Annotated in this window: 40 protein-coding genes, 1 pseudogene and 2 riboswitches; of the genes and pseudogenes, 21 read left to right on the forward strand and 20 right to left on the reverse strand. The window is 73.2% G+C overall.

The window, feature by feature from the left end; all coding sequences use genetic code 11:
• The first annotated feature begins 537 nt into the window (after positions 1-537).
• From ACLBYE_RS10660 to ACLBYE_RS10670, 3 genes are all read left to right on the forward strand, one after another.
• Positions 538-1,017 carry a MucR family transcriptional regulator gene (locus ACLBYE_RS10660; RefSeq protein ID WP_447694157.1) on the forward strand — a complete coding sequence of 160 codons (480 nt, stop codon included), beginning with the start codon at positions 538-540 and terminating at the stop codon, positions 1,015-1,017.
• 131 nt (positions 1,018-1,148) lie between these two features.
• A complete protein-coding gene (locus ACLBYE_RS10665; RefSeq protein WP_042674063.1) occupies positions 1,149-2,606 on the forward strand; it encodes a Do family serine endopeptidase in 1,458 nt (485 codons plus the stop codon).
• An 87-nt stretch (positions 2,607-2,693) separates the two neighbouring features.
• Complete coding sequence (locus ACLBYE_RS10670) at positions 2,694-4,037, forward strand: replication-associated recombination protein A (protein WP_447694158.1); 1,344 nt, start codon at positions 2,694-2,696, stop codon at positions 4,035-4,037.
• A 151-nt stretch (positions 4,038-4,188) separates the two neighbouring features.
• Here the strand turns inward: ACLBYE_RS10670 and ACLBYE_RS10675 are convergent, their stop codons facing one another.
• Positions 4,189-4,653, reverse strand: coding sequence for an Lrp/AsnC family transcriptional regulator (locus ACLBYE_RS10675; protein ID WP_020095546.1), 465 nt, complete (start codon positions 4,651-4,653; stop codon positions 4,189-4,191).
• Between the two features lie 251 nt (positions 4,654-4,904).
• Between ACLBYE_RS10675 and ACLBYE_RS10680 the strand changes: the two genes are divergently transcribed.
• Together ACLBYE_RS10680 and ggt are read left to right on the forward strand one after the other, a co-directional pair.
• Positions 4,905-5,915, forward strand: a complete 1,011-nt coding sequence (locus ACLBYE_RS10680) for a 1-aminocyclopropane-1-carboxylate deaminase (protein WP_447694159.1) — start codon at positions 4,905-4,907, stop codon at positions 5,913-5,915.
• Positions 5,916-6,228: 313 nt separating this feature from the next.
• Positions 6,229-7,998 carry a gamma-glutamyltransferase gene (gene ggt / locus ACLBYE_RS10685; protein WP_447694160.1) on the forward strand — a complete coding sequence of 590 codons (1,770 nt, stop codon included), beginning with the start codon at positions 6,229-6,231 and terminating at the stop codon, positions 7,996-7,998.
• Between the two features lie 116 nt (positions 7,999-8,114).
• On the opposite strand, the gene purD is transcribed toward ggt, so the two are convergent.
• The 3 genes from purD to ACLBYE_RS10700 all read right to left on the reverse strand — a co-directional run bounded on the left by purD (position 8,115) and on the right by ACLBYE_RS10700 (position 11,137).
• A complete protein-coding gene (purD, locus tag ACLBYE_RS10690) occupies positions 8,115-9,389 on the reverse strand; it encodes a phosphoribosylamine--glycine ligase (RefSeq protein WP_447694161.1) in 1,275 nt (424 codons plus the stop codon).
• Positions 9,390-9,498: 109 nt separating this feature from the next.
• Positions 9,499-9,825 (reverse strand): hypothetical protein, encoded by a 327-nt coding sequence (locus ACLBYE_RS10695; protein WP_447694162.1) that lies wholly within the window; start codon positions 9,823-9,825, stop codon positions 9,499-9,501.
• An 85-nt stretch (positions 9,826-9,910) separates the two neighbouring features.
• Complete coding sequence (locus ACLBYE_RS10700; protein WP_447694163.1) at positions 9,911-11,137, reverse strand: oxalate decarboxylase family bicupin; 1,227 nt, start codon at positions 11,135-11,137, stop codon at positions 9,911-9,913.
• 205 nt (positions 11,138-11,342) lie between these two features.
• Here ACLBYE_RS10700 and ACLBYE_RS10705 point away from each other — a divergent pair, with 205 nt between their 5' ends.
• Both ACLBYE_RS10705 and ACLBYE_RS10710 read left to right on the forward strand, forming a co-directional pair.
• Positions 11,343-12,611, forward strand: a complete 1,269-nt coding sequence (locus ACLBYE_RS10705) for an efflux RND transporter periplasmic adaptor subunit (protein WP_447694164.1) — start codon at positions 11,343-11,345, stop codon at positions 12,609-12,611.
• Between the two features lie 177 nt (positions 12,612-12,788).
• Positions 12,789-15,218, forward strand: coding sequence for a membrane-bound PQQ-dependent dehydrogenase, glucose/quinate/shikimate family (locus ACLBYE_RS10710; protein WP_447694165.1), 2,430 nt, complete (start codon positions 12,789-12,791; stop codon positions 15,216-15,218).
• Positions 15,219-15,308: 90 nt separating this feature from the next.
• Here the strand turns inward: ACLBYE_RS10710 and ACLBYE_RS10715 are convergent, their stop codons facing one another.
• The 6 genes from ACLBYE_RS10715 to ACLBYE_RS10740 all read right to left on the reverse strand — a co-directional run bounded on the left by ACLBYE_RS10715 (position 15,309) and on the right by ACLBYE_RS10740 (position 21,045).
• Complete coding sequence (locus tag ACLBYE_RS10715; protein WP_447694166.1) at positions 15,309-16,244, reverse strand: dihydrodipicolinate synthase family protein; 936 nt, start codon at positions 16,242-16,244, stop codon at positions 15,309-15,311.
• Positions 16,245-16,359: 115 nt separating this feature from the next.
• Complete coding sequence (locus ACLBYE_RS10720) at positions 16,360-18,636, reverse strand: xanthine dehydrogenase family protein molybdopterin-binding subunit (RefSeq protein ID WP_447694167.1); 2,277 nt, start codon at positions 18,634-18,636, stop codon at positions 16,360-16,362.
• Between the two features lie 172 nt (positions 18,637-18,808).
• Positions 18,809-19,852 carry an FAD binding domain-containing protein gene (locus ACLBYE_RS10725; RefSeq protein ID WP_447694168.1) on the reverse strand — a complete coding sequence of 348 codons (1,044 nt, stop codon included), beginning with the start codon at positions 19,850-19,852 and terminating at the stop codon, positions 18,809-18,811.
• Positions 19,849-20,343: a (2Fe-2S)-binding protein gene (locus ACLBYE_RS10730; protein WP_210035279.1), complete on the reverse strand. Its 495-nt coding sequence runs from the start codon at positions 20,341-20,343 to the stop codon at positions 19,849-19,851. The genes ACLBYE_RS10725 and ACLBYE_RS10730 overlap by 4 nt, the downstream gene beginning before the upstream one ends.
• Positions 20,344-20,459: 116 nt before the next feature.
• Positions 20,460-20,690, reverse strand: a complete 231-nt coding sequence (locus ACLBYE_RS10735; protein WP_447694169.1) for a DUF2945 domain-containing protein — start codon at positions 20,688-20,690, stop codon at positions 20,460-20,462.
• 91 nt (positions 20,691-20,781) lie between these two features.
• Entirely contained in the window at positions 20,782-21,045 is a 264-nt protein-coding gene (locus tag ACLBYE_RS10740) for a hypothetical protein (RefSeq protein WP_103985056.1), read from the reverse strand.
• Positions 21,046-21,264: 219 nt separating this feature from the next.
• On the opposite strand from ACLBYE_RS10740, the gene ACLBYE_RS10745 reads away from it, so the two are divergent.
• The 3 genes from ACLBYE_RS10745 (at position 21,265) to ACLBYE_RS10755 (ending at position 24,891) form a co-directional block, all read left to right on the forward strand.
• A complete protein-coding gene (locus ACLBYE_RS10745) occupies positions 21,265-22,533 on the forward strand; it encodes a sensor histidine kinase (protein WP_447694170.1) in 1,269 nt (422 codons plus the stop codon).
• A 190-nt stretch (positions 22,534-22,723) separates the two neighbouring features.
• On the forward strand, positions 22,724-23,857 hold the full coding sequence (locus tag ACLBYE_RS10750) for a hypothetical protein (RefSeq protein ID WP_447694171.1): 1,134 nt from the start codon (positions 22,724-22,726) through the stop codon (positions 23,855-23,857).
• An 89-nt stretch (positions 23,858-23,946) separates the two neighbouring features.
• Positions 23,947-24,891 carry an alpha/beta hydrolase gene (locus tag ACLBYE_RS10755; RefSeq protein WP_447694172.1) on the forward strand — a complete coding sequence of 315 codons (945 nt, stop codon included), beginning with the start codon at positions 23,947-23,949 and terminating at the stop codon, positions 24,889-24,891.
• 799 nt (positions 24,892-25,690) lie between these two features.
• On the opposite strand, the gene ACLBYE_RS10760 is transcribed toward ACLBYE_RS10755, so the two are convergent.
• The 6 genes from ACLBYE_RS10760 to ACLBYE_RS10785 form a co-directional block, all read right to left on the reverse strand.
• The gene (locus ACLBYE_RS10760; protein ID WP_447694173.1) at positions 25,691-27,415 is read right to left on the reverse strand and encodes a DEAD/DEAH box helicase; all 1,725 of its coding nucleotides are present in this window, start codon (positions 27,413-27,415) and stop codon (positions 25,691-25,693) included.
• Positions 27,416-27,424: 9 nt separating this feature from the next.
• Positions 27,425-28,213 (reverse strand): precorrin-6A synthase (deacetylating), encoded by a 789-nt coding sequence (gene cobF / locus ACLBYE_RS10765; protein ID WP_447694174.1) that lies wholly within the window; start codon positions 28,211-28,213, stop codon positions 27,425-27,427.
• Between the two features lie 43 nt (positions 28,214-28,256).
• Positions 28,257-29,195, reverse strand: coding sequence for an ornithine cyclodeaminase family protein (locus ACLBYE_RS10770; RefSeq protein WP_447694175.1), 939 nt, complete (start codon positions 29,193-29,195; stop codon positions 28,257-28,259).
• A 124-nt stretch (positions 29,196-29,319) separates the two neighbouring features.
• Positions 29,320-30,441 carry a DSD1 family PLP-dependent enzyme gene (locus ACLBYE_RS10775; RefSeq protein ID WP_447694176.1) on the reverse strand — a complete coding sequence of 374 codons (1,122 nt, stop codon included), beginning with the start codon at positions 30,439-30,441 and terminating at the stop codon, positions 29,320-29,322.
• A 46-nt stretch (positions 30,442-30,487) separates the two neighbouring features.
• Complete coding sequence (locus ACLBYE_RS10780) at positions 30,488-31,627, reverse strand: pyridoxal-phosphate dependent enzyme (protein ID WP_447694177.1); 1,140 nt, start codon at positions 31,625-31,627, stop codon at positions 30,488-30,490.
• Positions 31,628-31,781: 154 nt separating this feature from the next.
• Positions 31,782-33,044, reverse strand: a complete 1,263-nt coding sequence (locus tag ACLBYE_RS10785) for a D-amino acid dehydrogenase (protein ID WP_447694178.1) — start codon at positions 33,042-33,044, stop codon at positions 31,782-31,784.
• Positions 33,045-33,109: 65 nt separating this feature from the next.
• Positions 33,110-33,219: riboswitch (glycine riboswitch) on the reverse strand.
• A gap of 3 nt (positions 33,220-33,222) precedes the next feature.
• Positions 33,223-33,325, reverse strand: a riboswitch (glycine riboswitch).
• Between the two features lie 185 nt (positions 33,326-33,510).
• Between ACLBYE_RS10785 and ACLBYE_RS10790 the strand changes: the two genes are divergently transcribed.
• The 3 genes from ACLBYE_RS10790 to ACLBYE_RS10800 all read left to right on the forward strand — a co-directional run bounded on the left by ACLBYE_RS10790 (position 33,511) and on the right by ACLBYE_RS10800 (position 34,995).
• Complete coding sequence (locus ACLBYE_RS10790; RefSeq protein ID WP_056529955.1) at positions 33,511-33,846, forward strand: hypothetical protein; 336 nt, start codon at positions 33,511-33,513, stop codon at positions 33,844-33,846.
• 188 nt (positions 33,847-34,034) lie between these two features.
• Positions 34,035-34,292 (forward strand): hypothetical protein, encoded by a 258-nt coding sequence (locus ACLBYE_RS10795; protein WP_447694179.1) that lies wholly within the window; start codon positions 34,035-34,037, stop codon positions 34,290-34,292.
• A 97-nt stretch (positions 34,293-34,389) separates the two neighbouring features.
• Positions 34,390-34,995, forward strand: coding sequence for a glutathione S-transferase (locus ACLBYE_RS10800; RefSeq protein WP_447694180.1), 606 nt, complete (start codon positions 34,390-34,392; stop codon positions 34,993-34,995).
• A 31-nt stretch (positions 34,996-35,026) separates the two neighbouring features.
• On the opposite strand, the gene ACLBYE_RS10805 is transcribed toward ACLBYE_RS10800, so the two are convergent.
• Positions 35,027-35,500 (reverse strand): DoxX family membrane protein, encoded by a 474-nt coding sequence (locus ACLBYE_RS10805; RefSeq protein WP_447694181.1) that lies wholly within the window; start codon positions 35,498-35,500, stop codon positions 35,027-35,029.
• Between the two features lie 457 nt (positions 35,501-35,957).
• Here ACLBYE_RS10805 and ACLBYE_RS10810 point away from each other — a divergent pair, with 457 nt between their 5' ends.
• On the forward strand, positions 35,958-36,755 hold the full coding sequence (locus ACLBYE_RS10810) for a glycosyltransferase family 2 protein (RefSeq protein ID WP_447694182.1): 798 nt from the start codon (positions 35,958-35,960) through the stop codon (positions 36,753-36,755).
• 77 nt (positions 36,756-36,832) lie between these two features.
• On the opposite strand, the gene argE is transcribed toward ACLBYE_RS10810, so the two are convergent.
• Positions 36,833-38,065: an acetylornithine deacetylase gene (gene argE / locus ACLBYE_RS10815; RefSeq protein ID WP_447694183.1), complete on the reverse strand. Its 1,233-nt coding sequence runs from the start codon at positions 38,063-38,065 to the stop codon at positions 36,833-36,835.
• 249 nt (positions 38,066-38,314) lie between these two features.
• Between argE and ACLBYE_RS10820 the strand changes: the two genes are divergently transcribed.
• The 7 genes from ACLBYE_RS10820 (at position 38,315) to ACLBYE_RS10850 (ending at position 45,533) form a co-directional block, all read left to right on the forward strand.
• Complete coding sequence (locus tag ACLBYE_RS10820; RefSeq protein WP_447694184.1) at positions 38,315-38,644, forward strand: hypothetical protein; 330 nt, start codon at positions 38,315-38,317, stop codon at positions 38,642-38,644.
• A gap of 67 nt (positions 38,645-38,711) precedes the next feature.
• Positions 38,712-39,578: an alpha/beta hydrolase gene (locus ACLBYE_RS10825; protein WP_447694185.1), complete on the forward strand. Its 867-nt coding sequence runs from the start codon at positions 38,712-38,714 to the stop codon at positions 39,576-39,578.
• Positions 39,579-39,770: 192 nt separating this feature from the next.
• Positions 39,771-41,696 (forward strand): sensor histidine kinase, encoded by a 1,926-nt coding sequence (locus tag ACLBYE_RS10830; protein WP_447694186.1) that lies wholly within the window; start codon positions 39,771-39,773, stop codon positions 41,694-41,696.
• Between the two features lie 335 nt (positions 41,697-42,031).
• Positions 42,032-42,385: a hypothetical protein gene (locus ACLBYE_RS10835; RefSeq protein WP_447694187.1), complete on the forward strand. Its 354-nt coding sequence runs from the start codon at positions 42,032-42,034 to the stop codon at positions 42,383-42,385.
• 212 nt (positions 42,386-42,597) lie between these two features.
• Complete coding sequence (locus tag ACLBYE_RS10840; RefSeq protein WP_020095513.1) at positions 42,598-43,275, forward strand: carbonic anhydrase; 678 nt, start codon at positions 42,598-42,600, stop codon at positions 43,273-43,275.
• Positions 43,276-43,277: 2 nt separating this feature from the next.
• Entirely contained in the window at positions 43,278-44,858 is a 1,581-nt protein-coding gene (locus tag ACLBYE_RS10845) for a SulP family inorganic anion transporter (protein ID WP_447694188.1), read from the forward strand.
• Positions 44,859-45,209: 351 nt separating this feature from the next.
• A complete protein-coding gene (locus tag ACLBYE_RS10850; RefSeq protein ID WP_447694189.1) occupies positions 45,210-45,533 on the forward strand; it encodes a hypothetical protein in 324 nt (107 codons plus the stop codon).
• Positions 45,534-45,561: 28 nt separating this feature from the next.
• Here the strand turns inward: ACLBYE_RS10850 and ACLBYE_RS10855 are convergent, their stop codons facing one another.
• Both ACLBYE_RS10855 and ACLBYE_RS10860 read right to left on the reverse strand, forming a co-directional pair.
• Positions 45,562-45,777, reverse strand: a complete 216-nt coding sequence (locus ACLBYE_RS10855; RefSeq protein WP_447694190.1) for a hypothetical protein — start codon at positions 45,775-45,777, stop codon at positions 45,562-45,564.
• A gap of 168 nt (positions 45,778-45,945) precedes the next feature.
• A pseudogene (locus ACLBYE_RS10860) lies at positions 45,946-46,228 on the reverse strand (hypothetical protein); the annotation flags it as partial.

The raw sequence follows: 46,228 nt of genomic DNA on the forward strand, positions 1-46,228 counted from the left end.
AACCCGCCGCGCTCAACAGCGCGGCGGGTTCTGCGTTTGTCCGGCCACGAACCGGGCCCGAACGCCCGGGCGGGTTCGCGATCAGGTTGCGCTGCCGTCGCACCGCCGGTCCGCTTCCAGACCCTCCGTCGCTCACCGCCGAGGCGCGACCGCCGTAAAGCGTCGCTGAGGTTGTCTTTTCGGCCCTGAGGTATCGACCGGCGACGCTCCGCGAATGCACAATCGATGGGCAGAAACGGCCTCGAAAGCTCTATAGCCGGCACCGCATCGCACCTTCGGCTGTAGAGTGCCGACCGCGCCAGGTCGCAGGGATAATTCGGCAATATCGATTGCGCACAAGCGAGACCCTGACAGGCATTACTCCTTGAGGTTGAGCGATCAAGATCACTCTTCTTACGCTATTTGGGACCGTATACCCCAGTTCCGAATTTAAGACTTGACGCTTCTTGCGAATGCGATTGTATCAGGCGTCCGAATCGCGACGCAGTGCTTGCGTTCTGGCGAGTTTCGTCATCACGAGAAGGCAACGCACGAGACATGGCTCAGTCGAACGGCGGCTCTCTCCGCCTCGTCACGCTCGCCTCCGAGATCGTCTCGGCCTATGTGAGCCACAATCACGTGCAGAGCGCGGATCTGCCCGGCCTCCTCAACGAGGTGCACGCGGCGATTCGGGGGGTCTGCGACGCCGGCCAGAGCCCGCCGATCGCCAAGGCGACCGCGCAGGAGATCCGGCGCTCGATCAATCCGGACTTCCTGATCTCGTTCGAGGACGGGAAGCCCTACAAGACGCTGCGCCGGCACCTCACCCTGCGCGGCCTGACGCCGGAGGCCTACCGCGCCAAGTGGGGCCTCGCCTCGGATTACCCGATGACGGCCCAGAGCTATTCCGAGCAGCGCTCGCAGCTCGCCCGCTCCCTGGGCCTCGGGCAGCCGCGCGCCGCGGTGCCGGAACCCGAAGCCGAGCCCGCGCCGCAGCCCGCCGGGAAGCGGCGGGCGCGCAGCAAGGAAGCCGTCTGACGGCGACACGCCCCGCCTGCGGCGAAGGTGTCGTCGACCTGCCGCAATCGGCCTCGATAGCGTGGGGCCGCACGGTGCGCCTGCCTTGTCTCGGCCTGGACGGCGCGCCCGCCCAGACGCCGGAGCCCTGCATGCTGACCCGCCTCACCCTGCCCGCCCTCGTCGCAGCCCTGCTGGCCGCCAGCCCGGCCGCGGCGCAGATGGCGCGGACGGAGACCCGGGAGCCCGCGAAGGACGGCACCGCGAAGGTCGTGCCGCTCAGCAAGGCCGACGTGCAGCTCTCCTTCGCCCCCGTGGTGAAGCGGGCCGCGCCCTCGGTGGTGAACGTCTACGCCTCCCACGTGGACAAGCGCTCCAGCGCGCGCACCAGCGCCATGGAGGAGTTCATGCGCCGCTTCTTCGGCGAGCCGGAGGGCGGCCGCGGCCCCCGGGGTGACCGGGCGCAGCGCTCCCTGGGCTCGGGCGTGCTGGTCGATGCCGACGGGCTCGTGATCACCAACAACCACGTCATCGACAACATGAACGAGGTCCGGATCGCCCTGGCGGATCGCCGCGAGTTCGAGGCCACGATCGTGATGCGCGACACCCGCACCGACCTCGCGGTGCTCAAGATCAAGGAGCCGCCGAAGGGCCTGGTGCCGATGCCGTTCGGCGATGCCGACGCCCTGGAGGTCGGCGACTTCGTGATGGCGATCGGCAACCCGTTCGGCGTCGGTCAGACGGTGACGCAGGGCATCGTCTCGGCGCTGGCGCGCACGCAGGTCGGCTCGGCGGACTACCAGTACTTCATCCAGACCGACGCGGCGATCAACCCGGGCAATTCCGGCGGCGCGCTGGTGGACCTGCGCGGGCAGCTCGTCGGCATCAACACCGCGATCTACTCGCAGTCGGGCGGCAGCCACGGCATCGGCTTCGCGATCCCGGTGGGCATGGTCAAGGCGGTGGTCGACGCCGCCCGGGACGGGGCGAACGTCGTGCGCCGGCCCTGGCTCGGGGCGCGCATCCAGAGCGTGACGCCCGACATCGCCGACAGCATGGGCCTCGACCACCCGACCGGCGTGCTGGTGGCGAGCCTCCAGCCCAAGAGCCCGGCCGAGGAGGCGGGGCTGAAGCGCGGCGACCTGATCCTCACGGTCGACGGCCAGGAGGTCGCCGATCCGGAAGCCTTCGGCTACCGCTTCGCCCTGAAGGGCGTGCAGGGCCACGCCCGGTTCGGGATCCTGCGCGGCACGACCCGGCAGACGGTCCCGGTCAAGCTCGCCCCGGCTCCCGAGACGCGTCCCCGGGACGCGCTCAAGGTGAAGACCCGCTCGCCCTTCCTCGGCGCGACCCTCGTCAACACCTCGCCGGCGGTGGCCGAGGAGATGCAGGTGGACTTCCCGGCCGAGGGCGTGGCCGTGCAGGCGGTGGACGAGAACTCCATCGCGGCCCGGGTCGGGCTGCAGAAGGGCGACGTGATCGTGGCGGTCAACGGCGTGCCGATGGCGACCACCAAGGACCTCGACCGGGTCACCCGCAACAGCCTCAATTCCTGGGAGGTCGCGATCAACCGCAACGGCGAGATCCTGACCTCGGTGTTCGGCGGCTGATCCCGTCGCGGGGCGCCGAGTCCGTGGCCGTGGGCAAGCCCCGGCTCCCGGCTTGCGCCCCCGGCCGCGCCCGGTGTTGATGCGCGGATGTCCGACCTGTTCGCCTCCGCGGAAACACCCGCCGCGCCGGATCCCGGCCGCCCCCCCGGCGCCGAAGCCGCCCGCCCGCTGGCGGACCGGCTGCGCCCGCAGACCCTGGCCGAGGTCGTCGGCCAGGAACACCTGACCGGGGAGGGCGGGGCGCTCACGCGCCTGCTGCGGGGACGGACGCTCGGCTCGCTGATCTTCTGGGGGCCGCCCGGCACCGGCAAGACCACGGTGGCGCGGCTGCTCGCCCAGGGCACCGACCTGCATTTCGAGCAGATCTCGGCGATCTTCTCCGGCGTGCCGGACCTGCGGAAGGTGTTCGAGGCGGCGCGCAAGCGGCGGGCGACCGGGCAGGGGACCCTGCTGTTCGTCGACGAGATCCACCGGTTCAACCGGGCCCAGCTCGACGCCTTCCTGCCGGTGATGGAGGACGGGACCGTCACGCTGGTGGGCGCGACGACGGAGAACCCGTCCTTCGAGCTGAACGCCGCGCTCCTGTCCCGCGCCCGGGTGCTGCTGTTCCGGGCCCTCGATCCGGGCGCCGTCGCGCGGCTGCTGGTCCGGGCCGAGGCGCTGACGGGCCAGGCCCTGCCGCTCACCGAGGAGGCGCGCGGCGTGCTGGTCCGCATGGCCGACGGCGACGGCCGCGCGGCCCTGACCCTGGCGGAAGAGGTCTGGCGCTCGGCCCGGCCCGGCGAGACCCTCGACGCCGAGGCGCTGCAAGCGATCGTGCAGCGGCGCGCGCCCATCTACGACAAGGCGCAGGAGGGCCACTACAACCTGATCTCGGCGCTCCACAAGACCGTGCGCGGCTCGGATCCGGACGCGGCGCTCTACTATCTCTGCCGGATGCTCGATGCCGGGGAGGATCGGCTGTTCATCGCCCGCCGGCTCGTGCGCATGGCTGTGGAGGATATCGGGCTTGCCGACCCGCAGGCGCTGGTGGTGGCCAACGCCGCCAAGGACGCGTTCGACTTCCTCGGCAGCCCCGAGGGCGAGCTGGCCCTCGCGCAGGCGGCGATCTACCTCGCCTGCGCGCCGAAATCGAACGCCGTCTACACCGCCTATAAGGCCGCGACGCGGCTGGCCAAGGAGGCGGGCTCCCTGCCGCCGCCGCGGACCATCCTCAACGCGCCGACCAAGCTGATGAAGCGGATCGGCTACGGCGAGGGCTACCGCTACGACCACGACGAGCCCGACGCCTTCTCGGGCCAGGATTACTGGCCCGACGCGCTCGGGCGCCAGCACCTCTACCAGCCGACCGAGCGGGGCTACGAGACCCGGCTCGCCGAGCGCCTCGACCGGTGGGAGGCGCTGCGCAAGGCGCGGCGCGGGGAGGGGTAGGGGGCCTATCCCGTTTCCGGCTGATGGCTGCGGCCGCCGTCCTTGCGAGCGGAGCGAAGCAATCCAACAGCGCCACGCTTCCGGACGTCGCGCGGCCCTGGGTCACGTCGCTGCGCTCGCGATGACGGCGCGGGCATCAACCGAGGCCGCATCAGAGATCGAGCGGCGCGTTGTCGATCACCTCCTTCATGACGAAGAAGGTCCGGGTCTGGCGCACCCCGGGCAGGCCGATCAGCGTGGCGCTGTGGAGGCGGTTGAAGTCGGCCATGTCGGAGACCCGGATCTTCAGCATGTAGTCGAAGTCGCCGGCCACGAGGTGGCAATCGAGGAGCGCGGGAATCGCCCGCACGGCGGCCTCGAACTCGGAGAAACTCTCGGGCGTCGAGCGGTCGAGCACGACGCCGACGAAGACCAGGGTGCCGCGCCCGACCCGCATCGGATCGATCAGCGCCCGGACCGCCCGCACGAACCCGTCCGCGAACAGGCGCTGGATCCGGCGATGGCAGGTGGCCGCACTGGTGCCGACCCGCTCGGCGATCTCGGCATTCGCCATGCGCCCGTCCGTCTGGAGGAGGCGGAGGATCTTCTGGTCGATCCGGTCGAGCCCTGCGGACATGGACGATTCTTTCAGGTATGTCGTTAAATCCGGAGTTCTCCGTAGCTATTCAATCCAGAAGCGCAAGCCGAGGTCTGCTCAGGCCCGAAGATCGAGAGCACCTTTCATCGCGGATCGGGTAATTTCTCCCCGCGCCTCGAAGACGCAGTCGGGCCTCGCGCCGGGCCGTCGCCGAGGCCTCGCTTCGACGCGCCCGGGCGGACCGAGACCGCTCCTGTCCCCGGGCGCGCCCCGAGATCCGGAGAGACCCGATGCTGGACAAGTTCGAGCGCTATCCCCTGACCTTCGGCCCGACGCCGATCGAGCCGCTCAAGCGCCTGACCGCGCATCTCGGCGGGGACGTCGAGCTCTACGCCAAGCGCGAGGATTGCAATTCCGGCCTCGCCTACGGCGGCAACAAGCTGCGCAAGCTCGAGTACATCGTGCCGGACGCGATCAAGAGCGGCGCCGACACGCTGGTGTCGATCGGCGGCGTGCAGTCGAACCACACCCGCATGGTCGCGGCGGTGGCCGCCAAGATCGGGATGAAGTGCCGGCTGATCCAGGAGGCCTGGGTGCCCCACGAGGACGCCGTCTACGACCGGGTCGGCAACATCCTCCTGTCGCGGATCATGGGCGCGCAGACGCAGCTCGTGGATGACGGTTTCGACATCGGCATCCGCGATTCGTGGAAGCGCGCGCTCGCCGAGGTCGAGGCCGAGGGCGGCAAGCCCTACGCGATCCCGGCCGGCGCCTCGGTGCACAAGTACGGCGGGCTCGGCTACGTCGGCTTCGCCGAGGAGGTGCGCAAGCAGGAGGCCGAGATGGGCCTGCGCTTCGACTACGTGGTGGTCTGCACGGTGACGGGCTCGACCCATGCCGGCATGCTGGTGGGCTTCTCGGCCGACGGGCGCGCCCGCAACGTCATCGGCATCGACGCCTCCTGCACCCCGGCCCAAACCAAGGCCCAGGTCCTCGACATCGCCCAGAACACCGCCGCCCTGGTCGGCGCGGGCGACATCGTGGCCGACGACGTGGTTCTCAACGAGGATTACGCCTACCCGGTCTACGGCGTGCCCTCCAAGGAGACCGTGGAGGCGATCCGCCTCTCGGCCCGGCTCGAGGGGATGATCACCGACCCGGTCTACGAGGGGAAGTCGATGCAGGGCATGATCGACCTCGTGAAGAAGGGCTTCTTCCCGAAGGGCTCGAAGGTGCTCTACGCCCATCTCGGCGGCGCGCCGGCGCTGAACGGCTACAGCTACACGTTCCGCAACGGCTGATACCGTTACCGGTCGATGCCTTCGGCACCGCCGTCCTTGCGAGCGGAGCGAAGCAATCCAGGCAGCGCCACGCTTCATGACGTGGCGCGACCCTGGGTCACTTCGCTGCGCTCGTGATGACGGAGAGGGGCACCGCAACCGAAGCGTTCAAGCGAAACCGAGTGGGGCAGATCGGCCAGATCCCTCACCTCCCTTCGCTCTGCCCTCATCCTGAGGTGCGGCGCAGCAGCCTCGAAGGCACCCTCCAGGGATCGCGCGAAGTGTTCCGCCCGCCCTATATGGCGGCGCGGGACCCGCACCGGAGAGGGCAGGGATGATCGCACCGGCACGCGCGCTGCTCCTGACGGCCCTGCTCGCCCTGGGCGCGCCCGCCGCGCGCTCCGCCTCGGGACCGGCCGTCGAGGCCGAGAACGGGATGGTGGTCTCGTCCCAGCGCCTCGCCTCGCAGGTGGGCGCCGACATCCTGAGGGCCGGCGGCAACGCCGTCGACGCCGCGGTGGCGGTCGCCTACGCCGAGGCGGTGGTGAACCCCTGCTGCGGCAACATCGGCGGGGGCGGTTTCTTGGTGCTCCACAGCGCCGACGGACGCAGCCGCTTCATCAATTTCCGCGAGACGGCTCCGGCGGCCGCCACCCGGGACATGTACCTCGACGCCGCCGGCAACGTCGTGAAGGGTGCGAGCCTGCGCGGCTGGAAGGCGGCCGGCGTGCCCGGGACGGTGCTCGGCCTCAACACCGCCCTCGCCGAGTACGGGACCCTGCCGCTGGCGCGGGTGATGGCGCCGGCGATCGCGCTCGCCCGGGACGGGTTCGTGCTGACCCGGGGCGACACCGACATCCTCGAATCCGGCACGAAGCTGTTCGCGGGCCAAGCGAACGTCGCCCGGATCTTCCTGCGCCCGGACGGCAGCCCCTGGCGGCCCGGGGACCGGCTGGTCCAGGCCGACCTCGCCCGCACCCTCCAGGCTATCGCGGAGCGCGGCGCGGACGCGTTCTACAAGGGCGCGATCCCGGCAGCCGTGGAGGCGGCCTCCCGGGCCGGCGGCGGCCTGCTGACGGCCTCCGACTTCGCCGCCTACACGGTGACGCAGTCCGAGCCGCTCACCTGCCGCTACCGGGGCGCCACGATCCTGTCGGCGCCCCCGCCCTCGTCCGGCGGCACCACGCTCTGCGAGATCCTCAGCATCCTCGACGGCTACGACCTGCGGGCCGCCGGGTTCAACTCGGCCCGGACCGTGCACCTGATGGTCGAGGCGATGCGGCGCGCCTACGCGGACCGCAACCTGCTGCTCGGCGACCCGGCCTTCGTGGAGAACCCGGTCAACCGGCTGCTGTCGCCGGCCTACGCGGAGACGCTCCGGGCCTCGATCCGCCCGGACCGGGCGACCCCGTCGGCGGAGATCCGCCCGGATCCGGGACCGGAGGCGCGGGAACGGCCCGAGACCACCCACATCTCGGTGATGGACAAGGCCGGCAACGCGGTCGCGCTGACCTACACGATCAACGGCTATTTCGGCGCCGGGGTGATCGCCGGCGACACGGGGTTCTTCCTCAACGACGAGATGGACGATTTCACGGTCAAGACCGGGGTGCCGAACCTGTTCGGCCTCGTGCAGGGGACGAGGAACGCGATCCAGCCGGGCAAGCGCCCGCTCTCGTCCATGGCGCCCACGATCGTGCTGCGCGACGGCAAGGTCGCGCTGGTGGCGGGCTCGCCGGGGGGCTCGCGGATCATCACGATCAACGCGCAGACGCTGATCAACGTGCTCGATTTCGGCATGGAGCCGCAGGAGGCGGTGGACGCCCCGCGCATCCATCACCAGTGGCTGCCCGACACGGTCTACGCCGAGCCCTTCGCGCTCTCGGCGGACACCCAGGCCATCCTCAGGGGCATGGGCCACACGATCGTCGAGCAGAGGCCCTGGGGGGCGCAGGAGCTCATCGCGGTCCGGGCCGCGGCGCCCGCCCTGCCGGAGGCCGCGTCGTCGGGCAACGACGCCTCGCGCACGGAGCGGATGCGGCCGGGCCTGCTCTACGGCGCCAACGACAACCGCCGGCCGGCCGGCGCGGCGGTGGGGGAGTAGGGGGCGGGCGGCTTGACCCGGACAACCCCGTCATTCCGGGCACGCCCGCCTCGTCCGGGAGGGCAGGGTGGGGTGGGGTGGGGCCCGGGGCACCCGCCACGAGCGAGACCGGAGGTTCAGCCCTCTCCCGCCTCCCGCGCCACCGCGCGGAACCCGATGTCGCGCCGGCAGAAACCCTCCGGCCAGTCGATCCGGGCCACCGCCGCGTAGGCGCGGGCCTTGGCGTCCGTGACGCTGTCGCCGAGGGCCGTCACCGCCAGGACCCGGCCGCCATCGGCGAGCAGCTGCCCGTCCTCGGCACGGGTGCCGGCCTGGAACACGTGAACCCCGTCGCCCTCGGCGGCGTCGACGCCCCGGATCACCGAGCCCCGGACCACGGCGCCCGGATAGCCGGCCGCCGCCATCACCACGGTGAGGGCCGCCCGGTGCGGATCGAATTCCAGGCTCACGCCGGAGAGGTCGCCCTCGCAGGCCGAGAGCAGGGCCGGCACGAGGTCGGAGGCGAGGCGCGGCATCAGCACCTGCGCCTCGGGGTCGCCGAAGCGGGTGTTGTACTCGATCAGCTTGGGGCCGTCGGCGGTGAGCATCAGGCCGGCGTACAGGATGCCGGTGAACGGGCAGCCGCGGGCCCGCATGCCGGCGAGGGTCGGCGCGATGATCTCGGCCATGACCCGGGCCTCGATCTCCGGGGTGACCACCCGGGCCGGGGAATAGGCGCCCATGCCGCCGGTATTGGGCCCCCGGTCCCCGTCGAAGACCCGCTTGTGGTCCTGGGCGGTGCCGAGGGAGATCGCCCGCGTGCCGTCGCACAGGGCGAAGAAGCTCGCCTCCTCGCCGAACAAGCACTCCTCGACCACGACCTCGGCGCCGGGCTCGGCGAAGAGGCCGGTCAGCGCGTCCTCGGCCTGATCGACCGTCTCGGCCACGGTGACGCCCTTGCCGGCGGCGAGGCCGTCGGCCTTCACGACGATCGGGGCGCCCTGCTGGCGGACATAGGCCAGCGCCGGCTCCAGTTCGGTGAAGCGCGCGAAGGCGGCGGTCGGGATGTTGCAGGCGGCGCAGAGATCCTTGGTGAAGCCCTTCGAGCCCTCGAGCCGGGCGGCGTCGCGGGTCGGCCCGAAGGCGCGGATCCCGGCAGCCTTCAGGTCGTCCACCAGGCCGGCGACGAGGGGCGCCTCGGGCCCGACCACCACGAGGCCGATCGACTCCGCCGCGCAGAAGGCGGCGACGGCCGCGTGGTCCGTGACCTTGAGGTCCGGCCGGTTGGTCCCGTGGCGCGCCGTGCCGGGATTGCCCGGCGCCGTGAACAGGCGGGTGCAGAGCGGGCTCTGGGCCAGTCGCCAGGCCAGGGCGTGCTCGCGGCCGCCGGAGCCGATCAGCAGGATATTCATGCGCACGCCACCATGGGCCCAGCTTCTGGGGGAAGCGTGCCCGCGGGAAAAGGTTTTTTTCGGGCTTTCCCCGCTCTGCGCGGATATCCCGGCGGCGCGGAGGCCGATGTCAGCAGCCGGTGCAGACGCTCGTGTTGAGGCCGCCGCCCCGCCGCACGATCCCGTTGCGACCGATATGGCGGCCCCGGTACACATCCCCGCGGACGCCCCGATAGGGCAGGTAGGGCCCGAAGGAATCGGCCTGGACGTTGCGCTGGAACGACTGGTTCAGCGTGTTGAAGTCCGAGACCCGCTGCTGGTTGAGCGACCGGATCTGGCCCTGCAGGGCGAATGAGGCGTTGGCGGCATTCGGGTCGTTCTGCTGCACCTGCGCCCAGGCGGAGCCCGCCGGGAGGGCGAGCGCCAGGGCGAGGAGCGCGCGGGACGCGGCACGCATGGGTCCCTCCGTGCGAGAGTCGAGCGGGTTTCGGAAACGCTTGTGCGAGTCGACGCGCCAGGATCGGTCCGGGTTCCCGGGCGCGTCAACCCGGCACGACGGGGGACTTCGTCTCCGGAAGGGCCTCAAGGCGCTCGGGATCCAGCCCGGTATGGGCCTGGACCAGGGGGTGCGAGGTCAGGGCCAGCCACTGCGTCAGGGAGATGTCGGCGTAGCGCGGGCTCTTGAACATCTCCAGGAACGTCAGGGTCGTGTCGCCGGTATTCTCGATGTAGTGCCCCATGGCGAAGGGCACGTAGCCGACGTCGCCGGCCCGGTAGTCGAAGGTGCGGGCCTTCGATTCCGAGCCGAACACCGTCATCCGGCCCTGGCCGGAGAGGTAGTACTGCCACTCGTCGCTGTTCGGGTGCCAGTGCAGCTCGCGCAGCCCTCCGGGCTCGACCTCGACCAGGGCCGCCGCGATCGTCACGGAAGCCGGGAACACCGTGGAATCGGTGATGCGCACGCTGCCGCCCCGGGTGCGGACCGGTTCCTGCGCCAGCATGCGGTGGCTGAAGGTCTTCGGCACCGGCCCGGAACCGCCCATCCTGTCGGCCGCGAGCGGGCCGGGCTTCGGGCCGGGGAAGATGTAGAGCTCCTTCTCGGGGATCCTGGCGAAGGCGCTCTCGGGCAGGCCGAAATTCTTGGCGAGCACGTCCCGGGGCGTGTGGGCCAGCCAGTCGGTCAGCAGGAAGGTGGAATCCTCCGAGAAACCGCCGTCGTCGAAGACGAGCAGGAACTCGCACCCGTCGATCCCGTCGGCGGCGAGCCCCTGGATGGAGTGCGGGATGCCGCCCGGGAAGTACCAGAGGTCGCCCGCACCGACATCGTCCGCGAAGGTGCGCCCGTCTTGGTCGACCGCGGTGATCCGGGCCCTGCCCTTGATCATGTAGGCCCACTCGGATTCCTTGTGCCAGTGCATCTCGCGGACCGCACCGGCCTTGAGCCGCATGTTGACCCCGGCCATGGCCTTGGAGACCGGCAGCTCGCGGATCGTGGTCTGGCGCGCCCAGCCGCCCTCCTCCAGCCGCATGTGGCTGTCCGCGAAGGACCATTTCAGGTTCGGCATGGTGCCGTGGTCGGTGGCGGGCGGCGCCAGGGTGAACGGCTCCTCGGCGGCGCGGGGCCGGTTCTGCGGGCCCAGGATGTCGGCGCCCTTGCCGCCGCGCTCGGGGAGGCGCGGGGCCGGCCCGGCGGATTGCGCTGCGGCGGAGGACGCGGCCATCGCGCCGCCGGCGGCTGCGATGACGGCGCGCCTTGAGATCTCGGTCATCGTGGATCGGTCCCTGAGTCCGTGGCAGGGAAACCGGTCGCGTGCTCGGAGGATCCGCGGGCGGGCCGCGCTGTGCGCTGCGGCATCTCGCCCGGAGCCCGCGCGCGGTCTATGCATTGAATACGGCGCATTGAATACGGCGGCGCACGCGTCCCGGCCGGGCGCCGAGGCGGCGGTTCAGGCGCGGCGCGACCCGAGGGCGAGGATGGCGGACCGGGACAGTTCAGCCACGGACGGAACCGTCCCGCCCGCCCGCGGCGGCCGCCGGTGGCTCGCCCTGCTGGCGCTGGCGGGCCTCGGCGTCCTCGGATACCGCCTGTGGCCGGACGCGTCGCGCGCGGCGAGTCCGGTCGCCGCCGAGGCGAAGCCGCCGACCGTGCGGGTCGCCGCCGCGGCCCGGGCCTCCGACACCCTGAGCCTGACCCAGACGGGCACCACCCAGGCGTTCGACATCGCGAACCTCTACCCGCGGGCGACCGGCTACATCGTCGAGCGGAAGGTCGATATCGGCTCGCACGTGAAGGCGGGCGACCTGCTGTTCCGGATCAGCGCGCCCGACCTCGACCAGCAGCTGGTCCAGGCCCAGTCGCAGGTGCTGCAGCTCCAGGCGGCGCTGATCCAGGCGCGGGCGATGGTGGATCAGGCCGAGGCCAACCGCCACCTCGCCGACGTGACCAACCGGCGGACCTCGACGCTCGCCGGCACCGGGGTGGAGACGCGGCAGAACGCCGACACCTCCCAGGCCGGGGTGCTTGCGCAGACCGCCAACGTCGACGCCGCCAGGGCCGCCGTGAAGGTCGCGGAGGCCAACATCGCCGCCCAAGAGGCGCAGGTCGCCCGGCTCGAGGTCCTGACCGGCTTCGAGGAGATCCGCGCGCCCTTCGACGGGGTGGTGACGGCCCGCAACAACGACGTCGGCGACGCGGTCACGGCGGACACGAATACGGGGGCGCCGCTCCTCACGCTGAACCGGGACGACGTGCTGCGCATGGCGGTGAACGTGCCGCTCTACGCCGCCGACGGCGTCCGCGACGGGCTGGCCGCCACAGTCGAGGTGGCGCAGATCCCGGGCCGGATCTTCCCCGGCACGGTCTCGCGCTCGTCGACGACGCTGCTCTCGGCCGCGCGCACGCTGGTCACGCAGGTCGACATCCCCAACCCCGACGGGGTGCTGCGGCCGGGACTCTACATCACGATCACGCTGGAGATCCCGCGGGTCTCGCCCGCCGTGACGGTGCCGAACGACGCGCTGATCTTCGACCAGCACGGGACCCGCGTGGCCGTGGTCGAGGCGGCCGGGGACGGGGGGGGCGTGGTGCGGATGCGCCCCGTCACGATCTTTCGCCAGACCCGCACGCTCCTGGAGCTGCGCGACGGTCTGAACGGCGGCGAGCGCGTCGTCGTGGGCCCGCCGGCCTCGCTGCGCGACGGCAACCGGGTCACCCTGCGTCCGGAGGACCGGGCCGGCGCGTGAGCCCCGCCGCGAGCGGCGGCGAGGGGCGCGGCGGGGAACCGAGCGCCCCCGTCCGGCCGCCGTGTCCAGCCCTGGGACAGCTCCGGGGGCGATAAGCGTCGGGCACGCGGCGGCCGACGCGGGGGCAGACCCCGGCGGCGCCGTGACCGGCCGGCTCAGGAAGCGGACATCACCGCCGTGGTACTCGGAACGATAGCGCTGTCGATCGCGCTGCTCGGGCTCGCCCTCGCGATCCTCGGCCTGACGCTGGCGCTCGCGGGGGGAACCTGGTTCTACGTCGCCCTGGGCGCGGGGCTGCTCGCCACCGGCGTCGCGCTGGCCCGGCGGCGCCAGCACGGTCTCGGCATCTACGCGCTGGTGCTGGCGGCGGCCTTCGCCTGGACGGTGGGCGAGGTCGGGCTCGACAAGTGGCAATGGATCCCGCGCGGGGGCCTGCTCCTCCTCGTCGGGCTCGTGCTCTGCCTGCCCTCCGTAGTGCGGCGCCTGCGCGACGCGCCGGCGCGGCCCTGGAGACCCGGCCTCGGGAACGGCCCGCTCGCCCTCCGGGTCGTGGTGCTGCTGATCGCGGGCTCGGGTGCCGCGTCCTGGTTCTTCGACCCGGTCGAGACGCGGGGCAGCCTGCCGAAGGTCGCGGGGGCGGGGCCCGCCGCCGTCGATCCGAGCGGCGTTCCCTATCCGGCCGACGATTGGGTCGCCTACGGCGGCACCAATCTCGGCCAGCGCTACTCGGCGCTGGCGGATATCGGCACCGCCAATGTCCGGGGCCTCGCCGTGGCCTGGGAGCACCATACCGGCGACCTGCGCGGCGACAGCCGGGCGGATCCGAAGGAATTCACCTTCGAGGCCACGCCGATCAAAGTGAACGGGCTGCTCTACCTCTGCACGCCGCACAACATCGTCCAGGCCCTGGAGCCCGAGACCGGCCGGCTGGTCTGGGCCTTCGACCCGAAGATGGCGCGGGACGGCCAGTACCAGCACCAGACCTGCCGCGGCGTGTCCTACAACGACTCGGCCGGCTACGCGCCGCCCGCGGAGACCGACGCCGACCGGGCCGCCGCCGTCGCGGCCGCGGTCGCCGAGTGCCCGCGCCGGATCATCGCGACCTCGGTCGACGCCCGCCTCTACGCGCTGAACGCCGAGACCGGCGCCCCGTGCAGGACCTTCGGGGCGGACGGGTTCGTCGACCTGACGGCGCAGATGCCGAACCTCCGGCGCGCCGCCTATCAGCAGACCTCGGCGCCGCTGGTGACCCGGAACCTCATCGTCCTCGGCAGCGCGATCGCCGACAACTACTACGCGGACAACCCCTCGGGCGTGATCCGCGCCTTCGACGTGCGCACCGGCGCGATCGTCTGGAAGTTCGACGCCGGCAAGCCCGACGCGACCGCGCCGCTGCGGCCCGGCGAGTCGTACGAGCCCAACTCGGCGGTGGCCTGGACGCAGTTCTCGGCCGACGAGGCGCTGGGGCTCGTCTACGTGCCGTTCGGCAACCGGTCGCCCGATCAGGTGGGCGTGGCCCGGTCGAAGGCGGACGAGGCCCTCATCGACGCCCTGGCGGCGCTGGATCTGGAGACCGGCGCGCTGCGCTGGGCGTTCCGGACCGCGTACCACGACCTGTGGGACCGCGATAACCCGTCCCAGCCGGTCCTCCTCACCCTGCCGCAGGACGACGGGACGGTGCCGGCGATCCTGATCCCCACCAAGGTCGGCAACGTCTGGGTCCTCGACCGCCGCACCGGCGCCCCGATCCGGCCGGTCTCCGCGGTCCCGGTCTCGACCCGGACCGACATCCCGGGGGAGACGCCGTCCCCGGTCCAGCCGATGTCGTCCCTCCGCTTCACGCCGGCGCCGCTGACGGAGGCCGGCATGTGGGGCGTCACGCCCTTCGATCAGATCCAGTGCCGCCTCGCCTTCCGGTCGAACCGCTACGACGGCAACCCGTTCACGCCGCCCCAGGCTTCGGAGGGCGCGATCGTCTGGCCCGGCAATATCGGGGTGTTCAACTGGGGATCGGTGGCGGTCGATCCGGTCCACCACTGGATGATCGCGACCCCGCAATACCTGCCCTACATCTACCGCCTGCTCCGGCGCCCGCCGGGCGAGCCGGAGAGGCGCCTCCTCGGTGCCGATCCCGAGGCGAGCCCGGTCAACGAGAATCTCGGCGGCCGCTACGCGATCTCGATCGCGCACATGCGCTCCGCCCTCGGCATCCCCTGCAGCGCGCCGCCCTGGGGCGTGCGCGTCGGCGTGAATCTCGCCGACGGCACCGTCGCCTGGAAGCGCCGCAACGGCACGGTCGCGGGGCAGAAGATCGGCGGTCTGGCCGTCCCGCTTCCCCTGGAGATGGGCATGCTGGCCCACGGCGGCACCCTGACCACGGCGGGCGGCGTCGCGTTCACGGCCGCCACGCTCGACGACCGCATCCGCGGCTACGACATGCAGACCGGCGAGGTCCTGTGGTCCACGACGTTGCCGGCCGGCGGCCAGGCCACCCCGATGACCTATCGCGGCAGGGACGGCCGGCAGTACGTGGTGATCGCGGCGGGCGGGCACGGCTCGCTCGGGACCACGCCGGGCGATTCGGTCGTCGCCTACAGGCTCGAGTGAGCCGTCGCGCGCCGGACGCCACCCGGCAGCCGCGGCGGGTTGAGCGAGGGCCCCGGCCTTCCGGCCGGGGCAGGGCGCGGCGGGGGCGGTCTAGGCCGCGAGCCGGGCCCGCGCGTCGGTGCGGGCGAGGCGGGCCAGCAGGTACTCGACCTCGGCCTTCGCCTGCGCGGTCAGCGCCTGCGACGGCTTGCGCTGCGCGTCGGACGCGAAGATCCCCCGGCGCATGAACACGTATTTGCGGACCGCGAGCCCCAGCGGGCCCTGCTGCTGCTCGTAGCGGAGATAGGGGAGGTGGGCGTCGAACAGGTCGTGGGCGGCGTCGCGCTGGCCGGCCCGGCCGAGGCGGACCACGTCGACCAGCATCTCCGGGAAGGCGTAGCCGGTATTGGCCCCGTCGGCGCCGCGCTCGGTCTCGAAATCGAGGAACAGGCCGCCATTGCCCACGAGGATGGAGATGTGGCGCATCGAGCCGTCCGCCTCGAAGCCGCGCAGCGTCGAGATCTTCTCCAGTCCCGGCCAGTCCTCGTGCTTGAGCATCACGCAGGAGGGGTTCTCCGACACGATCCGGCGGATCACGCCGGGGGTCATCTGGACCGAGAAGGTGAGGGGATAATCCTGAAGCACGAAGGGCACGTCCGGGCCCACGGCCTCGGCGGCATTCCGAAAATAGCCGACCACCTGGTCGTCGGTGCGGAGCGTGTTGGGCGGCGCGATCATCACGCCGGCCGCGCCCAGCTCCATCACCTCCCGGGCGAGCGACCGCATGGCCGCGAAGCCCGGCGCCGTGACGCCGACGATCACCGGCAGCCGGGTGCGCCCGAGAACGCGCCGCGCCACGGCGATTCCCTCCGCGTGGTCGAGCTTGCCGGCCTCGCCGAGCTGGCCGAGGATCGTCAGGCCGTCGACGCCGGCCGCCCCGAAGAAGTCGGTCATCCGGTCGAGGGAGACCTCGTCGATCCGGCCGTCCGGATGGAACGGGGTCGGCGCGATCGGGACGACGCCGCCGATGTCGCTGGTGAGGGGCATGCCGGTCTCCGCGCTGCTGCGGCGGCCGCCGGCCGCCGGGTGGCATGCCCCATACTAAAAAAACTTGGGCGGCGCGACGCGCCCGGGACCGGTTCCACGCGACCGACGCGTTCGATCAGCCCAGCAGCTTGTCGAGGGTGATCGGCATCTCGCGGACCCGCACGCCGGTGGCGTGCCAGACCGCGTTGGCGATGGCGCCCACCGTGCCGGTGATGCCGATCTCGCCGACCCCCTTCACGCCCAGGTTGTTCACCACCGCGTCGTCCTCGTGGACCAGGATCGCCTCCATGGCGGGCACGTCGGCGTTCACCGGCACGTGGTACTCGGCGAGGTTGTCGTTGAGGAACCGGCCGGTGCGCGGATCCATCTCGGCCCGCTCGTGCAGGGCGAAGGACAGGCCCCAGATCATCCCGCCGTAATACTGGCTCTGGACGAGGCGCGGGTTGATCACCCGGCCGGCCGCGAAGGCGCCGACGAGGCGGCTCACGCGGATCTGGCCGAGATCGGGATCGACCTTCACCTCGGCGAAGACCGCGCCGTGGGCGTGCATGGCGTAGGAGGCCTGCGCGGCCGGGTCGGCGCCGGCCCTGCCCTGGCCCTCGATGCGCGACCGGCCGGCCCGCCGGAGGATGTCGGTGAAGGACTCGCTCCGGCCCGGGTCGTCGCGCCGGGTCAGATGCCCGCCCGCGGCGGTCACGCCGGCGTTGCCGGCGCCGTAGAGCGGGGAGGCGGGATCGTTGGTGGCGAGCTCCGCGAGCTGCCGGACCACGTCGGCGGCCGCCGCGTGGACCGCGCCGCCCGCCGTGGCGGTGTGGCCCGAGCCGCCCGCGATGCCGGCATTCGGCAGGTCGGACGAGCCCATCCGGAAGGTGAGGGCGTCCATCCCGATCCCGAGCCCGTCGGCGGCGATCTGGGCGAGCGCCGTCCACGAGCCCTGGCCCATGTCGATCGCCCCGAGCTCCACCGTGCCGGTGCCGTCGGCGCGGATCTCGGCCCGGGCCATCCCCTCGAAGATCAGCGCCGGGAAGGTGGCGGTGCCCATGCCGGTGCCGACCAGGAACCCGTCCCGGTCGCGGGTCTGGCGGGGCCGGAGCGGCCGCCCGGCCCAGCCGAAGGCCTCGGCGCCGCGCCGGTAGCAGTCCCGCAGGGCCTTGGAGGAGAACGGCTTGCCGGTGATGGGCTCGACCTCCGCGTAGTTGGCGAGCCGGAACTCCAGCGGGTCCATGCCGAGTTCGTGGGCCATCTCGTCCAGCGCGCTCTCCAGGGCGACGCTGCCGGTCGCCTCGCCGGGCGCGCGCATGAACAGCGGCGTGCCGGTGTCGAGGCGCACGGCCTCGTGCCGGATGGCGATGGCCGGGCTCGCGTAGAGGGTGCTGGTCGCCCGGCCCGCCGGCTCGAAGAAGTCGTCGAAGCTCGACGAGGCGGTGCGGATGTGGTGGTCGAGGGCCGTCAGCTTGCCGGAGGCGTCAGCGCCGAGCCGGAGGGTCTGCCGGGTCGGCCCGCGATGGCCCATCGGTCCGTACATCTGGGTCCGGGTCGGCACGAGCTTCACCGGCCTGCCGACGAGCTTCGCCGCCATGCAGGCGAGCACCTGCGGCCCGGCGGGGACGCCCTTCGAGCCGAAGCCGCCGCCGAGATAGGGGCTCTCGATGTGGATGTCGTCGGGGCCGATGCCGAACAGCCCGGCGAGCCTTGCCTGCGACATGGCGAGCGCCTGGGTCGGCATGAACAGCGTCAGCCGGTCCCCGTCCCAGCTCGCCACCGCCGCGTGGGGCTCCATGGCGTTGTGATACTGGGCCGGGGTCTCGTAGGTGGCGGCGACCGTCTTGGACGCGGCCGCGAGTCCGGCCTCGACGTCGCCGTCCGTCTCGACGGGCGGTGCGCCGACGCCGACCGAATCCGGCGTGAAGGCCTCGCCGGAATCGAGCCCGATCCGCGGCGTCTCGGCCGCGTAGGTCGGGGCGAGCAGCCGGGCGCCCTCGGTGGCCGCCTCCAGGGTCTCGGCGATCACCACGGCGATGGGCTGGTTGGCGTAGCGGACGCGGTCGTTCTGCAGGAGGTCGAGGCGGAACGTGAACGGCCCGTCCTTGGCGTCGGGGTCCTTGGCGAGCGTCGGGGCGTGCCCCGGCCGCATCACCGCGACGACGCCGGGATGCGCCTCGGCGGCGGCCACGTCGAGGCCGGTGACGCGTCCGCGGGCGATCCAGGCGACGCAGAGCGCCGCGTGGAGGGTTCCGGGGGGCAGGTTGTCGGCGGAGAAGCGGGCCTGGCCCGTCACCTTGAGGGGGCCGTCGCGCCGGGTCAGCGGCTGGCCGATGCTGGAGCCGTGCCGGATCGCGCCGGCGGGGAGGTTCGAGGCGGGCATGTTCGATGGCTTGGAGGTCGCGGTCATGCGGGTCTCCTCAAGGGGTTTTGGGGGATGCCTTCAGTTGCGGTGACCCGCTCCGTCATCACGAGCGAAGCGAAGTGACCCAGGGCAGCGCGAAGCTGGAAAGCGTGGCGCCGGCTGGGTTGCTTCGCTCCGCTCGCAAAGACGGCCACGCCCGAGCCAGCGGTCGGCAGCGTCAGACGATGCCGAACGGGGAGGCGGGGAGGGCCGGGATCCGGGCGGGCGTGCCCGCGGCGGCCTGGGTCAGCGCGCGGATCGCCACCCGGCGGGCGAGCTCGACCTTGAAGGCGTTGGCCTCGCCGGTGGGCTTGGCGCCGGCGAGCGCGGCCTCGGCGGCCTTCGCGAAGGCCTCGGGGGAGGGTGCCTGTCCGGCGAGCGCCGCCTCGGCCTCCGCCACCCGCCAGGGCTTGAGCGCCAGCCCGCCCAGGGCGAGTCGGGCCTGCCCGATCCGGCCCCCGGCCTCCAGGGTGAGGGCGGCCGCCGCCGAGACGACCGCGAAGGCATAGGAGGTGCGGTCGCGGACCTTGAGGTAGCGGGCGTTGCCCCGGAAGGACGCCGCCTCCGGGGGCAGGCGCAGGGCGGTGATCAGCTCGCCGGGCCGCAGGTCGGTCTCCCGCTCCGGGTGGTCGCCGGGGAGGTGGTGGAACGCGGTGAGCGGCACCTCCCGGGCGCCGTCCGGCCCGGCGATCTCGACCACCGCGTCGAGGGCGGCGAGCGGCACGCAGAAGTCGGACGGGTGGGTGGCGATGCAGTGCTCGCTCCAGCCCTGGACCGCGTGGATGCGGGTGGCGTGCCCCAGGGCCGCGCAGCCTGAGCCGGGCGCGCGCTTGTTGCAGGGCGAGACCGCGTCGGTGAAGAACTGGCAGCGGGTGCGCTGCATCAGGTTGCCGCCGACCGTGGCGGCGTTGCGCAGCTGCGCCGAGGCGCCGGCCAGCAGGGCCTCGGCCACCATCGGGTAGGCCTTGGCGAAGGCCGGGTCGTGGGCGAGGTCGCTGTTGCGGACCAGGGCCCCGACCCGGGCGGTGCCGTCCGGCAGCCGCTCGATGGCCGAGAGGCCGGGGAGGCGGGTGATGTCGACGACCCGCTCCGGGGTGGCGACGCCGCCCTTCATCAGGTCGACGAGATTGGTGCCGGCGGCGAGGAAGGCGGTCCCCGGCTGCTGGCCGGCCGCCACGGCCTCGGGCACGCTCGCGGGGCGGATGTAGTCGAAGGTCCTCACGCCGCGTCCTCCCGCTGCTCCGAGGTCCGGGCGGCCGCGTCCTGCACGGCGTCCAGGATCCCCGCGTAGGCGCCGCAGCGGCAGAGATTGCCGCTCATGCCCTCGCGGATGCGCTCCGGATCGGTGCCGGCGTGGCCCTCGCGGATCAGGCCGACCGCGCTCATGATCTGGCCCGGCGTGCAGAAGCCGCACTGGAAGCCGTCATGGGCGATGAAGGCCGCCTGGACCGGGTGCAGCCGGTCGCCCTCGGCGAGCCCCTCGATGGTCAGCACCTCGGCGCCGTCGAGGCTCGCGGCGAGGGTCAGGCAGCTGTTGATCCGGCGCCCGTCCACCAGGACCGTGCAGGCGCCGCACTGGCCGCGGTCGCAGCCCTTCTTGGCGCCCGTCAGACCGAGGCGCTCGCGCAGGAGATCGAGGAGGGTGACGCGCGGATCGTCGAGGGCGATCTCGCGCGGCTGCCCGTTCAGGGTGAGCCTGAGGGGAATGGTCATGCGGGGGTCCCGGCTTCTAAGGCTGGAACCGTTACAGATAGCCGCCGCCACGCGCCCGGCGAGACCTTAAGCAGAAAGCGATGTGCGCAAGATCACGGCACGCGAGGGTTGCGCGCTTACGCCGACTTGACCCGGACCTCCGAGGTCGATTTCAGCACGGTCTTGCCCTTGGCGGTCTTGATCTCGAGGGCGGGCTCGGCCTTCGAGGCTTCGCGCTTCACCGTGTTGCCCTTGATCGTCTTCTCCACGTCCCGCGTGTGGACCTTGGTCACCTCACCCGAGACGGTGCCCTTGCCCCATTTGTAGGTGACGTCGTCCCCGGTCTTCACCTTCGCCTTGGCGGTCATGCGCGTCTCCATCGTGGATGAGGGCTTGGATGCGGGGAAAGGCGTCCGGCGGCGGGCGCGTTCCCGGGTTTCCACGGCCGGGATGCCGCACTCAGCGGCCGACCTCCCGGCGCAGGGCTGCGACCATCGTCTCGACCGCCGCCTGCGCGGTCTCGCCGAGGTCGATGGCGCTCTCGCCGGCGGTGACGAGGCCGCGCCCCTCCAGCTCCTTCACGCCCTCCGGGTCGGCCTCGTGGCCGGCGCCGTCACGGCGGATCACCGAGGTGACCGTCTCGCCGCTGACGAGCCGGTGATAGGCCGCGAAGGCGAGGATCGAGAGCGCCTTGTCGGAGAGTCCGTTCAGGTCGTCGGCCATGCGTGCGTTCCTCCGCGCGTTTCTCCACGCGTCCGTCGAAGCGTGCTCGACGGACGAACGCCGTACGGGGCCGGGGGGTCCGGGCGGCCGCCGGGGTGCGACGACACGTGCGACGACACGTACGACGACACTCGCGGCGACGGGTGCGAGGACGGGTGCGCTCCTCCGGGCGACGACGCTTCGCGCCGGGGCCACCTTCCTGCTACCCTGCCGCCCTCCATGACTCCGCAGACCGACCAGACCGAAGTGGAACCGAGCCCCGAGCCGCGCCGCGCGCCCGCGCCGCCCGATCTCGACTATCGCCTGCGCCAGCAGGCGATCCTGTCGGAGTTCGGTGTCGAGGCCCTGCGCGGCACCGATGTCGACCACCTGCTGCAGCGGGCCGCGGAACTGTGCGCGCAGGGCATGGGCGCCGAGTTCTGCAAGGCCCTGGAATATCGGCGCGGCGCCGACACCCTGCTGGTCCGGGCCGGTGTCGGCTGGGGGCCCGACGTGATCGGCAAGGCCCGGATCGGGGCCGATCTCGCCTCCCCGGCCGGATTCGCCCTCAAGACCGGTCGGCCTGTGATCTCCAACCACCTCGCGGACGAGACCCGGTTCCGCACGCCGCAGCTCATGGCCGAGCACGGCATCCGCCGGGCGATCAACGTGCTGATCGAGAACCGGGACGGCGCCTTCGGCGTGCTGGAGGTGGACGACACCCGCGAGGGCATGTTCGCGGAGGCCGACATCGCCTTCATGCAGGGCTTCGCCAACCTGCTCGGCGGCGCCATCGAGCGCCAGCGCACCGAGAGCCTGCTGCGGGCCGCCCTCGCCCGGCAGGACCTGCTCGCCCGCGAGATGAGCCACCGGGTCAAGAACAGCCTCGCCATCGTGGCGAGCCTCCTCGCCCTGCAGGCCCGGGCCGCCGAGGACCCGGCCGTGCAGGCGGCCCTGGCGGACGCGCGCAGCCGCGTCGAGGCGATCGCGGGCGTCCACGACCAGCTCTGGCGGCAGGGCGATGCGGTCGAGGGTGAAGGGGAGGGGGTTCCGGGCGAGCTCGACCTCGCGCCCTTCCTGGAGAAGCTGGTGGCCAACCTCGCCAGCGGCGTTCCGGGCCAGCGGCTCGCCTGCACGGCCTGCCCGCAGCGGATCTCGGCCGACCGGGCGATCCCCATCGGCCTCCTGGTCAACGAACTCGTCACCAACGCGCTGAAATACGCCTACCCGGCCGGGACGCACCCGGCGGGCGGCGAGATCCGGGTCCGCGCCGAGCGGCGGCCCGAGGGGCTCGTGGTCGAGGTTGCCGACGACGGGATCGGCCTTCCGACGGGGTTCGAGATCGGGCGCAGCTCGAAGAGCCTGGGCATGCGGGTGGTCGGCAGCCTCACGCGCCAGCTCGGCGGCAGCCTGACGATCCCGGCCCGGGAGAAGGGCGCCTGCTTCCGCCTGGAGGTGCCCCTGGAAGGAACCCCGGAGGCGCCCCTGGAGGCGCCCCCGCCCGGCTGAGCGTGGCGCGCGCCCCGACCGGGCGGGAGCCGGACAATGGCCCTACCCCGTCGCGATCCGGGCGCGACGGGTGCGGCGAGACAGATCGCGGGACAGGGCGCGGGACAGGGCGCGAGACAGGGCGCGGGACAGGGCGCGAGACAGGGCGCGAGACAGGGCGCGAGACAGGGCGCGAGACAGAGCGGATGCAGTGACCGAGAACAGGACGACGGCGGCGCTCCTCGCCGAACGGCTCCACGCCTTTCGGAGCCTCGGCGACAATTGCGAGTTCGGGTTCGTGCAGCGCTACGGCGGGGTCGAGCCCTCCGGCCTGCTGCGCTTCTCCTACACGCCCCTGGAGGATCTGATCCGCGGCCTGCGCTGCGGCTTCGCGGATTTCGGCGTGCCGGGCGACCTGCGGCTCTCCGTGAGTTCCGGCGGCACCTATTACTGCCACAGCGTCGCCTACAACATCTGGGCGAATACCGGGCATCCGGCCGGCTCGATCGAGCCGGAGGTGCTGCTTGAGCGGGAGTACGGTCGGCTGGCCCATCTCAAGCGCAAGCTGCTGGACGAACTCGCCGACGGGTCGAAGATCCTGGTGCGCAAGGTCGGCCGCGACGAGCCCGAGGCCGATTTCGCCCGCTTGGCCGAGGCGGTCCGGGCGCACGGGCCCTCGACGCTGCTCCGCGTGACCGAGGCCGGGCCGGACTGGGTTCCCGAGCCCGCCCGACGCGTCGCCGACCGGCTGATCGAGGGACGGGTCCGCCGGTTCGCGCCGGTGGAGCAGGCCTGGGAGGTCGATCTCGAACCCTGGATGCACCTCGTGGACAGCGTCTACGCGCTGGAGCGCGGCGCGGCGCCGACCCGCCTCGACGCCGCCGCCTTCCCGGAGGCGCTGGCGCTGCCGGGGCGCCTGCGCCGGCATGTCGGCCGGCACCGGGCGACGGCTCTGAGCGCCTACACGCGGGCGGTGGACCCGGCCGGCTTCCGCGCCGACACGGTCCACGTGTTCTCGAGCTGGGTTTGGATTCCGGAGGACTTTGCCGGGGACCGGGTCTTCGCGGCGGCCGGCTACGCGCGGCTGGGCTGGCGGGACGCCGACCTGTCGCGGCGCCGGTGCTGGCAGCGCGTCTGGGCGGCGGGACGGCTGCGCCCCGACGCGGCGCGGGAACCCGTCGGGCTCGGCATGATCGGCACGCGGCGGGACGGGTTCTGGTCCGCCGGGGCCCGCTTCGCCGAGGGGCCGATCCCCGGCGATGAGCCGGCGCCGGCGCTGCGGATGCCGCCGGTCCGGTTCCCGGGCCGGGATCTCCTCGGCCGACTGCTGCCGCGGGTCCTATAGACCCGGACCGGCGCCCGACCGGGAACCGATCCGGCACGGCGGTCTTGCCTACCGGGCCGCACGGGACCGCGCCCGTCGCGAGGGGGCCCATGACCGGTTTCGTGCCCGACCGCCGCTCTCTGCTCCTCACCCTGGCCGCGGGTTCGGCCGTCCTGTCGGCGCGGGGCGCCGACGCCGTCGGGGCACCGGAGCGGATCCCGCTCTGGCCGGGCGAGCCGCCGGGCGGCGGCGGTCCGCAGGGTCCGCCGGTCCGCGATGACAGCGGCGCCGTGAAGAACGTCGCCGTGCCGGTCCTGGAGGTGTACGCCCCGGAGACGCCGACCGGCGCGGCGGTCCTCGTCGCCGGCGGTGGCGGCTACGCCCGGATCGGGATGGTCAAGGAGGCGCTCCCCGCCGCGCTCTGGCTCGCCGCGCAGGGCATCACGGCCTTCGTGCTCACCTACCGCCTTCCGGGCGAGGGCTGGGCGGCGGGCCCCCTGGCGCCGCTCCAGGACGGGCAGCGGGCCCTGCGCCTGATCCGCGCCGCGGCCGCGCGCTTCCGGATCGACCCGGCCCGCGTCGGCGTGCTCGGCTTCTCCGCAGGCGGGCACCTCGGCGGCCTCGTCGCCGCGCGCTCCGCGTTCCGGGCCTACGAGCCCGTCGACGCGGCCGACGACCTGTCGGCGCGGCCCGACTTCGCGACGCTGATCTACCCCGTGGTGAGCCTGGAGCCGCCCTACGACCGCACGACCACCCGGCGCTCCCTCGTCGGCGAGACCCCGAGCCCGGCGGCGAGCCGGGACTGGTCGCTCCAGACCCATATCCGGTCCGGCTGCCCGACGCTGTTCCTCGTGCAGGCGGACGACGACGCGGTCATCAGCCCGGAGCACAGCCGCATCCTGGACGCGGCCTGCCGCGAAGCGGGCGTGCCGGTCGAGTACCACCGCTTCGCGGTCGGCGGCCACGGTTTCGGGATCGGCCGGTCGGAAGCGCCGGTCGCCCTCTGGCCGCGGCTCTGCCGGCTCTGGCTGACCAGCGTGTCGGTGATGCGCTGACGCGGTGCGCGCACCGCCGGCCGGGGTGGCCCCGCCGGGTCGGCCTTCCGGCTCGGGAGCCGTCAGACAGGCAGGGCAGGGGACCGGTGAGCCCGGCCGGACGCGCAGGTGCCCTCGCCCGCGCGGACAGGACCGCGCCGGGCGCGTCGGGGATCGCCGCCGCCCGGTTCGCGGGCGGTGACGCCCGAAGAGCCGGGCAGCCACCGCGCGCGACACTGAGCTAGCCGAGCGCCGCGGCAGCGCTCGGCCGTGCGTCGTTCCAGTCCATCCGCCGCGGGGAGGGGCCTCCGACCCCTGACCCGACCGCCCTGCCCGGGAGCGTCGGACTTCGGCGCCCGTCGGCGCCCGTAGGCCCCTTCGTCCCCACGACCGTCGTGGCGATCTCGCCGCGTCGCGCGCGACGACGGGCGCGTCGCGGCCCGGGTCGGAGCCGAACATGCCCGCCGGCGGCGCGGCATTTCATCCCTGCGGCCTCGACCTGACGTCCGATCAGCAGCCCTGATCCAACCACGCGGCCTCCGGGCCGAGGCGCCCAGACACCCGACAACCCAGCCCCACACCCGCCCCAGTCGTTCGCATAAGATATATTATGGAATGCAACGAGCAGATCGGGTTGGGTGAGGGGTGGTCCGCCGGCTGAGCCGCTGTGATCCGCCGGCTGCGAGCCCGGATGGGATCACGTCTCCGGCCGCCTCCGGATCCGGGCGGTGCGACCCGGCGTCGAGGCCCGCTCGGCTCGGCGGCATCCGGATCGGGCGAGGGCGGTCCGAGCCCCCTCCCCGCCGCGACTCGCGCCGCCTCACGCGGCGCGCCCGCCCAGGCGGCGCACGTCGCCGAGGATCCGGCCGTCCCGGGTCCGACAGTCGATATGCTCCGACAGCCGGCCCGGCCGGATCCGGATCGAGGCCGGCCGGGCCAGGAGCGCGGCGCGCTCCAGGAATTCTGCGGCGCTCATCGGCGCGTCCCGGCCGCCGCCGAGGCCGCGCCACCAGGACACCGCCTTCTCCCGCTCGTAGCCGCTGCGTTCGGGCCGCAGGCGGACCCGCCACGCCGCCTCGGCGGGGCCGTCCCGCCAGCCGAGGACGAGGTCGAGCCCGTCGGGTGCGGCCTCCAGCTTCAGGGCCGTGACCGGATGCCAGGCGGCCTCCTGTCGAGCAGCCTCCTGCCCGCCGGCCTCCGCTACCGGGGCAGGGCCCGCCGGCTCGGGACCGGGCAGCCCGGGATCCGCCGAGAGGATCGCCAGCTCGTCGTCGGCGGCGGCCTCGTGCGGGGCCTCGGTGTCCGCGTCCGCCTCCGGCTCGGTCCAGCACGCCTCGCAGGTGGAGGCGTTCAGCGCGATCAGGGCGCCGCAGCCGGGGCAGGGCTTGGCGCGCGGGGCCCCTGCCCCGCCCAGTCCCTGGGTGGCGCTCCGGACCGTCACGGCGTCCACGGGCCCGTGCATCCGCACCAGACCGGCGTAGTCGAGGATCAGAGCGTTCTCCTTGCCGGGCGCGCAGCGCAGCGCCCGGCCGACCTGCTGCACGTAGAGGCCGGTGCTGCGGGTCGGGCGCAGCAGCGCCACGAGATCGACCTCGGGCACGTTGAAACCGGTCCCGAGCACGCCCACCGAGGTCAGGCAGCGGATCTGTCCGGCCCGGAACGCCGCCACGATCCGGTCGCGCTCCCGGCGGGGTGTCTCGCCCGAGACGCTCTCGCAGGAATACCCCTCCGCCCGCACCGCGTCGCGCACGGCTTCCGCGTGGGCGAGGCCGGCGCAGAAGGCGAGCCAGGCCCGGCGGGCGCGCCCGTACTCCGCGAGCTCCGCGACCGCCGCCCGGGTGATCCAGTCGCGGTTGACCGCCGCCTCCAACTCGCCCGGGATGTAGTCGCCCCCGCGCCGGCCGACGCCCGAGACGTCGAGCTGGGTGAGGGTCGCCTTGGAGACGAGGGGCGCCAGGAAGCCGCGCCGGATCAGCGTGAACGTGTCGGCCTCGTAGGCGATGCCGGAGAACAGCCGGTGCTCGCCTTCGTCGAGCCGGCCCGAATCGAGCCGGTAGGGCGTCGCGGTGAAGCCCGCCACCCGCAGCCCGGGGGTCCGCGCGCGCAGGCCCGCCAGGAAGCGGCCGTAGCGGGTGTCGGCGGCGCGGGGGATCAGGTGGGCCTCGTCGACGATCACGAGGTCGCGCGGGCCCACCATGTCGAGCCGGTCGGCCACCGACTGGATGCCGCAGACCAGCACCTGCGCCCCGGCCTCCCGCCGCCGGAGCCCGGCCGAGAAGATCCCGGCCGGCGCCTCCGGCCAGGACCGGGTCAGCTCGGAGAAATTCTGGGCGACCAGTTCGCGGCTGTGGGTGACGATCGCCACCCGGGCGAGGGGGTTCTCCTCCAGGGTCTCCCGGGCGAGGGCCGCGATCACGAGCGCCTTGCCGGCCCCGGTGGGCAGCACGATCAGGTGGCCGGGCGCCGCGTCGTCCGCCCCTCCCCGCGCCCAGGCGGCCGAGAGCGCGTCGAGGCTGGCGCGCTGGTAGTCCCGCAGGCGCAGCATGGCGGCGGTCTAGCCGGCCGCGCCGGTCCTGTCCGTGGCGGCGCGGTCACGGCGCAGCAGGTAGATGTCCATGATCCAGCCGTGCCGGGCCCGGGCCTCGGCGCGGACCCGGCGGATCTCCTCGCCCGCGTCGCCCAGCCGGCCCGAGACCAGGATCTCGTCCGGGCTGCCGAGATAGGCGCCCCAGTAGATCGTCAGGTCCGGGTCGAGATGCGCGAAGGCCGGGTCGCCGTCGAGCATCACCACGACGCTCTCCGCCTCCGCCGGCCACCCCGCGGCGAGGCGCCGGCCGGTGGTGATCAGCACCGACCCGCCGATGCCGTTCAGCGGCACGCCGTGGCGGGCGGCGAGGACCTGCACGCTGGACAGCCCGGGCACGACGAGGCGCCGGAACGGCACGCGCCCGCGGGCCAGGATGTGGTCGAGGATGCGGAGCACGCTGTCGTAGAGGGCCGGGTCCCCCCAGGCCAGGATCGCCCCCACCTCCCCGGCCCCGAGATGGGCCGCGAAGGCCGCCTCCAGCCGCTCGGCCCGGGCCGCGTGCCAGGCCTCGACGGTGCGTCCGTAATCGGCCGGGCGGCGCTCCCGGGGCGGGTCCTCGACCGTGACGACCCGGTGGGGTTTTCGGATATGGGCCGCGCAGATCCGGCGGCGGATCTCGACGAGGTCGGCGGTCTCGGCGCGCTTGTCGAGGACGAACACCGCGTCGACGTCGGCGAGCGCCCGCACCGCCTGGAGGGTCAGGTGCTCGGGATCGCCCGTGCCGATGCCGATGACCCGGATCTGCCTGTCCTGCATGCCGTCCTCCGCCGGGGCGGGGAGGGCCGGCGCCGGCCTCCCCCTACAGGCGCGCGTCGGCTTTGGCGAGGATCGCCCGGGCGATGGTCAGGTCCTGCAGGGCGATGCCGGAGGAATCGAACACGGTGATCGCCTCCGGATCCGTCCGGCCCCCCTCCCCGCTCCGGAGCACGTCGCCGAGCGCCCGCATTCCGGCCTGGGCGTCCGCGGAGGCGTGCTGGAACTCGCCGATGGTGCGCGACTGCTCCGGCAGGTCGCAGAACAGGGCCGCCCGCTCCAGCAGGGCGGGGGGCAGCTCCTGCTTGCCCTTCGCGTCCGCGCCCATGGCGGCGACGTGCGTGCCGGGGCGGACCCAGTCGGCCTCGAACAGCGGCGCGCGGGCCGGCGTCGCCGTGACGATCACGTCGGCCGCCGCGCAGGCCTCCCGGGGCGCGGCCGCCCGCACGTCGATCCCCGAGGCCCCCTGCCCCGCCAGGCGCTCGGCAAAGCCCGCGACCTTGGCGGCATCCCGGGCAACGACCAGCACCGTCCGGATCGGCAGGATCCGGGCCAGCGCCGCGCACTCGAACTCGGCCTGGTTGCCGGCCCCGAACACGGCGAGCACCGCCGAATCCGGCCGCGCCAGGACGCTCGCCGCCACCGCGTCGGCGGCGGCGGTCCGGTACGCGTTCACCCGCCCGGCCTCGATCACCGTGTCGACCCGGCCGACGGCCTGGTCGAACAGCAGGATCACCGAATTGTGCCGCGGCAGGCCCCGGTCCGGGTTGCCGGGCCAGAACGAGCCGACCTTCAGGCCCGCATAATCGGCGGTCGAGCCCGACTTGATCGAGAACCGGTTGGCCGGCTCCGAGCCGTGGCCGAGCACCGCCGGGAACAGGGTGGTCCCTGGCGCCACCGCGGCGATCAGCGCCTCGCGGGCCGCGTCGAACGCCAGGGCGTGATCGACCAGGGCGGCGGAGTCCTCCTCGGAGATGAAGCGCATGGATTCAGGGACCTCCCGAGTCATGGTTTCGAAAGGTCGAGACCTTTCGCGGGTATCGGGCGGAGCCCGATGTCGGGGCGCCGCCCCGCCGCCCCGCCGAAGGGCCTCGGCCCTTCGGAATACCCTACAGGGTCATGCCGCGGGCGGTGACCGGCCAGATCGCCTCGACGCGGCCGTTCCGCACGCCCACGTACCAGTCGTAGACGTTGACCGTCGGGTCGCAATGGCCGGGGATCAGCTTCAGGCGCTCGTTGAGCTTCAGCACGTTGCCGGGATCGCTGATCACCCCGTGCTCGTCCGAGCACTTGACGTACTCCACGTCGTCCCGGCCGAAGACCACCGGCAGGCCGCTGTCGATGCTCTGCGCCTTCAGGCCGGCATCGCAGATCGCGACGTCCGCCTTCGCCTTGCTCATGATCGCCGTGTAGATGAACAGGCTGTTCTCGAACTCCGCGATCGGCCGCCCGTCCGCGTCCTTCACCCGCTGGTAGTCGGCGTCCATGAAGACGTAGGAGCCGCATTGCAGCTCGTTGTAGACGCCGCTGCCGCCCTCCATGGCGAAGCTGCCGGTGCCGGCCCCCGCCACGATGGCGCAGTCGAGTCCCTCGGCCTTGAGCAGGTCGACGGTGCGCTTCGTCTCGTCGATCGCCGTCTGGATCAGGGCCTTCCGCTCGCCGAAATCGCGCACGTGCTGGGCCTTGCCCTGGTAGGCCTGCAGGCCCGCGAAGCGCAGGCCCGGCGCCCCCGCGATCTTCTTCGCGATCGCCACGGCGGGCTCGCCCGGCGCGACGCCGCAGCGGCCGGCGCCGACGTCGATCTCCACGAGGCACTCGAGGGTGACACCGTACCGGACCGCCGCCGCCGAGAGGTCGTCGACGTTGCCGAGGTCGTCGACGCAGACCAGCACCCGCGCCCGGGTGGCGAGCGCCGCGAGGCGCTCGATCTTCTTCGGCGCCACCACCTGGTTGGAGACCAGCACGTCGCGGATGCCGGCGCTCACCAGCGCCTCGGCCTCGCTGACCTTCTGGCAGCAGACGCCGCAGGCGCCGCCCCGCTCCATCTGCAGGACCGTGATGTCGGACGACTTGTGGGTCTTGGCGTGCGCCCGGTGGCGCAGGCCGTGCGCCTTCATGAAGCGTCCGAGCGTGTCGACGTTGCGCTCGAGGGCGTCGAGGTCGACCAGCAGGCAGGGGGTGTCCACCTCCTCGACCGGCATCCCGACGGTGGCGGGGATGTTGTTGCGCATGGTGTGTCCTCCTGAACGCGTGCGGATCTCGTGGCGGGGGGCCGGATTACGGGGCGAGGCCCAGAAGCTCGGCGATGCGCGGCGTGGCCTTGATGCCGGTACCGGTCAGCACCACCACGGTGGTCTCGTCGGGCCGGATCGCGCCGCGCGCGGTGAGGTCGGTGAGCGCCGCCGCCGCCATGGCGCAGGTCGGCTCGACGTAGAGGCCCGAGCGGGCGAGTTCCATCAGGGCCGCCTCGATGGCGTCCTCGGAGACCGCTACGGTGCCGCCGCCGGACCGGCGGAGGGCCGCCAGCACCTCCCGGCCGCGGACCGGCCGGGCGATCGAGGCGCCCTCCGCGAGGGTCGGGCGGGGCGTCACCGGCACGAAATCCTCCGCGCCGGCCTCGAAACCCGCGTGCAGGGGGGCGCAGTGGGCCGGCTGGACCGCGTAGAGCCGCGGCAGGCGGGCGATCGCCCCCCGGCGCAGCAGCTCCGAGAAGCCGATGTCGCAGCCGAGGATGTTGCTGCCGGCCCCGCACGGGATGATCACGGCGTCGGGCGCGGTGAAGCCCAGATCCTCCCACAGTTCGTAGGCCAGCGTCTTGGTGCCCTGGAGGAAGTGGGCCTGCCAGTTGTGGCTGGCGTAGAAGATCGACTCCGCTTGGCCGACCGCGGCGTCGGCCGTGTCCTGGCGGGTGCCGGGGATCAGCTCGACCTCGGCACCGGCGGCCCGCATCTGGACGGTCTTGGCCGGCGAGGTCGAGGCCGGGACCAGGATCTTGGCCCGCATCCCGGCGGCGGCCGCGTAGGTCGCCACCGCGGCGCCGCCGTTCCCGGAGGAATCCTCCAGCACCGCGTCGATCCCCTGCTGCCGCAGGATCGACAGCATCACGGACGCGCCCCGGTCCTTGAAGCTGCCCGAGGGCGCGAACCACTCGAGCTTGAAATGGGCGTGGCCGCCCCGCCAGGGCCGTCGCACCAGCGGGGTGCAGCCCTCGCCCAGCGAGACCGGGTCGGACACCGCCACCGGCAGGGCGGCGGCGTAGCGCCAGAGGGAGCGCCGGTCCGTGTCGATCTCCGCCCGCCCGATTCCCGGCAGGTCGGTGATCATCAGCGGACCGCCCGTCTCGGAGCGCCAGCGCGGCGTCTCGATCGGGTAGGTCGCCCCGGTCGCGGGGTCGAGATAGGCGGGAGACGAGGGCATCGCGGCTCGGGTTCCGGGGTGGTTCGGAAAGAGAATACAAAATAATCTTCGACGGCGCGCCCCCTGTTCGAGGATGGGACGGCGCGCCGCGCTGCGCGTCAGGGCTCCGCCCTGACAACCTGCCGAAGGGCCTCGGGCCCTTCGGAGACTTGGGTCAGGCCGCGAGCGGCAGGATCGTCGGCTCCGGGGCGTGCTCGGCGGCGACCGCCCCGGCGACGAGCTCGGCGCTGGCGCCCGAGAGGGTCCAGCCGAGATGGCCGTGCCCGGTGTTGTAGAAGATTCCGGGCAGTCGGCCGCGGCCGACCTTGGGCAGCATGCTCGGCAGCATCGGCCGCAGGCCGCTCCAGGCCACCACCCGGTCGGTATCGACCAACGGGAATTGCTCGCGGGTCCAGTCGACCAGCGGCTCGATCCGGTCGTGGCGGATGTCGCGGTTGAAGCCGTTGAACTCGGCGGTGCCGGCGACCCGCAGGCGCTCGTCGCCGAGGCGGCTGGTGACGATCTTGGCCGCCTCGTCGAGGATGCTCACCTCCGGAGCCGCCGCCTGCGCCTCCGGGGTCAGCAGGTTCACGGTGATCGAGTAGCCCTTCACCGGGTAGACGTTGACCCGGTCGCCCAGCATCGCCGCGAAGTGCCGGCTGGCGCAGCCCGCGCAGACCACCACCGCGTCGGCCCGCAGGACCCGCGCGTCGCCGGCCGGCCGGCCCGCTTCGCGCCAGCGAACCGCGTAGCCCCCCTCCCCCGGCGCGATCGTCTCGACGCTGGCGTCCTGGACGAAGCGGACGCCCTTGCGGGCGCAGGCGGCCGCGAGGCCGCGGGTGAATTTGTGGATGTCGCCGGTGGCGTCCGAGGGGGTGAAGAAGCCGCCGTGGTAGCGGCCGGCCAGGGTCGGCTCGATCGCCCGGATCTCCTCCGGGGTCACGGCGTAGCGCTCCAGGCCGCCCTCCCGCAGCAGGGCGTTGACGACGGTCGCCTTCTCGAAGCTCGCCCGGTCCCGGTAGAAGTGCAGGATGCCGCGGGTCTTCAGGTCGAAGTCGATCCCCTCGGCCTCGGCCATGGCGAACAGGGCCTCCCGGGCCTTCAGTGCCAGCCGCACGGTCTCGACCGTGTTGGCGCGGTAATGGGCGATCTCGCGGACGAACTCGGCCATCCAGGACAGCTTGTGCCAGGAGGGCTTGGGATTCATCAGCAGCGGCGCGTCCCGGCGCAGCATCCAGCGCAGGCCCTGCATCACCGTGGAGAGCTTGTTCCAGACCTCGGCGTTGCAGGCCGAGAGCTGGCCGCCGTTGGCGAAGGAGGTCTCCATGGCGGCGTAGCGCTGCCGGTCGAGGACGGTGACGCGGTAGCCGCGCTGGGCGAGCGCGTAGGCGGTCGTCACGCCGGTGATGCCGGCGCCGATCACGGCGATGTGTGTCATGAGCTTGGACTCCGGGACTGGACGCGTGGAGGCCGCCCTCGAGCGGTCGGCCGGTTGCGCGCCCCATCTGTCCCGGTGCCTGAGAGCTTGATCCGACCCGCCCTGGCGAGGCGAGGCACGGACGTCCCCTTCGGCGGGTGCCCACGGTTTCAGCCCGCTGCACCACTCTCCAGATCGCCCTGACGACACGGTTCCGGTGCCTGAGAGTTTCCGGGGCGGTTGCTCCGTCGGCGCCGGGTCCCCTCTGCTGGGAAGATCCCGGTCTCTCCCGCATCGTCACGATGGGCTGTTCCTGAATACGCCGACCGGCCGCGGGGGAGAAGCCCGTCCGTCCCGCCGGCGGCCGATTCCGCCGACAGCCGGTGCGCGTTGTCACTGCCGGAGCGCTGCCGGATCATCGCGAGGAGCGATCCCCGCCGCCGGCGGTTGACCCGGGGGTTTGACGGGGACTTCCGGGGGACGGCCGATGCTGACCAGGACCGCGATCTACGAGGGCACGGTGCGCGACGGGCGGGAGGAGGAGTTCTTCCGCCGGGTCCGGGACGAGCTGGAGCCGTTCTGGCGGCGGTTCCCGGGCGTCACCGCCGTGCGGGTCCAGCGCCTCGTCTCCAAGGACGACGACGCGCGGCCGATCGCCATGATCCTGGAGATGGACTTCCCCGACCAGGCGGCCCTGGACGCCTGCCTCGCCTCGTCGATCCGCCCGGAATCGCACGCCGCCACCGAGGCGGTGATGCAGATGTTCGACGGCCGCTTCTACCATCTGGTCAGCGCCGGACGGACCTTGTCGCTGGTGGATTGAGATCAGGTCCCGGGACGCCGATGACCGACCATATTCACCGCCGTATTTACCGTACATAAACCGAGACTGACAGATTCATATCTTCTAGAGACAAAACTATTCGCCTACACACCAGTCGAACCAACCCTCTTAAGGGTCTCGGTGCAGCTTGTGCCCGAGCGACACCCTTGGTTCAGGCGGACGGCGCGATGGCGAAGTGGATACCTGGCGCGGCCGTCTTCGGTCTCCTGTGCCTGATGATCATCCCGGCCCCCGGGATCTGGGGCGTCCTGATCGGGGCCGCCTGCGTGCTCGCCATCGTCGGCAGCCTGTGCATGCTCGTCCTCGATCGGGTGGCGAGCGCCATCCTCGTCTGGCGCCAGCGGTTGCGGGTGCGACGCCCGAGCTCGGGCCGGAGCCGCAGCCGGGTGGTCCATGCCGGCTCCAGGGTGACCCGGAAGGTCTGAGCCTCCGGCGGGGCGCCGGGGACTGGATTCCCCGCGGTATCGGTGCAAGGTCCCGGCGCCGCGATCACGGCGCCTGAGACCAAACCGGGACGGTCCGATGAAGCTCCTCTACTCCCCCGCCTCTCCCTACGCCCGCAAGGTGCTGGTCCTCGCCCACGAGACGGGCCTGATCGACCGGATCGCCGTCACCGTCGCGGGGGCCTCGCCGACCGGCCCCTCCGCGGAGGTCGCCGCCCACAATCCGCTGGGCAAGATCCCCGCCCTGGTGCTGGAGGACGGCACAGCCCTCTACGACAGCCGGGTGATCTGCGAGTATCTCGACAACCTCTCCGCCGGCCCGCGCCTGTTCCCCGAGGGCGCCACCCGCTGGGACGCGCTGACCCGGCAGGCGCTCGCCGACGGCCTGCTCGATGCGGCGCTGCTCACCCGCTACGAGCGGGTGCTGCGTCCCGAGCCCCACCGCTGGGACGCCTGGGAAGCCGGTCAGGTCGGCAAGATCCGCGCGGCGCTGGACCGGTTCGAGAGCCTGGTCGGCGGGATGCCGGCGCTGGATATCGGCACGGTCGCGCTGGGCTGCGCGCTCGGCTACCTGGACCTGCGCTTCCCCGATCTCGCGTGGCGGGAGGGCCGCCAGGCGGTCGCCGCCTGGTACGCGGAGTTCGAGCGCCGCCCGTCCATGGAAGCCACTGTACCGAAGGGCTGAGAGGCTGAGGACCCCGCCGCGCCCGGCCCCGCTACGGCCGGGCCCGGTCGGCGATCGCGTAGGGATGGGTCGATCCGAGCGGATCGGCGAGGAAGTCCTGGACCGTCCCGGCGCCGGTGCCGAAGGTGATGAGCAGGAAGCCGCCCGCCAGCGCGAAGTTCTTCAGGAAGTCCCAGAACAGCTCGCGGCCCCGGCCCCCGGCCCAGAAATCCCCCGGCACCCAGAACTGCTTCCACAGCAGCGCCGTCACCCCGCAATAGCCGGCGAGCACGAAGGCCGCGGCCCGGTCGGCGGTCCCGGTCAGGATGCACAGCGACATCCCGATCTCGACGCAGAGCCCGATCAGGATCAGCACCACCGCGGGCGCGGTGGCGTGCACGGCCTGCCGCGCCTGCCCGACCGCGCCCCTGAAGTTCAGGATCTTGTCGAGGGCGCTGAACGGCAGGAACAGCAGCACGAGGAGCAGGCGGACGCCGAACGCGATCGCGACGCTGAGGCTGGCCATGCTCTGAAGGGTCTCCCTCAACCCGGCCCGGTGCGGACCGCTGATCCAAGGCGCTGATCCAAGCCGCGAGCGGCGCGAAGGTTTCCTCGGCGACGGGCCGGTGCCGGCCGGGAGGGGTTCTGCCGCCCGGCATGCCGCGCTTCTTCGATCGAGGGTGGCATCGCGGCAACAATGATTCAAGCCGTTTCGCGAAAATAATGGAACGCCGGAAATTTTCAGAATTTCGGATCGATTCTCGGCCGATCGATCGATAGCGATGTATACAGTAGCTCGAAATTTTTCGACCATTATTGAGATCAACCTGAATCGACCGCCCGAGACTTGACAGGTTCGGTCCCGTCTCGGCTCAAGTTCTTCAAATCTCTCTCGGTCGACGCGCGGTGATCACGCGTGACGACGCGCAGACCGGGGGGAACCGGGCCGCAAACCGTATCCGCAGAACCGTCGAGCCTTGACCATGCGAATCGCGATCATCACGCCGTCGCGGCTCAAACCCTCGACCCTGGCCGGAGAGGCCGGCCAGTACTTCCTGGAACACGCGATCGCGAGCGCCAACGCCCAGGAGCTCGACCGGCCGGCGACGATCCACTTCTTCGTCGGGACCGATCCCGGGTCCGAGATCCCGGCGCGGCTCGCCGCGCACCCGCAGGTCACCTTCGCGCGCGGCGCGCGCAAGGGCCAGATCCCCGCACTGAACGCCGCCATCGCCGCCGTCGACGACAGCTGGGACCTCGTCGGCTTCCTCGAGGACGACGATCGCTGGCTGCCGCCCTATCTGGGCGTCGCCGTCCGCGCCCTGGACCGCTTCGATTTCGTCTCCTCGACCCAGCTCGAGACCGACGAGGCCGGCGAGGTGGTGCGGATCAACGACTTCGCGACGCCGTCGGGCTGGCTGATGCGGCGGACCACCTTCGCGCAGGTCGGCGCGATCAGCCCGGCCTCCAAGTGGCACTACGACAACGAGTGGCTCGGCCGCCTCGCCGAGACCGGCCTGCGCCGCGCCCACCTCGTCGAGGCGACGGCGCCCGTCACGCTGCAGCACGCGGCCCTGGTCCGCCCGTGGCTCGCCAACGTCCTCCAGTTCGGCGGCCCCAACGTGCAGCTCGCGCGCCACGGCTTCGTCCTGCCGCTGGTGTGCCGCCTCGTGCATCCGGGCTCCGGAAGCTCGGATGTCAGCTCGGGCGGCACCTCCAAGGCCGAGAGCGAGGCCGAGTACCGGCGGCTGGTCGACCGCTTCGGTCGCATCCCCTGGTGAGATCGCCCTGGTGAGATCGCGCCGCGCGGCGGAGGCTCCGCGGACCGGCGGCGCACCCGACCGGCGCGGAGGCCGGTTCAGCCCGGGAGCGCCCCGTGGGACGCCGCCGCGGAGCCGGTCACGCAGGCGCCGATCAGCCGCCGCACGAAGCCCGCGCAGGCCGCGAGTTCGTCCCGGGTGACGTACTCGTCCGCCCGGTGGGCGCGCGCGATCGAGCCCGGCCCGATCACCACGGCCGGCACGCCGCCGAGCCGCTCGAACAGCCCGCCCTCCGTGCCGTACGAGACCTTGGCGTGGCCGTTGCGGCCCGCGAGGCGCTTGGCCAGGGTCACGATCGCCGCCTCCGGATCGGTGTCGAGGCCCGGATAATCGATCAGCGGCTCGACCGCGACGCCGCAGGCCGGATCCCCGGCCCGCATCAGCGGCGCCAGCGTCCCGGTGGCGTAGGCGATCGCGGACGCCGCCAGCGCGGCGGCATCGTCCGCGCCGATCGCCCGGTACTCGAACTCGACGCTGCAGCTGTCGGGCACGATGTTGAGCGCCGATCCGCCCCGGACCACGCTCGACAGGCCGGTGGTGTGGGGCACGTCGTAGAGCGCGTCGCGGGCGCCGTCCCGGGCGATGGCCTCCGCCGACAGGCGGACATGCTCGATGAAGCGGGCGGCGTACTCGACCGCGTTGACCCCCTGGGGCGCCAGGGCCGAGTGGCTGGCCTTGCCGCGGAAGGTGAGGCGGGCGGCCGATTTGCCCTTGTGGCCGACCACCACGTCCATTCCGGTCGGCTCGCCCACGAAGCAGCCGAGCGGCCGCGGCACGCGCTCGAGCATCCGGGCGATCAGCGGGCGCACGCCGAGGCACCCGATCTCCTCGTCGTACGAGATCGCGATGTGGATCGGGGTGGCGAGCTCCGCCGCGACCATCTCGGGCAGGAGCGCGAGGCAGACCGCGAGGAACCCCTTCATGTCGGAGGTGCCGCGCCCGTAGAGCCGCCCGCCCTCCTCCCGCAGGACGAACGGGTCCGACGACCAGGGCTGGCCGTCGGTCGGCACCACGTCGCTGTGGCCGGAGAGCACGTAGCCGGGGCGAGTCTCGAACGGCCCGACGCTGACCAGCAGCGCCGCCTTCCGGCCCGTCGGATCCGGCACCCGCTCGACCGCGGCGCCGTGGCCGCGGCAATAGGCCTCCGCCCAGTCGATCAGAGGCAGGTTCGAGCGGGCGCTCACCGTGTCGAAGGCGACGAGCGCGGCGAGCAGCGCCGTCGGATCGGGCGTGCCGGGGCGCGGCGTGGCGGTCTGTGCGGACTCTGTCATGGATCCCATGTCGTGGGGAGGCCGTGGGGAGGTCTTGGCTGGGTCTTGGCTATGTCTTGGCCGGGCCGCGGCCGGCACACCGCCCCTCCCGAATCGGTTTCGGAGGGGCGCGGCGTCCGCCGGAGTTCTCGGCCTTCCGGGGATCCAGGGCAATGCCCGGCCCGGCGGCGCAGCCCCGGAACCGGGACGACGTTCGGGCGTAGCCGCCGGGTAGGGCCCCTTCGGCCCGCTCGTCCCGGAGCCCCGACCATGCGTCCCGGTCCCGCCCCGATCCTCGCCCTCCTCCTGCCGACGCTCCTCTTGCCGACGCTCCTCCTGCCGCCGGCCCTGCTGCTGGCCGCCCCGGCCGAGGCCCGCCGGCAGGCCGCGCCCCCCGCCGGGCGACCGCATCACCGCGCGGCCTCCGACATGGACCTGACCCTCGCCCGCATGGCGGCGCGCGACCGGCCGCTCTGGCGGGTCTGGCAGCGGCCCCTCGCCCGCACGGTCACGCCGGCGACGCGCGAGCGGGTCGCGGCGCCGCCGCTCACGGGCTGGGGCTACGGCGGCACCGTCCCGGGTGCCGTGCCCGGCTTCTGAACCGCCTCGACCCGGGCCCGGCCGCCTGCCATGGTGCGGGCGACCGCAGCGGCCCGAGACGGACACGATGGTGCTGGAGTTCCGCCTGGACGATCCGACCCCCGCGGATCCGCGCCGTCGCTGGGACACCCTCGCGCAGGAGGCGCGGGACGCCTGCTACGACAACACCCGCGCGGTGGCCGACAGCGCGTCCCAGGTGGCCGCCCGGGACGCGGCCTCGGCCGCCTATCGGGCGGCGCATCCGGCCGGTCTCGACGTGCCCTACGGCCCCGGCGCCCGCAACGCCCTCGACCTCTACCCGGCGCGGGACGCGGCGGCGCCCTGCCTGGTCTTCATCCACGGGGGCTACTGGCAGCGGGGCGCCCGGGAGCTGTTCGCCTGCTTCGCGGAGGGCCCGAACGCCGCCGGCTGGTCGGTGGCGATGGTCGGCTACACCCTGGCGCCGGAGGCGAGCCTTTCCCGGATCGTGGCGGAGATCGGCGCGGCCCTCGACTGGCTGGCCGCCCACGGGGCCGCGCGCGGGATCCGCGGTCCCCTGATCCTGTCGGGCTGGTCGGCGGGCGGTCTGCTCACCGCGATGCAGCTCGACCATCCGGCGGTGGCGGCGGGCCTGGCGATCTCCGGCGTCTACGACCTCGCGCCGATCCGCCAGACCTCCCTGGACGCCAAGCTGAGCCTCACCGACGGCGAGATCGAGACCCTGTCGCCCCTGCGACTCCCGGTGGTCGCGAAGCCGCTCTGCATCGCCTACGGCTCCCGCGAACTGCCGGCGCTGATCCACGACGCCCGCAACCTGCACGCCCTGCGGGCGGCGGCCCACGCCCCCGGCTCCCTGCTGCCAGTGCCGGGGGCCGAGCACTTCTCGGTGCTCGACGCCCTGCGCCGACCCGGCGGGCTCCTGGTCCGGGCGGCCCACGCCCTTCTCGAGGACTGAGGCCCCGGCCGGCAGCCCGGACCGCACCCGGACGACGCGGGGGGACGACGGCGTGCAGATTTGCAACTCCCGATAGAAATTCTGCATCGCCGAGGCCCGTTTCCGCCTTGCTGAGGCCTGCCCCGCGTGCTGAGACGGGATCGCGGGCACGATCTCCCTCCACCGGGAGCCGGCCGATCCCAGGGAGATCGGATGCAAGCGGTCGCGCGATCGGAATCCCTTGCGGCGCCCTGCGCCGGCCCCGCGGACCGGACCGTCCGCCGCGGCGGACGGCGTGAGCGGTGGCGCGCGCCGCGGCTGCGCGTCGTGCTGGCCCTGGGTTTCGGCACGCTCGGCTTCCTGACGACCCTGACGCTCGCCGCCCTGGTGAGCCGCGAGGCGACCCGACGGCTCGAGGCGGAGGTCGGCGGCCAGCTCGCCGAGATCGCCGGTCAGATGGCCCGGGGCCTCGATATCGGGATGTTCGAGCGCTGGCGCGACATCCAGATCGCCGCCGCCTCGGACAGTCTGCGCGATCCCGGGACCGGGACGGCCGCCAAGCGCGCCGTGATGGAGCGGCTCCAGGCGACCTACCCGGCCTACTCGATCATCGGGCTGATCGACGCCAACGGGCGCTTCTCCGTCACCAGCACCGGCGCCCTGGAGGGCGCCGACGTCTCCGGCCGCGACTATTTCCGCGGCGGCCGCGCGGGCCCCTACGTGGGCGACGTGCACCCGGCCAAGCTCCTCGAGGCGCTGAGGCCCCCGGACGAGGCCGCCGCGCGCGCGGCGTCGCGCGAGCCCCTGCGGCTCCTCGACGTCGCGGCGCCGGTCCGGGCGCCGGACGGCCGCGTCCTCGGGGTGCTGGCCGCCCATCTCGACTGGACCTGGGCGCGCGACATGGCCCGCATCCTCGAGGCTGGCCTCCGGGGCCACCGCCAGGGTGCCGAGATCCTGATCCTGTCCCGCGACGGCACCGTGCTCCTCGGGCCGCCAGCCCTGCAGGGCGCCCCCCTGCCCCGCTCGGTCCTGTCGGGCGGCCGGCCCCTCGATCCGGAGGGCACGAGCCGGGTCGGCCCCTGGCCGGACGGCGCCGCGTATCTCAGCGCCCGGGCGCCCACGGCCGGCCACCGCGACTATCCGGGCCTCGGCTGGCAGGTGGTGGTGCGGCAGACGGCCGACCGGTCCCTGACCTCGGTGGCGGCCCTGCGCGGGGGCATCCTGGCGGCGGGCAGCGCGGTGGCGCTCGCGGCGGCGCTGCTCGCGTGGCTGCTCGCCGGCCTGATCGCCCGCCCCCTGCTGGATCTGGCGGTCGCCGCCGAGACCCTGGGCCGCGATCAGCCCCTGCCGACGCTGCCCCGCTCCCTCGTGCGCGAGGGCGCGACGATCGCCGACGCCCTCGCGGCGGCGGCGGACGAGCGGGCCCGGCGCGCCGAGACCCACCGGCTGCTGATCGATGAACTCAATCACCGGGTGAAGAATACCCTCGCCACCGTGCAGGCGATGGCGGCGCAGAGCCTGAAGAATCTCGGCGCGGGCGCGGCGGCCGGGCGCGACGCCTTCGAGGCGCGGCTCCTCGCCCTGTCGTGCGCCCACGACATCCTGACCCGCGAGAGCTGGGCGAGCGCGGATCTGCGCGGCATCGCCGCCCAGGCGGTGCGGCCCTTCCTCGTTCCGGACCCCGCGGGCGGCGATCCGTCGAACCGGGATTCTTCCGGTCGGGATTCTTCCGGTCGGGACACGGCGGACCGGGACGCTCCGGGTGCGAACACCCCGCGCATCACCCTGGCCGGCCCCGACCTGCGGCTGCCGCCCGAGGGCGCCCTCGCGCTCACGATGATCCTGCACGAATTGTGCACCAACGCGGTCAAGCACGGCGCCCTGTCGGTTCCGGGCGGGCGGGCCGCGCTGGCCTGGACGGTGGAGACGGGTCCGGACACCGAGACCCTGCGGCTGACCTGGCGCGAGTGCGGCGGCCCGCCGGTCGTCTCCCCGTCGCGGAAGGGGTTCGGCACCCGCCTGCTCGAGCGGGGCCTCGCCGGAGGCAGGACCGCCAGCCTCACCTACGAGGCCGGCGGCCTCGTCTACGTGGCGGCCAATCCCCTGCCCGCGGCGCGTCCGCACACCGGACGGGCCTGACCCCGCTCCGGCCCGGGCGACCGTCGTCCCGACCGCACCCGACAGCGCGCGCATCCGCGGTGCGAGGGCGGCCGCGCGGCCCTGCCCGCCGCGGCCCCGCTCCTGAAGGACACGCTCCGCGCCGTCGGCGCCAGATCTGTCCTTAATCCCGTCCCCTCTCTCAAGATGGACAAAGACGTGCGCGGACGCACACGATAGTACTTACGCGAAGGATTAAAGACTTCATCGATACAATGTGCCGATGCGCACACGCTATTCCGAAAATGTAGACTAGGGTCGACCTATCGGCAGGGATGCGGTGTCCCTCGCCACAAGTCGAACAGCGAGGAAACGTCATGATCCAGTCCCGCACCCAGTCCCGACATCTCCCGGTTCGCGGCCACGCGGCCGGTCCCGCCTTCGGCCTGGCCCTCGGCCTCGTGGTCGGAATCCTCGGAGCCCCCCTGGCGGCGCAGGCGGGCGAAGGCGGCGGCGGGAGCCGGCAGGCCGCCGGCGGCGGCCACATGAGCTCCTACATCAACGACCCCCACCACGACCCGCGCTCGCTGCACTCGCAGCGCTCCGGGTCCGGGCAGCTCCTCGGGGCGCCGATGATTCACGACAGGGCCGGGGCCACCGTGGCGCGCGGCCAGGTCGTCGACCCGCACTGGGCCTCCGGAACCGCAGAGCGCCGCCGGATCCGTCGCTGAGACTTCGGAGGCCGGGCCTCCGACGCGACACCCGACACGACACGCGACTCGACACCCGACACCGTGACCCGCCGCCCGGCCCCTCCGGCCGGGCGGAGCCGACGGGAGACCGCTCCGCGCTCCCGTCCCGCGCCGCCGTCCGGCAGGCGCGCTCCGGCGCATCGCCCTTCCTCGCTCTCGCCTTCCGGTTCTCCCAGCCTCAGGGACCCTTCATGAACAACCTCATCCAGGGCATCGCCAGCTTCCAGGGCAGCGTCTTCCCCGGCCAGCGGCAGATGTACCAGCAGCTGGTGCGCGACGGTCAGCACCCGAGCGCGCTGATCATCGCCTGTGCGGATTCCAGGGTCTCGCCCGAGCACATCACCCAGGCGGGACCCGGAGACCTGTTCGTCTGCCGCAACGCCGGCAACATCGTGCCCCCGGCCTCCGACGTGGTCGGCGGCGTCTCCTCGGCGATCGAGTACGCCGTGGTGGCCCTCGGTGTGCGCGACATCGTGGTCTGCGGCCACTCGGATTGCGGCGCCATGAAGGGGCTGATGAACCGGGACCTGCTCAAGCGGATGCCCAGCGTCGCGGCCTGGCTGCGCCACGCCGAGGCCGCCGAGCGGATCGTCTGCGAGGCCTATCCCGAGGGGATGGACGCCCAGGCCCGCCACCACGCCCTGGCCCTGGAGAACGTGGTGGTCCAGCTCGCCAACCTGCGCACCCATCCGAGCGTCGCCGCCGCCCTGGCCAAGGGCTCCCTGCGGCTGCACGGCTGGTTCTTCGAGATCGAGACCGGTGCCCTCCTGGCCTACGACGGCGCGAGCGGGCAATTCCGGCCGATCGCCGGGGCCGACATGCCCGTGGCGCAGGATTCCTCCGCCAGCAGCCGCCTGCAGGCGGCCTGACCATGCGCCCCCCCGGCCGCCTGACCACGAGCCTGCAGAGCGCCCTCGCCCCGGACGGCGCCGTCCGGGCGAGCCTCGCCCGGGACCTGCCCGCCTCCGTGGTGGTCTTCCTGGTGGCGCTGCCCCTGTGCATGGGCATCGCCATCGCGTCCGGCGTGCCGCCGGAGCGCGGCCTCATCACCGGCATCGTCGGCGGCATCGTGGTCGGCCTCCTCGCCGGCTCGCCGCTCCAGGTCAGCGGGCCCGCCGCCGGGCTCGCCGTGATCGTCTACGGGTTCGTGCAGGCGCACGGTCTCGACGCCCTGGGTCCCGTCCTGGTGGTGGCGGGCCTCGTCCAGCTCGTCGCCGGCGCCCTGCGGGTCGGCGGCTGGTTCCGGGCGATCTCGCCGGCCGTGGTGCACGGCATGCTGGCCGGCATCGGGATCCTGATCGTGCTGGCCCAGATCCACGTCCTGACCGACGCCCTCCCCCGGGCGAGCGGCCTCGACAACCTCGTGGCGATCCCGGCCGCGTTCTTCAACTTCGTCAGCGGCACGGGCGACCGCACCGGAGCCGTGATCGTCGGCGGGATCACCATCGCGGCGATGATCGCCTGGGAGCGGCTGCGCCCGGCGCGGCTCCGGCTCCTGCCCGGGGCGCTCATCGGCGTGCTGGCGGGCAGCCTCGTGGCGGGATTCGGGGATCTCGCCGTCAAGCGCGTGGCGGTGCCGGAGGCCCTGTTCTCCGGCCTCGCCCTGCCGGCGGCCGAATCCTGGGCGCGCCTCGCCGAGGCCGAGATCCTGATCATGGCCCTGGTGATCGCGGTGATCGCCAGCGCCGAGAGCCTGCTCTCGGCGGCCGCCGTCGACCGGATGCACGACGGTCCCCGCACCCAGTTCAACCGGGAACTCGGCGCGCAGGGCATCGGCAACCTGATCTGCGGGCTCGTCGGCGCGCTGCCGATGACCGGGGTGATCGTGCGCTCCTCGGCCAACGTGCAGGCGGGCGCCGTGAGCCGCGCCGCCACGGTGATGCACGGGACCTGGATCCTGGCGTTCCTGCTCGCGCTGCCCTGGCTGCTGGCCCTGGTGCCGACCGCGAGCCTCGCCGGCATCCTGGTGGTCACCGGCTGGCGGCTGGCGAGCCCGGCCCACGCCCTGCACCTGCAGGCCCGCTACGGCTGGCTGACCGCGGCGATCTGGCTCGCCACGATGGCCACCGTGGTGGCGGTGGACCTGCTCACCGGGGTGCTCACCGGCCTCGCCCTGAGCCTGATCCAGGCCCTGCCGAGCCTGCGCAAGGGACGGCTCCGGATCGAGCACGCGGCGGCCCCCGAAGTGCCCGGCGTGCCGGAGCTGCGCCTGTCGGGGGCGGCGACCTTCCTGCAGCTGCCGAGCCTCACGGCGGCCCTGGAGCGGACCCCCGCGGGCGGCGAGGTCCGCCTCGCCACCGACAACCTCGCGGCCATCGACCACACCTGCCTGGAGATGATCGGCGACTGGGCGAGCCGGCGCAGCGCCGGCGGCAGCCGGATCGCGGTGGTGGGCGGGTCGGGTGTCCCGCACGACCGGCTCGCCGCCGCGGTTGCGGCCCCGGCGCACTGAGGGCCCTGGCGCCCTCCGCCGGCGGCGAGACCCGTCGGGCGGAGGGCGCGCCGCACCCGGACCGGTTCGCGGAGACACGGCCCGAAACGACGGCGCGGAGCCGTTCCCGGCGCGATCGGGAGCGGCTCCGCGCCGCGTCCGCACCCGGTCGCCGGGCCTCCATTCCCGGACGACGGCGGCCCGCCGCGCGGCCCGTCAAGGCTGTCCGCCTCCGGGCAGGCGGCGATCTTCAAAACCGGTTAATCCTGAATCTTCGCGCCCCTTTAACGAGCGGGCGGTCAGACTCAGCCTCACGGCAGGTCCGGCCCGCGGGACCGGCCGGCGGAATGGTTCTCGTCAGGAGCTTCGTCGATGATCAGGTTCCTCGCGGCCTCGGCCGCCTGCCTGGTCCTGTGCGGCGCCGCGGCGGCGCAGGACATGCCCGGCCTCGCGACCCTGAGCCCGCCCGACCCGGTGCAGCCGGTGGCGGCGAGCCCCGCGCTCCCGGCACCGGACGGCGTGATCGCGCCCGGCCGGGTGCCCCTCGGCAGCCTCCCGCTCCGCGGCACCGCCGCCGACCCCGCGCAGACGACCGCCAGCCTGAAGGTCCCGGCGACCGGCCCCGGCGCGTCCAAGCCCTGGTGCGCGCAGGAGCGCCGGATCGGCACCGGTCAGGGCTTCTGCCTGGTCAACTGAGCGGTCCCTGCGGGGCCCGGCGCGGGGATCAGGAGGCCGCGTAGACCGTGACCTCGTCGAAAATTCCGCCCTCGGGCGCGTCGTCGAAGGACGCCACGAGAAGCACCAGCACGGCCGCGCCGACCGCCGTGACGGCGAGGAGCCGCGTGATCCGATCGGCGTGGGCGCGGGCGGCGTGGATCAGCGCGCAGCCGAGCACGAAGGCGCAGACCTGCGTGACCGGCGCGGCGAGCGCCGCCGTCATCGCGCCCGCCCGATCATCCGATCACGTCCGATCCTGTCCATGCACGCCCTCCCCGGCCGGGACGCCGTCTCCCGGCGCGCATCCAAGCGGATCGGCGGTCACGGCGCGCCCCCAAAATGGGGGAGACGGCGGCGGAGTCCGGCCACACGTCTTCGTGACCGACGCCCCTCAGGCGGGGTCCGGCCCCGGCCAGCCCGGAGTGGATGCCGGCGTGGATGCGGGGGTCGATGCCAGGGCGTAGGTGGCCTCGGCGACCCGGTTCAGGAGGCCGCCCGGCCCGGACCGCTTCCACAGCCGCGTGTTGAGGGCCGCCACCGGATCCCGGCCGGGAAGGGTGAAGCCCTGCCCGGCGAGCACCTCCAGGATCTCGGCCGCGTGCAGCGGCCGGCCCGCCCGCGCGATCGCCGCGCAGGCCGGCCGCCCCCCCGCCCCGCCGGAGCGGGGGGGGCCG

The organism is Methylobacterium sp. A52T, from assembly GCF_053346095.1.

Excerpts from the sequence above, each read along its gene's own strand:
- ACLBYE_RS10660 (WP_447694157.1), top strand. The coding sequence starts at position 538 with ATGGCTCAGTCGAACGGCGGCTCTCTCCGCCTCGTCACGCTCGCCTCC.
- ACLBYE_RS10665 (WP_042674063.1), top strand. The coding sequence starts at position 1,149 with ATGCTGACCCGCCTCACCCTGCCCGCCCTCGTCGCAGCCCTGCTGGCC.
- ACLBYE_RS10670 (WP_447694158.1), top strand. The coding sequence starts at position 2,694 with ATGTCCGACCTGTTCGCCTCCGCGGAAACACCCGCCGCGCCGGATCCC.
- ACLBYE_RS10675 (WP_020095546.1), bottom strand. The coding sequence starts at position 4,653 with ATGTCCGCAGGGCTCGACCGGATCGACCAGAAGATCCTCCGCCTCCTC.
- ACLBYE_RS10680 (WP_447694159.1), top strand. The coding sequence starts at position 4,905 with ATGCTGGACAAGTTCGAGCGCTATCCCCTGACCTTCGGCCCGACGCCG.
- ggt (WP_447694160.1), top strand. The coding sequence starts at position 6,229 with ATGATCGCACCGGCACGCGCGCTGCTCCTGACGGCCCTGCTCGCCCTG.
- purD (WP_447694161.1), bottom strand. The coding sequence starts at position 9,389 with ATGAATATCCTGCTGATCGGCTCCGGCGGCCGCGAGCACGCCCTGGCC.
- ACLBYE_RS10695 (WP_447694162.1), bottom strand. The coding sequence starts at position 9,825 with ATGCGTGCCGCGTCCCGCGCGCTCCTCGCCCTGGCGCTCGCCCTCCCG.
- ACLBYE_RS10700 (WP_447694163.1), bottom strand. The coding sequence starts at position 11,137 with ATGACCGAGATCTCAAGGCGCGCCGTCATCGCAGCCGCCGGCGGCGCG.
- ACLBYE_RS10705 (WP_447694164.1), top strand. The coding sequence starts at position 11,343 with ATGGCGGACCGGGACAGTTCAGCCACGGACGGAACCGTCCCGCCCGCC.
- ACLBYE_RS10715 (WP_447694166.1), bottom strand. The coding sequence starts at position 16,244 with ATGCCCCTCACCAGCGACATCGGCGGCGTCGTCCCGATCGCGCCGACC.
- ACLBYE_RS10720 (WP_447694167.1), bottom strand. The coding sequence starts at position 18,636 with ATGACCGCGACCTCCAAGCCATCGAACATGCCCGCCTCGAACCTCCCC.
- ACLBYE_RS10730 (WP_210035279.1), bottom strand. The coding sequence starts at position 20,343 with ATGACCATTCCCCTCAGGCTCACCCTGAACGGGCAGCCGCGCGAGATC.
- ACLBYE_RS10735 (WP_447694169.1), bottom strand. The coding sequence starts at position 20,690 with ATGACCGCCAAGGCGAAGGTGAAGACCGGGGACGACGTCACCTACAAA.
- ACLBYE_RS10740 (WP_103985056.1), bottom strand. The coding sequence starts at position 21,045 with ATGGCCGACGACCTGAACGGACTCTCCGACAAGGCGCTCTCGATCCTC.
- ACLBYE_RS10745 (WP_447694170.1), top strand. The coding sequence starts at position 21,265 with ATGACTCCGCAGACCGACCAGACCGAAGTGGAACCGAGCCCCGAGCCG.
- ACLBYE_RS10755 (WP_447694172.1), top strand. The coding sequence starts at position 23,947 with ATGACCGGTTTCGTGCCCGACCGCCGCTCTCTGCTCCTCACCCTGGCC.
- ACLBYE_RS10760 (WP_447694173.1), bottom strand. The coding sequence starts at position 27,415 with ATGCTGCGCCTGCGGGACTACCAGCGCGCCAGCCTCGACGCGCTCTCG.
- cobF (WP_447694174.1), bottom strand. The coding sequence starts at position 28,213 with ATGCAGGACAGGCAGATCCGGGTCATCGGCATCGGCACGGGCGATCCC.
- ACLBYE_RS10770 (WP_447694175.1), bottom strand. The coding sequence starts at position 29,195 with ATGCGCTTCATCTCCGAGGAGGACTCCGCCGCCCTGGTCGATCACGCC.
- ACLBYE_RS10775 (WP_447694176.1), bottom strand. The coding sequence starts at position 30,441 with ATGCGCAACAACATCCCCGCCACCGTCGGGATGCCGGTCGAGGAGGTG.
- ACLBYE_RS10780 (WP_447694177.1), bottom strand. The coding sequence starts at position 31,627 with ATGCCCTCGTCTCCCGCCTATCTCGACCCCGCGACCGGGGCGACCTAC.
- ACLBYE_RS10785 (WP_447694178.1), bottom strand. The coding sequence starts at position 33,044 with ATGACACACATCGCCGTGATCGGCGCCGGCATCACCGGCGTGACGACC.
- ACLBYE_RS10790 (WP_056529955.1), top strand. The coding sequence starts at position 33,511 with ATGCTGACCAGGACCGCGATCTACGAGGGCACGGTGCGCGACGGGCGG.
- ACLBYE_RS10795 (WP_447694179.1), top strand. The coding sequence starts at position 34,035 with ATGGCGAAGTGGATACCTGGCGCGGCCGTCTTCGGTCTCCTGTGCCTG.
- ACLBYE_RS10800 (WP_447694180.1), top strand. The coding sequence starts at position 34,390 with ATGAAGCTCCTCTACTCCCCCGCCTCTCCCTACGCCCGCAAGGTGCTG.
- ACLBYE_RS10805 (WP_447694181.1), bottom strand. The coding sequence starts at position 35,500 with ATGGCCAGCCTCAGCGTCGCGATCGCGTTCGGCGTCCGCCTGCTCCTC.
- ACLBYE_RS10810 (WP_447694182.1), top strand. The coding sequence starts at position 35,958 with ATGCGAATCGCGATCATCACGCCGTCGCGGCTCAAACCCTCGACCCTG.
- argE (WP_447694183.1), bottom strand. The coding sequence starts at position 38,065 with ATGACAGAGTCCGCACAGACCGCCACGCCGCGCCCCGGCACGCCCGAT.
- ACLBYE_RS10820 (WP_447694184.1), top strand. The coding sequence starts at position 38,315 with ATGCGTCCCGGTCCCGCCCCGATCCTCGCCCTCCTCCTGCCGACGCTC.
- ACLBYE_RS10825 (WP_447694185.1), top strand. The coding sequence starts at position 38,712 with ATGGTGCTGGAGTTCCGCCTGGACGATCCGACCCCCGCGGATCCGCGC.
- ACLBYE_RS10830 (WP_447694186.1), top strand. The coding sequence starts at position 39,771 with ATGCAAGCGGTCGCGCGATCGGAATCCCTTGCGGCGCCCTGCGCCGGC.
- ACLBYE_RS10835 (WP_447694187.1), top strand. The coding sequence starts at position 42,032 with ATGATCCAGTCCCGCACCCAGTCCCGACATCTCCCGGTTCGCGGCCAC.
- ACLBYE_RS10840 (WP_020095513.1), top strand. The coding sequence starts at position 42,598 with ATGAACAACCTCATCCAGGGCATCGCCAGCTTCCAGGGCAGCGTCTTC.
- ACLBYE_RS10845 (WP_447694188.1), top strand. The coding sequence starts at position 43,278 with ATGCGCCCCCCCGGCCGCCTGACCACGAGCCTGCAGAGCGCCCTCGCC.
- ACLBYE_RS10850 (WP_447694189.1), top strand. The coding sequence starts at position 45,210 with ATGATCAGGTTCCTCGCGGCCTCGGCCGCCTGCCTGGTCCTGTGCGGC.
- ACLBYE_RS10855 (WP_447694190.1), bottom strand. The coding sequence starts at position 45,777 with ATGACGGCGGCGCTCGCCGCGCCGGTCACGCAGGTCTGCGCCTTCGTG.